General features: G+C 43.6%; 49 protein-coding genes and 1 pseudogene (1 of these 50 cut by a window edge). 11 read left to right on the top strand and 39 right to left on the bottom strand.

Annotated elements, in window-relative coordinates:
- The first annotated feature begins 116 nt into the window (after positions 1 to 116).
- A complete protein-coding gene (locus AR334_RS02970) occupies positions 117 to 1,355 on the top strand; it encodes an MFS transporter (RefSeq protein ID WP_066304723.1) in 1,239 nt (412 codons plus the stop codon).
- Between the two features lie 187 nt (positions 1,356 to 1,542).
- Here AR334_RS02970 and AR334_RS02965 read toward each other — a convergent pair whose 3' ends face one another.
- The 13 genes from AR334_RS02965 to AR334_RS02905 all read right to left on the bottom strand — a co-directional run bounded on the left by AR334_RS02965 (position 1,543) and on the right by AR334_RS02905 (position 17,190).
- Positions 1,543 to 2,898 (bottom strand): aspartate aminotransferase family protein, encoded by a 1,356-nt coding sequence (locus AR334_RS02965; RefSeq protein WP_066304721.1) that lies wholly within the window; start codon positions 2,896 to 2,898, stop codon positions 1,543 to 1,545.
- 99 nt (positions 2,899 to 2,997) lie between these two features.
- Positions 2,998 to 4,464 (bottom strand): CoA-acylating methylmalonate-semialdehyde dehydrogenase, encoded by a 1,467-nt coding sequence (locus AR334_RS02960; protein ID WP_066304718.1) that lies wholly within the window; start codon positions 4,462 to 4,464, stop codon positions 2,998 to 3,000.
- A gap of 117 nt (positions 4,465 to 4,581) precedes the next feature.
- Positions 4,582 to 6,192: a PucR family transcriptional regulator gene (locus AR334_RS02955; RefSeq protein WP_066304717.1), complete on the bottom strand. Its 1,611-nt coding sequence runs from the start codon at positions 6,190 to 6,192 to the stop codon at positions 4,582 to 4,584.
- A 70-nt stretch (positions 6,193 to 6,262) separates the two neighbouring features.
- Complete coding sequence (locus tag AR334_RS02950) at positions 6,263 to 6,481, bottom strand: hypothetical protein (protein WP_066304715.1); 219 nt, start codon at positions 6,479 to 6,481, stop codon at positions 6,263 to 6,265.
- Positions 6,482 to 6,500: 19 nt separating this feature from the next.
- The gene (locus tag AR334_RS02945; protein WP_066304713.1) at positions 6,501 to 7,976 is read right to left on the bottom strand and encodes an NCS1 family transporter; all 1,476 of its coding nucleotides are present in this window, start codon (positions 7,974 to 7,976) and stop codon (positions 6,501 to 6,503) included.
- A 145-nt stretch (positions 7,977 to 8,121) separates the two neighbouring features.
- On the bottom strand, positions 8,122 to 9,540 hold the full coding sequence (gene hydA / locus AR334_RS02940; protein ID WP_066304711.1) for a dihydropyrimidinase: 1,419 nt from the start codon (positions 9,538 to 9,540) through the stop codon (positions 8,122 to 8,124).
- Between the two features lie 25 nt (positions 9,541 to 9,565).
- Complete coding sequence (gene preA / locus AR334_RS02935) at positions 9,566 to 10,852, bottom strand: NAD-dependent dihydropyrimidine dehydrogenase subunit PreA (RefSeq protein WP_066304709.1); 1,287 nt, start codon at positions 10,850 to 10,852, stop codon at positions 9,566 to 9,568.
- Between the two features lie 14 nt (positions 10,853 to 10,866).
- Positions 10,867 to 12,222, bottom strand: a complete 1,356-nt coding sequence (locus tag AR334_RS02930; RefSeq protein ID WP_066305230.1) for an NAD(P)-dependent oxidoreductase — start codon at positions 12,220 to 12,222, stop codon at positions 10,867 to 10,869.
- A 420-nt stretch (positions 12,223 to 12,642) separates the two neighbouring features.
- Positions 12,643 to 13,449: a uroporphyrinogen-III synthase gene (locus AR334_RS02925; RefSeq protein WP_066304708.1), complete on the bottom strand. Its 807-nt coding sequence runs from the start codon at positions 13,447 to 13,449 to the stop codon at positions 12,643 to 12,645.
- A 12-nt stretch (positions 13,450 to 13,461) separates the two neighbouring features.
- The gene (locus AR334_RS02920; RefSeq protein ID WP_066304707.1) at positions 13,462 to 14,133 is read right to left on the bottom strand and encodes an oxidoreductase; all 672 of its coding nucleotides are present in this window, start codon (positions 14,131 to 14,133) and stop codon (positions 13,462 to 13,464) included.
- Between the two features lie 42 nt (positions 14,134 to 14,175).
- A complete protein-coding gene (locus AR334_RS02915) occupies positions 14,176 to 14,943 on the bottom strand; it encodes a cobalamin-binding protein (protein WP_066304705.1) in 768 nt (255 codons plus the stop codon).
- Between the two features lie 47 nt (positions 14,944 to 14,990).
- The gene (locus AR334_RS02910; protein ID WP_066304703.1) at positions 14,991 to 15,563 is read right to left on the bottom strand and encodes a branched-chain amino acid aminotransferase; all 573 of its coding nucleotides are present in this window, start codon (positions 15,561 to 15,563) and stop codon (positions 14,991 to 14,993) included.
- Positions 15,564 to 15,657: 94 nt separating this feature from the next.
- A complete protein-coding gene (locus AR334_RS02905; protein WP_066304699.1) occupies positions 15,658 to 17,190 on the bottom strand; it encodes a DHA2 family efflux MFS transporter permease subunit in 1,533 nt (510 codons plus the stop codon).
- A 186-nt stretch (positions 17,191 to 17,376) separates the two neighbouring features.
- Between AR334_RS02905 and AR334_RS02900 the strand changes: the two genes are divergently transcribed.
- Entirely contained in the window at positions 17,377 to 18,282 is a 906-nt protein-coding gene (locus AR334_RS02900; protein WP_066304697.1) for a TetR/AcrR family transcriptional regulator, read from the top strand.
- A 38-nt stretch (positions 18,283 to 18,320) separates the two neighbouring features.
- On the opposite strand, the gene AR334_RS02895 is transcribed toward AR334_RS02900, so the two are convergent.
- From AR334_RS02895 to AR334_RS02880, 4 genes are all read right to left on the bottom strand, one after another.
- Positions 18,321 to 18,707: a hypothetical protein gene (locus AR334_RS02895; protein ID WP_253701168.1), complete on the bottom strand. Its 387-nt coding sequence runs from the start codon at positions 18,705 to 18,707 to the stop codon at positions 18,321 to 18,323.
- 123 nt (positions 18,708 to 18,830) lie between these two features.
- Complete coding sequence (locus AR334_RS02890) at positions 18,831 to 20,219, bottom strand: M20/M25/M40 family metallo-hydrolase (protein WP_066304695.1); 1,389 nt, start codon at positions 20,217 to 20,219, stop codon at positions 18,831 to 18,833.
- 250 nt (positions 20,220 to 20,469) lie between these two features.
- Complete coding sequence (locus AR334_RS02885) at positions 20,470 to 20,955, bottom strand: PaaI family thioesterase (RefSeq protein ID WP_066304691.1); 486 nt, start codon at positions 20,953 to 20,955, stop codon at positions 20,470 to 20,472.
- A 14-nt stretch (positions 20,956 to 20,969) separates the two neighbouring features.
- A complete protein-coding gene (locus AR334_RS02880; RefSeq protein WP_066304689.1) occupies positions 20,970 to 22,121 on the bottom strand; it encodes a lactate 2-monooxygenase in 1,152 nt (383 codons plus the stop codon).
- A 163-nt stretch (positions 22,122 to 22,284) separates the two neighbouring features.
- On the opposite strand from AR334_RS02880, the gene pepF reads away from it, so the two are divergent.
- Positions 22,285 to 24,102 carry an oligoendopeptidase F gene (gene pepF, locus AR334_RS02875; protein ID WP_066304688.1) on the top strand — a complete coding sequence of 606 codons (1,818 nt, stop codon included), beginning with the start codon at positions 22,285 to 22,287 and terminating at the stop codon, positions 24,100 to 24,102.
- 101 nt (positions 24,103 to 24,203) lie between these two features.
- Here the strand turns inward: pepF and adhE are convergent, their stop codons facing one another.
- The 5 genes from adhE to AR334_RS02850 form a co-directional block, all read right to left on the bottom strand.
- Positions 24,204 to 26,798, bottom strand: a complete 2,595-nt coding sequence (gene adhE, locus AR334_RS02870) for a bifunctional acetaldehyde-CoA/alcohol dehydrogenase (protein WP_066304685.1) — start codon at positions 26,796 to 26,798, stop codon at positions 24,204 to 24,206.
- Between the two features lie 39 nt (positions 26,799 to 26,837).
- A complete protein-coding gene (locus tag AR334_RS02865; RefSeq protein WP_066304682.1) occupies positions 26,838 to 27,065 on the bottom strand; it encodes a hypothetical protein in 228 nt (75 codons plus the stop codon).
- A 220-nt stretch (positions 27,066 to 27,285) separates the two neighbouring features.
- On the bottom strand, positions 27,286 to 29,016 hold the full coding sequence (locus AR334_RS02860; protein ID WP_082692757.1) for a bifunctional UDP-sugar hydrolase/5'-nucleotidase: 1,731 nt from the start codon (positions 29,014 to 29,016) through the stop codon (positions 27,286 to 27,288).
- Positions 29,017 to 29,135: 119 nt separating this feature from the next.
- Positions 29,136 to 29,630, bottom strand: a complete 495-nt coding sequence (locus AR334_RS02855; RefSeq protein WP_066304680.1) for a hypothetical protein — start codon at positions 29,628 to 29,630, stop codon at positions 29,136 to 29,138.
- A 38-nt stretch (positions 29,631 to 29,668) separates the two neighbouring features.
- Positions 29,669 to 30,103 (bottom strand): universal stress protein, encoded by a 435-nt coding sequence (locus tag AR334_RS02850; RefSeq protein ID WP_066304677.1) that lies wholly within the window; start codon positions 30,101 to 30,103, stop codon positions 29,669 to 29,671.
- Between the two features lie 308 nt (positions 30,104 to 30,411).
- Here AR334_RS02850 and AR334_RS02845 point away from each other — a divergent pair, with 308 nt between their 5' ends.
- Positions 30,412 to 33,111 carry a cation-translocating P-type ATPase gene (locus tag AR334_RS02845; protein WP_066304674.1) on the top strand — a complete coding sequence of 900 codons (2,700 nt, stop codon included), beginning with the start codon at positions 30,412 to 30,414 and terminating at the stop codon, positions 33,109 to 33,111.
- A 41-nt stretch (positions 33,112 to 33,152) separates the two neighbouring features.
- On the opposite strand, the gene AR334_RS02840 is transcribed toward AR334_RS02845, so the two are convergent.
- The 8 genes and pseudogenes from AR334_RS02840 to AR334_RS02810 all read right to left on the bottom strand — a co-directional run bounded on the left by AR334_RS02840 (position 33,153) and on the right by AR334_RS02810 (position 41,797).
- Positions 33,153 to 33,998: a hydrogenase small subunit gene (locus AR334_RS02840; protein ID WP_066304666.1), complete on the bottom strand. Its 846-nt coding sequence runs from the start codon at positions 33,996 to 33,998 to the stop codon at positions 33,153 to 33,155.
- 135 nt (positions 33,999 to 34,133) lie between these two features.
- On the bottom strand, positions 34,134 to 34,679 hold the full coding sequence (locus AR334_RS02835) for a hypothetical protein (RefSeq protein ID WP_253701167.1): 546 nt from the start codon (positions 34,677 to 34,679) through the stop codon (positions 34,134 to 34,136).
- 77 nt (positions 34,680 to 34,756) lie between these two features.
- Positions 34,757 to 34,903 (bottom strand): annotated as a pseudogene (locus AR334_RS28655) (excalibur calcium-binding domain-containing protein); the annotation flags it as partial.
- Between the two features lie 85 nt (positions 34,904 to 34,988).
- Complete coding sequence (locus AR334_RS02830; protein WP_066304662.1) at positions 34,989 to 35,972, bottom strand: proline dehydrogenase family protein; 984 nt, start codon at positions 35,970 to 35,972, stop codon at positions 34,989 to 34,991.
- Positions 35,973 to 36,112: 140 nt separating this feature from the next.
- Positions 36,113 to 38,257, bottom strand: coding sequence for a bifunctional diguanylate cyclase/phosphodiesterase (locus AR334_RS02825; protein ID WP_066304658.1), 2,145 nt, complete (start codon positions 38,255 to 38,257; stop codon positions 36,113 to 36,115).
- A gap of 267 nt (positions 38,258 to 38,524) precedes the next feature.
- Positions 38,525 to 39,841 carry a PTS cellobiose transporter subunit IIC gene (gene celB / locus AR334_RS02820; RefSeq protein ID WP_066304656.1) on the bottom strand — a complete coding sequence of 439 codons (1,317 nt, stop codon included), beginning with the start codon at positions 39,839 to 39,841 and terminating at the stop codon, positions 38,525 to 38,527.
- A gap of 263 nt (positions 39,842 to 40,104) precedes the next feature.
- Positions 40,105 to 40,821 (bottom strand): TIGR02206 family membrane protein, encoded by a 717-nt coding sequence (locus AR334_RS02815; RefSeq protein ID WP_066304652.1) that lies wholly within the window; start codon positions 40,819 to 40,821, stop codon positions 40,105 to 40,107.
- Positions 40,822 to 40,891: 70 nt separating this feature from the next.
- Positions 40,892 to 41,797: a fumarylacetoacetate hydrolase family protein gene (locus tag AR334_RS02810; protein ID WP_066304650.1), complete on the bottom strand. Its 906-nt coding sequence runs from the start codon at positions 41,795 to 41,797 to the stop codon at positions 40,892 to 40,894.
- 186 nt (positions 41,798 to 41,983) lie between these two features.
- Here AR334_RS02810 and AR334_RS02805 point away from each other — a divergent pair, with 186 nt between their 5' ends.
- Positions 41,984 to 42,370: a hypothetical protein gene (locus tag AR334_RS02805; RefSeq protein ID WP_066304648.1), complete on the top strand. Its 387-nt coding sequence runs from the start codon at positions 41,984 to 41,986 to the stop codon at positions 42,368 to 42,370.
- Between the two features lie 56 nt (positions 42,371 to 42,426).
- Here AR334_RS02805 and cysI read toward each other — a convergent pair whose 3' ends face one another.
- On the bottom strand, positions 42,427 to 44,145 hold the full coding sequence (gene cysI / locus AR334_RS02800) for an assimilatory sulfite reductase (NADPH) hemoprotein subunit (RefSeq protein ID WP_066304642.1): 1,719 nt from the start codon (positions 44,143 to 44,145) through the stop codon (positions 42,427 to 42,429).
- A 27-nt stretch (positions 44,146 to 44,172) separates the two neighbouring features.
- Positions 44,173 to 45,972, bottom strand: a complete 1,800-nt coding sequence (locus AR334_RS02795) for an assimilatory sulfite reductase (NADPH) flavoprotein subunit (protein ID WP_066304641.1) — start codon at positions 45,970 to 45,972, stop codon at positions 44,173 to 44,175.
- Between the two features lie 283 nt (positions 45,973 to 46,255).
- Between AR334_RS02795 and AR334_RS02790 the strand changes: the two genes are divergently transcribed.
- Positions 46,256 to 47,098, top strand: a complete 843-nt coding sequence (locus AR334_RS02790) for an MBL fold metallo-hydrolase (RefSeq protein ID WP_066304640.1) — start codon at positions 46,256 to 46,258, stop codon at positions 47,096 to 47,098.
- Positions 47,099 to 47,133: 35 nt separating this feature from the next.
- Here the strand turns inward: AR334_RS02790 and AR334_RS02785 are convergent, their stop codons facing one another.
- The 6 genes from AR334_RS02785 to AR334_RS28650 all read right to left on the bottom strand — a co-directional run bounded on the left by AR334_RS02785 (position 47,134) and on the right by AR334_RS28650 (position 51,381).
- Positions 47,134 to 47,808 carry an NUDIX hydrolase gene (locus AR334_RS02785; RefSeq protein WP_066304635.1) on the bottom strand — a complete coding sequence of 225 codons (675 nt, stop codon included), beginning with the start codon at positions 47,806 to 47,808 and terminating at the stop codon, positions 47,134 to 47,136.
- A 147-nt stretch (positions 47,809 to 47,955) separates the two neighbouring features.
- On the bottom strand, positions 47,956 to 48,459 hold the full coding sequence (locus tag AR334_RS02780) for a DinB family protein (protein ID WP_066304633.1): 504 nt from the start codon (positions 48,457 to 48,459) through the stop codon (positions 47,956 to 47,958).
- Between the two features lie 104 nt (positions 48,460 to 48,563).
- Positions 48,564 to 49,145, bottom strand: a complete 582-nt coding sequence (gene clpP, locus AR334_RS02775; RefSeq protein WP_066304630.1) for an ATP-dependent Clp endopeptidase proteolytic subunit ClpP — start codon at positions 49,143 to 49,145, stop codon at positions 48,564 to 48,566.
- Between the two features lie 29 nt (positions 49,146 to 49,174).
- Entirely contained in the window at positions 49,175 to 49,861 is a 687-nt protein-coding gene (locus AR334_RS02770; RefSeq protein ID WP_066304629.1) for a sigma-70 family RNA polymerase sigma factor, read from the bottom strand.
- 157 nt (positions 49,862 to 50,018) lie between these two features.
- Positions 50,019 to 50,162: a hypothetical protein gene (locus AR334_RS29330; RefSeq protein WP_156431156.1), complete on the bottom strand. Its 144-nt coding sequence runs from the start codon at positions 50,160 to 50,162 to the stop codon at positions 50,019 to 50,021.
- Positions 50,163 to 50,166: 4 nt separating this feature from the next.
- On the bottom strand, positions 50,167 to 51,381 hold the full coding sequence (locus AR334_RS28650) for an MFS transporter (protein ID WP_082692755.1): 1,215 nt from the start codon (positions 51,379 to 51,381) through the stop codon (positions 50,167 to 50,169).
- 244 nt (positions 51,382 to 51,625) lie between these two features.
- On the opposite strand from AR334_RS28650, the gene AR334_RS02760 reads away from it, so the two are divergent.
- Together AR334_RS02760 and AR334_RS02755 are read left to right on the top strand one after the other, a co-directional pair.
- On the top strand, positions 51,626 to 52,759 hold the full coding sequence (locus AR334_RS02760) for a CAP domain-containing protein (protein WP_172799139.1): 1,134 nt from the start codon (positions 51,626 to 51,628) through the stop codon (positions 52,757 to 52,759).
- Positions 52,760 to 52,879: 120 nt separating this feature from the next.
- Positions 52,880 to 53,074 carry an alpha/beta-type small acid-soluble spore protein gene (locus AR334_RS02755; protein WP_026576247.1) on the top strand — a complete coding sequence of 65 codons (195 nt, stop codon included), beginning with the start codon at positions 52,880 to 52,882 and terminating at the stop codon, positions 53,072 to 53,074.
- A 60-nt stretch (positions 53,075 to 53,134) separates the two neighbouring features.
- On the opposite strand, the gene proC is transcribed toward AR334_RS02755, so the two are convergent.
- On the bottom strand, positions 53,135 to 53,929 hold the full coding sequence (gene proC, locus AR334_RS02750; RefSeq protein ID WP_066304627.1) for a pyrroline-5-carboxylate reductase: 795 nt from the start codon (positions 53,927 to 53,929) through the stop codon (positions 53,135 to 53,137).
- Positions 53,930 to 54,112: 183 nt separating this feature from the next.
- Between proC and AR334_RS02745 the strand changes: the two genes are divergently transcribed.
- From AR334_RS02745 to AR334_RS02735, 3 genes are all read left to right on the top strand, one after another.
- Positions 54,113 to 54,697 carry an aminodeoxychorismate/anthranilate synthase component II gene (locus AR334_RS02745; protein ID WP_066304623.1) on the top strand — a complete coding sequence of 195 codons (585 nt, stop codon included), beginning with the start codon at positions 54,113 to 54,115 and terminating at the stop codon, positions 54,695 to 54,697.
- Positions 54,684 to 56,429 carry an aminodeoxychorismate synthase component I gene (gene pabB / locus AR334_RS02740; protein ID WP_066304622.1) on the top strand — a complete coding sequence of 582 codons (1,746 nt, stop codon included), beginning with the start codon at positions 54,684 to 54,686 and terminating at the stop codon, positions 56,427 to 56,429. Before AR334_RS02745 ends, pabB begins: the two co-directional genes overlap by 14 nt.
- Before the next feature lie 498 nt (positions 56,430 to 56,927).
- Positions 56,928 to 57,671 carry the 5' portion of a TldD/PmbA family protein gene (locus AR334_RS02735; RefSeq protein WP_066304620.1) on the top strand. 645 nt of this gene lie beyond the right edge of the window, so 744 of the gene's 1,389 nt are visible here — the first part of the coding sequence; it begins with the start codon at positions 56,928 to 56,930; its stop codon lies beyond the right edge, outside the window.

The raw sequence follows: 57,671 nt of genomic DNA, 5'->3' as shown, positions 1-57,671 counted from the left end.
TTTTATACCGATTTCAGCCATGAATAGTTTATCACATTTTCCAACAGCACAATGATTTAAATAGAATAGGACGAGGTGTGGCAAGGGGATTTTTCTATCGAAAAGGAGAGCATCATATGGATAAAGATAATCTGAAACGATTGTGGCTATATGCCATTATTGGCATGTTAACAACGATTGTTGTATTAGCTTTTGCACGCCTGTCATATGGCATCATTCTCCCGTTTATGAGAGATGGGCTGTCACTTACATATAAAGAGGCGGGTTTTCTGGGTACAACTACGTCATTTGGATATTTAAGCACGTTAATCTTCGCTGGCATTCTTGCATCCAAATGGGGCTCTAAGAAGACGGTTTTACTTGGGATTTCACTTGTTACAGTTGGGTTGGCCGGACTTTCGCTCACATCCGCTTATTCCGTTGCATTTTTATTTATGCTGTTATTGGGAATTGGGACATCCTTCACCTTTACGCCATTTATTTCACTGCTAGTCGGCTGGTTTCCTCAGAAAAAAGGCCTTTTGATTGGGTTGACAACTAGCGGAGCAGGAATTGGGATGCTGTTTTCCGGTATCATCATCCCCTATTTAAACAGTTTAAACAACAACGATGGCTGGAGGCTTGCTTGGGGGATTTATGCTGTCATAGGTTTGATCGTAGTTGTTTTGACATTCATTTTTATAAAAAATCCGCCAAATGAGATACCATCAGACGGGCATTCCCCACGCCCATCAGCAAAAGAAATCTACAAAAATCCAAAAGTGATCAACATTGGCCTCATTTATGGAGTTGTCGGCATTACCTATATAGTTCAGGCCGTATTTATCATGAGCTATATGATTGATTCCGGTGTGGAAGCTAAATTCGCTGGACAGCTAATGGCGTTGAACGGAATACTGTCGATTTTTAGCGGTCCGATTTGGGGATCTATTTCCGATAAGATTGGGCGGAGAACCTCATTAATTTTGACAATGGCGCTGACGATGGTGTCGATGCTTCTACCTGTGGTATTGCCGACTATTATAGGATTTACCCTGCATATTGTATTGCTAGCCAGTACCACTACAGGTCTATTTACCCTGACACAGGCTTCCAGCATGGATTATGTCAAGCCTGCTGACATCCCAATTGCTTTCAGTTATGTGACGTTTTATTTTGCGGTGGGACAGTTGATTGGTCCTGCCATCGCCGGGTGGCTAATCGAGGATTGGGGCGGTTTTAAAACGGCGTTTATTTTCTTAACCATTTGTTTGGCATTGGGCCTCTTGCTAACCCTAAGGGTTAAGAATTCTGAACGGAATCAGCCGGAAACGGCGGGGATTGAGGCTGGATTAAATGAACGTGCCGCACCATAAAGTGAAACTTCAATCAGTGGGGGGTTTTTCCATCCCCCACTGATTGTTAGTTGAACCAATCGGACATTTACGGGCAGTTATCCCCCACCTATACTTCTTCGATTCGTCTAAGTATTAAGGTGGGGGTCTTACTGCCCGTTAATGTGGGGTAAAAGAAACTCGCCGATTGGCGAGTTTTCGTTTTATCCTATTTAATTTTCTCAAGCGATTCTGTCAATGTTTTAATCAGAAACTTCAGGTCATTCTGTTCGATGTTAAGAGGTGGGGATAGTGTCAGCACATTATTGTAGCCGGCGACCGTTGCCCCATTTTTTCCGATAATAACGCCCTGATCCTTACAGTTGGCAATAACTTGATTGACCAGCCCAACATCAAGCGGCTCTTTTGTATCTTTATCCTTCACCAATTCAATACCAATCAACAGGCCCTTGCCGCGGACATTGCCGACATAGGGATGATCCTGAAGTAGGTTGGTCAAGTCATTTAACAGTTGTTCTCCTAATTCTTTCGATCGGTCAAACAGCTTTTCTTTTTCCATGATTTCTAGATTTTTGAGCGCCAAGGCGCAGGCAGCTGGGTTGCCTCCAAAAGTGTTAACGTGACGGAAATAATCGTATTCATCTGTCCCTTTAAACGCTTCATAGATATCCTTACGAACGGCAGTTGCCGATAATGGTAGATAAGCGCTGGTAATCCCTTTAGCCATTGTAATGATATCCGGTTTTACCCCATAATTCATGAAGCCAAATGGTTTTCCGGTCCGTCCGAAGCCGCAAATGACCTCATCGACAATCAACAGGGCACCATGTTTCTCGCAAACCTTTTTGGCAGCCTGCATGTATCCATCAGGAGGAACGAGGATGCCTCCGCCGGTAATAATCGGCTCCATAATCAATGCGGCAATCGTTTCGCTTAGTTCCCATGTCATGGTTCTGTCGAGGTCTCTGACGGACGACAAATCCATGGGGTCTGCTACGTTTGTATCATCGCGGTACGAATCCGGCGGTGGCACATGTACAAAGCCTGGTGCGAGCGGTTCATATTTATATTTACGCTGCGCCTGGCCAGTTGCCGCCAATGACCCAAACCCGTTACCGTGGTAGCCCCGGTAGCGAGAGACGATTTTATAGCGGTTGTGCTCGCCCTTTTGCTGGTGGTACTGGCGGGCAATTTTAAAAGCGGTCTCATTGGCTTCAGATCCGCTGTTGGAGAAAAAGATGACATATTCATCACCTAACATCTCATTTAGCTTTTCCGCTAGTTTAATAGCCGGCACATGGCTCTGAGTAAGCGGGAAATACGCCATCTCTTTCAATTGTTCATAGGCGGCTTCAGCAAGCTCGGTCCTGCCATAGCCGACATTCACACACCAAAGCCCGGCCATCGCATCCAAATAACGGCGGCCATCAACATCGGTAATCCAAGACCCTTCTGCCTTCTCCACCACAATCGTAGCCTGCGGGCTATAAGGCCTCATCGCGTGCCAAATGTACTTATCATCCTTATTAATCAAAGTTTCCTGCGAACGATCTGTCTGAACCATACCTCATCCCTCCAATTCCAATAAATGGGTGTTGGTGCCTGACACCAAATGTCATCTTTTCATTATCCTTATGTGACAATCCCACTGCGTAAGCCTTGCCTAGGCGTCGAAGCGGGAGGTGATCATTTTCTTTCTGGTGTAGAAGTTGACGCCGTCTTTCCCGTTGACGTGCATGTCGCCGTAGAAGGAGTCCTTCCAGCCGGAAAATGGGAAGAAGGCCATGGTGGCCGGGACGCCGACGTTAATGCCGAGCATGCCCGCGTCGGCTTCTTCGCGGAATTGCCGGATTGCCTTGGCGTTGTTTGTATAAATCGTGGCCCCATTTCCGTATCTCGACCTGCGGATATACTCCAAGCCCTCATCCAAGTCCTTCGCTCGCAACAGGCTTAATACCGGGGCGAAAATCTCATCACGGGCGATTGTCATCTCAGGTGTTACGTGATCAAAAATGGTCGGGCCGAGGAAGTTTCCGGCAGGATGGTCATCTATTTCCTTGCGGCCGTCCCGAATCAATTCTGCCCCCTCCGTAATCCCCTTCTCAATGTAGCCAAGAACCTTTTCACGGTGTTCCTTGCGGATTACCGGTGTCAACAGGACTTCCTCGTCCATGCCATTCCCCATAATCAATTCATCTGCTTTTTTTCTTAGCGCTTGCACAAACGGCTTGTTATCACCGACAACCACTACCGCGCTACAAGCCATGCATCGTTGTCCGGCACTGCCAAACGTGGAGCTGATAATATGCTGCACGGCCTTATCCATGTCGGCATCCGGCATCACGATATGATGATTTTTAGCACCCGATAATGCTTGAACCCGTTTTCCTTCTGCGGCAGCCCTTTCGTACACATACTTTGCCACCGGCTGCGAGCCGACAAACGATATAGCGGCAATATCCTTATGCTCAAGAAGGCCATTTACAACATCATGAGCTCCATGAACGATGTTTAGAACGCCCTTTGGAGCCCCTGCCTCAGTAAACAACTCTACCAATCGATTAGCCAAAATCGGCGTCCGCTCAGATGGCTTCAACACGAACGTATTTCCGCAGGCAATCGCAAGCGGGAACATCCATAACGGCACCATCATTGGGAAGTTAAACGGGGTAATTCCTCCAACCACGCCAAGCGGATAACGGAACATTTCCGAATCAATCTCCTCCGCAATTCCGGACAATGTCTCTCCCATCATCAGTGTTGGGGCACCGCAGGCAAATTCCACACACTCAATTCCACGCTGCACCTCTCCGTAAGCTTCTTTGTAAGCCTTCCCATTTTCTTGGACAATCAAGCGAGCTAATTCCTCGTGATTCTCGGTTAATAGCGTGTGATATTTATAGAAAATTCTCGCACGCTTTGGCACAGGAACGTTTTTCCATGATTGAAACGCCTCTTTAGCGGCAGCAACGGCCAGATTCACGTCCTCCTTGGAGCTTACTGGCACCTTCGTCAACAGCTCATCAGTTGCCGGATTTGGGACATCCAACGTCTGACTGCTTAGTGAGTTTACCCACTCTCCATTTATATAATTCTTCAAAACTGCCGTATCACTTTTTGTTATACTCATCTTTAGTCCTCCTTAAACAATGTTTACTATACTCATTATCTCTTATTCTGAAAAATCAATCATTAGACAGAATGTCAAACGCAGACGTCCTGTTCTTAAACAAGTTGACCTCCCGCCCTACTTGGCCTGCCCTATTTTCCCGGGCTGTGAAGCCGCTAAATAATCATGTACAAGCAGCATGAATTCAATCGCCACCCGCTTTTCCCGCTCCATGAAATCCTCGCCTAGGAGGTTTTCAAGCTTCTGCAGCCGATGGTAAAGCGTCTGCCTGACAATGAAAAGCTTATTGGAGGTCTCCTGCTTTGATCCGTTGCATTCCAAATAGGCCTTTAACGTCTCCAGTAGCTTGGCATTGTATTTTTTGTCATATTGAATGACAGGCTGGAGGTACTCAGCCGCCAGCTCCTGTAGGTCGGTATGCTTGCTGAGCTGGGAGATCAACCGGTACAAATGCAAATCCTCATAAAAATAATGGCTTTGCTTTTGAGTCATTTTTTGCTGAATCTTTAACGTTTCTTTCGCCGTCAGATAGCTTTTATGTACATCGCACAAAGATTCTGAAAACTTTCCGGCAGCAATAATAAATTTGGCTGATCCCTGTTTGCGGATAAATTCAGACTCTTCAAGCGAAACGATGGCCTTCTTGATGCGCTCCTTCAGATTCCTCTTGGCCCGATTGTTCAATAAAATAAACGTTAACTCATTTCTTTTTTCTACAAAAAATACCGTAAACCCATTTTGCTCAAATACAGAACGAAACAAAAGCTTGAGATAAGTGACGTCGGAAATCGATTTTTCTTTTACAGGAATCAGCTTCGTGATCAGCACCGCTGCCTCATTCCCTTTTGCCTTGCACCCATTTTCAGTTAAATAATCGTAAATATCTTCAAGGGAATGATCCCCGGCAAGCCAGCCCTGCAGCCATTCAAACTCCTCCGCCCGCTTTTTTTCCTCAACATATAACTCTCTTAGCAAATGCTGGGCAAGAGCGGTGGCCGTGCGGTCCAATATCAATAAATCAAATTCACTGATCGGGATATCCGGGGAATAGATGCTTAATTCAGCAAATTCCTGGCCGAATAAAAATATCGGTGCCACAGCAATATGTTCATTGCCTTGCTTTTTTGCCAGCTGCTCTAGGATTTCTGCTTGGTTGCTGCTATGAATATCCGGCACAAATTCGTATTCCCCATTTTTTAGCCGGAAAATGACCTGGACATCTAATGCGGAAAAAATAAACTGGAGGATTTCCTCATGGCTTTCAATCGTTAACAGCCGTTTATTTAAGCTCTGCGAATAATTCTCCAAATCGGAAATCTTTTGGTATTGTTGGTTGATGATCACCGAATGAATGTCCTGGGTGATTTCGACAAATGGTACCTCCTGTTGAAAAATAATAATCGGGAACTGCTGGTTATTTGCTAATTCCAACACTTCATCGGGAATGTCCGTAATATAGGTTCCCAGTTCGATACACAACCCTGCAGCATTATTCTCAATAAATTCTTTAACCATCGAAACAAACTGGTTCGGATTATCCTTCCAGGCTACACCGGTGGACAAAATGAGTTCCTGTCCTTTTAAGAGATTACGGATGCTGGTAACCTCTACGACATGGACCCATTTGACCACGCGGGAAAGCCCATCATGACCGGCAATGACAGCGGCATGATCAAAGTGTTTTCTTTTTAAAATATCGAGGACTTTCAATTGAAATTGTTCCTTCATGATTTATCTCCTTATCGTGCTACAGGAAAAAGGATTGGCTTTTGCAGGTCCAATCCTTTTTCCTTTGCCACTACAATAATCCTTGATTCTGTTTGATTAATAGACTGGAGAAATATTTGCGGGCATTGGCATTTCCAATCTGCAATGTTTCGATTACGTTACCGTTCGGATGGACGAAATCCACCGTGGCACCATCCAAATGCTCCCTGACACCCGAGATTCGGTATCCCTTTTGAATCAAAAAATCAATTTTATCCCGTTCCTCAAGGAAATGTTGATATTCTGACATTTCACCACCTCCAATTTGCTTAATATAAATCCAGATTTTCCGGAAGTTCTTGGACAGCAGGTTCAAGCAATGGTTCTTCATCAATTACCCAATCACGCCCCACCGATATTCCCAAATATTTTTCATCATCTGGGTCTTCGAGTTCTGCTTGGCGATACAGATTGAACCACCAGTACTTTGCCAGTACATAATACACACCGGCGCCGATGAGGAAGCCAACCAAGAATCCATATTCCGGCACAAAGTAAGACGCTATTCCGCCGATAATCCAGGCGATGAACCCGGCAACATTTACACCGCCCAAGTATTTAAATTGGCCATGATCCTCATATAGTTCCGGAACATTTACTCGCCGCTTGCGGTTCAAGTAATAATCGGCAAACAGGATGCCGACAATGGCTGACAGGATCCCGCCGACAAACAATAGGAATGGAATAATGACACCAAATAGCTTCCAAGGCTGGACAACCGAACCGACAATGCCGGCTGTAATGACACCGGCCCAGAATGGGAACTTAGGTCCGCCAACGTTTGAGAAAATCGTCGCTGCTGGGACCACATTCGCAGCCGTATTCGTAGACCACTGTGCCAACACAACCATTAACAGCAAAATAGCTAGGATAAAGCCGCCGGCAGCCTCCTGCAAGGCAACAACAGGGTCATAGTTCAACACGGCAATATAAGAAACCGCACCGATAATGATCATAAACGTCTGTGTCAACGGCATGGCGACCAGGTTACCAATCAGCGAGCCTTTATTCCGTTTAAACCAATTTTTCTCATTTGCAGGTGCCTTAATGAACCGGGATATAGACGGAATATCGGCACTTAATGTTGCCCAGAAGCCCATATTGGAAAAAATGACGACTAAAAATGCAGTAAACGCTGCACCACCGGTTACAGGCGATTCCACCCAGCTCCATACATCCCTGCCCGCAGCGGCTGCCTCGTCTGACAATGAAACATACATCCATAAGGCGATAATGAGAATCACCGGTGCAGCCAGATCCGCAAACCGTTCAATGGATTTAATCCCGAGCGCGGTATTCACCAATTGAACAATCGCAAAAATCAAAAAGCAAGCAAACCAATTATCAAAGCCAAATAAAATATTTAAGATACCATTCATTGCCGTTGCCCCAAAATAGGTATTAATGCCAAACCACATAGAGGCTGTTACGCCGCGGGTAACGGATGGGATATGGGTTCCAATCGTCCCGAAAGGTGCCCTCATATAGACAGGAAATGACAAACCGTGTTCAATTCCGATATCGGCAATCAATGAGATGAAAAACCCAATGGCCAGACTTCCGATGACAGTGGCCAGGATCACCCACGGCAATGATATGGTCATAACACCTGATCCGCCGATGGCAAAGGTGGCAAGCACGACGACCATGCCCACCCACATAAACGAAAAACCCAGATTGGTAATTTTTCGGTCTTTCTGATGGATGGGCAGTAAATCCGGTGATTTTAAATGGCTTTTTTTCATATGAACACTCCGTTTCGGTTAAATTTTTTCAAATCCAAGATTCAAAACAACCGACATCAACGTTCACATCATGGGCAGTCGCCGGGAAAACCCGACAACTTGTAGGAGTGGTCTATTGAAGAAACATGGGTGTTATTTATTTTTATTAGATTGATAGGGTTTGATCTTGATTAATCTGAGTATTCATGCTATATTTTGCCCGTTTCAAATATTGTCCCGAACCAGGCTTGCCGACAAATTGCTTGTCACGGACGACATATTCGCCGCGAACCAGCACGGAAACAGGCTCACCTGTTACCTTCATGCCTTCAAAGGCATTGTAATCGACGGCCATATGGTGCGTTTCCGCGGAAATCACCCGTTCCACATTCGGGTCAAAAATAACCAGGTCGGCATCGGCGCCAACGGCGATCGTTCCTTTTTTCGGGAATAGGCCGAACAGCTTGGCAATTCGCGTCGATGTGATATCCACAAATTGATTGAGACTAATCCGCCCCTTCTTTACCCCCTCAGAGAATAAAATCGTCAATCGGTCCTCAATGATCGGGCCGCCATTCGGGATTTTCGTGAAATCTCCTTGGCCCAAATCCTTCTGGCCTTTAAAATCAAACGAACATTGGTCAGAACCAAGTGTTTGCAGCTGGCCGCTCTTCAACGCGTTCCAAAGTGCCTCCTGGTTCCATTTTTCGCGGAGCGGCGGTGACCAGACATATTTTGCTCCTTCAAAATTCGGTTTCCCCAAATAGCTTTGATCAAGCACTAAGTATTGCGGACAGGTCTCGCCCCAGACATCGTACCCCTTTGCCCTGGCCTCGACGATCTTTTCCGCCGCATCGGCACAGGAAACATGAACAACATATAATTGCGAGTTTGCAAGTCCGGTAAATCTGGCAGCACGTCCTGTTGCTTCCCCCTCCAATTCAGGCGGTCTTGTCAACGCATGGTAAATCGGATCCGTTTTTCCTTCAGCCAGTGCCTTTTTCGTTAAATAATCAATGACATCGCCGTTTTCGGCATGAACCATGACCAAAGCCCCGAGTTCCTTGGCCGTAACAAGTGTTTTAAATAGCGTTTCATCATCGGCTTGAAACACATTTTTATAGGCCATGAACACCTTAAATGAGGTAATCCCCTCTTCACCAATCACCTCCGGTAATTCGCCTAGTACTCTATCATTAATTTCACTGATCATCAGGTGAAAGCTATAGTCAATGACGGCTTTATCCTTCGATTTGTTATGCCACGTTTGGATCGCGTTTTTCAGCGGTTCCCCCTTGTTGGTTAAGCAGAAATCAATAATGGTCGTGGTTCCACCAAACGCCGCGGCAATCGTTCCTGATTCAAAATCATCCTTGGTGACTGTGCCGCCAAACGGCATATCGAGATGGGTGTGCGGGTCAATGCCCCCTGGAAAAACCAGACAACCTTTTGCGTCAATCACTTCTGCTCCAAGGGCAGACAGGTTCGCGCCAATTTGCGTGATTTTTCCGTCTTCAATTAAAATTTCGCCTTGAAACGTGTCTGTTGCGGTAACGATGGTTCCGTTTTTAATAATTTTCTTCATCCTTTAGTTCCTCCATTCTTTTACATTACTTGGAAACATCTATTTTGCATTGTACAGAGGCGTTTAACGCAGCCTGGCGTTCGTTCCAGGTCATCGGCGGCAGTTCGTTAGGCAGTTCAACCATGTCAATCGCACCGTCAACTGGGCAGACAATCGAGCAAAGGTTGCAGCCTACGCAGTCTTCTTCGCGGACCTTTAGATAGCTTTTTCCTGATGCATCGCTCAAAATATCGATACATTGATGTGACGTATCTTCGCAGGCAATATGGCATTTATTGCAGTTGATGCAAACATCTGTATTAATTCTTGCAACAATGTTGTAATTGAGGTCTAGATCGCCCCAGTCCGAGTATTTAGGGACTGATTTGCCAATGATGTCAGTAACAGCTGCAATTCCCTTGCTATCAAGATAGTTGCTAAGTCCTTCAATCATATCTTCGACAATCCGGAAACCGTGGTGCATGGCGGCTGTACAAACCTGGACACCGGTTGCTCCCATCAGCATAAATTCAACAGCATCTTGCCAATTCGAAATGCCGCCGATTCCGGAAATTGGCACATTGATATGCGGACTTCTGGCGCACTCGGCTACCATATTCAAAGCAATCGGCTTGACTGCCGGGCCGCAATAGCCGCCGTGTGCGCCTTTACCGGCCACATGCGGTATCGTGTTCCAGGAATCAAGGTCGACTCCCATCAGGCTGTTGATCGTATTAATCATACTGATGGCATCCGCCCCTCCCTTGCATGCTGCCTCGGCGGTTGCGGTAATATCGGTAATGTTTGGCGTCAGTTTAACAATCACCGGTGTTTTCGCGACTTCTTTCACCCAATAGGTTTGTTTTTCTACTAGTGCAGGCACCTGGCCGGAAGCAGACCCCATCCCGCGCTCAGCCATCCCGTGCGGGCAGCCGAAGTTTAATTCAAGACCATCGACGCCGACATCCTCAATGCGCTTGACAATTTCATGCCATTTATCCTGTTGTGGCTCAACCATCAGTGAGGCAATAATTGCGTGATTGGGAAACTTCTTTTTCGTTTCGTAGATTTCTTTTAAATTCACGTCCAACGGCCGGTCGGTTATCAATTCAATATTGTTAAAACCGGCTACCCGCTGCCCGTTGAAGTTGATTGCGGCGAATCGGGACGTTACGTTTAAAATTGGATCTCCTAGTGTTTTCCATACGGCCCCACCCCAGCCAGCTTCAAATGCCCTCTGGACTTGGTAGCCGGAATTCGTCGGTGGCGCAGACGCCAGCCAGAATGGATTGGGTGACTTGATTCCTGCCAAATTAATGCTTAAATCAGCCATCTCGTTTCCCCCTTTTAATTGACCGTTTCAACTGCAGTAAATTGTTTATGAATCGCGAAGGCAACGTCTTTTCCCTGCTGGGCCGCCGTCACGACCATCGCTTCCCCTTTTCCTTTGCCAAAAATCACATCGCCACAGGCGAAAATATTTGGATTGGAGGTTTGAAGTGTTTTGGGGTCAACTCTGACGACACCCCCGTCATGGTCAAGACCTAATTGCTCGATTAAGCTGAAATGCCTTGTTTGTCCGATCGCCTTTATCACGGCATCTACCGGAATCACATGCTCTGACCCTTCTAGGGGTACAGGACGGCGGCGGCCATCATCTTCCTGTTCGCCAAGCTTCATCTTTATGCACTGTATTCCGATAACCTTGCCGTTTTCATCGCCGATAATCTGCTTTGGCGCGGTCAACCAGCGAAACTCAACGCCATCCTGCTTGGCAAATTCATACTCAAAGTCATAGGCCGTCATTTCATCGGCAGTTCTACGGTATAAAATTTTGACGTTCTCCGCACCCAATCGGACTGAACAGGTCGCTCCGTCTATCGCGGTGTTACCGGCACCGATGACGACCACCTTTTTGCCGATAAAATCCTCAGTGATCCCGCCATCCTTTGTCGACTTTACAAATTCTATTGCATCATAGACACCATCAAGGTTTTCTCCGTCAATACCGAGGCTTGGGACATGACCCATCCCAGCGGCAAGCACGACCGTGTCAAACCCCTCCAGTAAATCTTTAACTGAAAGATCCTTGCCAACAATGGTGTTAGTTTTGATGGTGACATTTAATTTTTCTACCTGCTGGACTTCCCAGAACGAAATTCGCTGAGGCAAGCGGAATGAAACGATTCCATACGTGTTTAATCCGCCGGCCTTATCGGCAGCTTCAAAAATGGTAACGGCATAGCCGAATCGTGCCAGCTCGCGGGCTGCAGATAATCCGGCAGGGCCACCGCCGATAACGGCAACTGTCCGGCCATTGGATTCTTCAGGCTCAAAAAGGGTTTTGTCATTGTGGATGGCCCAATCTGTTGCAAAACGCTGCAGATTGCCAATCATAATTGGTTTTGTGGAATGATTAAGCACGCAAGCTCCTTCACAGAGCTCTTCTGTTGGGCAAACCCGCGCACAGCTTGCTCCGACCGGGTTTGAAGACATAATGGTTTTTGCTGAACCGAGTAGATTCCCTGAGGCGATTTTTTTAATAAATGTTGGGATATCAATGCCTGTCGGACAGGCTTTAATACACGGGGCATCATAACAATAGAGGCAGCGATTGGATTCCTCTATCGCTTCTTGCGTTGTCAGTCCGGGTTCTACCTCTTGGAAGTTCCGTTCAAGATTTGTCAGGGAAATCCGTTGCATTTTTTCAACAGCCAATGAAAAACCCTCCTTTTATTTAAAGTCCTTCTAATTGAAAGCGCTTTATTAACTCCGTCTATTTAATTAATCCTATCATCCCCAGTCTCATTTTTACAGAAAATTCTGCATTCTATATCTATTTTACTGATTGTGTTTAGGTATTACACCTTACATTTTGTCAAATACTCAATCTAGCCAATTATTCAATATGTAAAAAGCACCTGCTAATGTAATGACACGTACCGTTTTCTGAATACTTTTCCAATTTACCATACCCTACCTGAAAAATTTGTAAAAATTCATCGAGATGATAAATTGTTTGACAGACTATTTATTTAGTTAATAGGGACTTGTTATAAGGAACAGGGATAAAACTTATCGACAAAAAAACAGTGTTTCTTTTTTTAGAAACACTGTTTTAATTCAGCTCTTATAATATTGAGCCAATTCGATGATCATGGCGCCCATTCTTTCATGTTGTGGGACGACCATCCGCTTAACGCCCTCTTCGCTTAGTGCCTCTGCTGTTACCTTCCCAACCGCGGCGGCCAAAACATGTTTATTAAAACAGACAATAATTTCTGGATAGATGGAATGTTGCCTTGCGTAATCAAATAGGGAGCGTACCTGAACGGCTGTCGTAAAACATACAGCATCACATTCTTTACCCAGTATTTCCTTGACTAACGTTTCAACAGATTTGTCTTCTGGGGGAATATGCTGATAAGGCAGGATCTTTTGAACCTCCGCCCCGCGTGATTCAAAAAACCTTATTAAGGCCGGCGCCGTTTCTCCATGCAGCTGGATCATGACTCTTTTTCCGGAAAAGTTTACATCCTGAAGGGCTTGGGCAAGACCTTTGGTTGTCCCGTCTTCGGCAACTGCTACAGGTGTGAGCCCCAGTTTCTTTAGCGCCGCGACAGTTTTGTAACCGCGGCAAGCAATCTTTGCCCCATGAAGCCTTGTTAAAAATGCCTCTTCCAAAGCTAGCTTTCCCGCCAGTTCCACAAGGGTTTCGGTACCGATTCCCGTTGTAAGTATCACCCAATCGGCATCTGCTTCAACGAATTGAATGATGTCTGGCCCCACTTCTTTCTCCGCTAAAAAAACAGTACCCTGAAGCGGGCGGACCAGCGGTATTCCGCCTTGTTTTTCAATTAATGCGCACATTTCTTCTGTTTTGCGGGAGCCGCATATCACTACTTTCTTGCCTGATAGACCTTTTTCCATTTGCAATCCCTCCTACAAATTTCTCGCAGCCATTTTTTCTATTTCATTGGAAGGGTAGATATTGATTCCTGTTTCCTCGGATTGAGCAGCTGCTACCATCGCTTTAGCCACTGTCTTCGCCTCGATTGCTTTATAGGGGGTGAGTGGACCGATCATTAACGCATTCAAAACACCGCTGAATTTGGCCGCGATTTCTTCCCCCAATCGGTGCTCGCCCCGGTCTCCCAAGAGCAATGACGGTCGGAAAATATGAAGTGCCGGAATGGTTAATTCTTTCAGCCCGGCCTCGATATCCCCTTTCACTTGATTATAGAAAAACAGGGATTTCGGATTGGCGCCCATCGCGGTAATGATTAAAAACTTTTCTGCTCCTTGTTTTGCTGCCATTTTTGCCGCCTCGAGCGGGTACTGGAAATCCACCTTGCGAAAGGCTTCCTTCGTTTTTGCTTTTTTAATTGTGGTACCTAAGCAGCAGAACACATCGGACACTCTGAATAGTTCTGAATAAGATTCCAGTCGATCGAGATCAACGGAATGGACCTCACAGACCGGGTCAATGGGTTCAATGGGTCTCCTTACTAATAAATGAATTTTCTCGTATGTTTTTTGGTCGACAAGAACTTTTAGCAATTCTTGACCGACCATACCGGTTGCTCCCAGCACGAGCGCTGTTTTCTTTTTCATACAGAATCCCTCTCAATCTTTTACATGCCCGCTGCTAATCCATTATTCATGTATTAACTGGTATAGCTTTTCCAACCCATCTAGCAATCTAGGAGATGGCCGGCAATATAGTTCCTCTTCCAATACGAGAATTCGATCATCGCTCGGGTAGCCTAACTGATCATAGCCCAGACGTTTGGTAACTGCACTTTTTTGCACTTTATTCTTCCTGACACCAACCCAGGCAAGGCAAATATAGTCGGGTTGCCGTCGCAGTACATCTTCCCAATCCGTCTGTACGCTGGCCAAGTCCACATCAGCAAAAACATTGACAGCTCCAGCAGCCTCCGATATTTCTGTTAGCCAGTTTATTTTTCCCGGGGTAAAAATTGGCTTTGGCCACCATTCCCAGTACAATTTTGGGAGATGATCCATCTTTTTGGAAAGATCTTTTACCCTCTCGAGCCGCGAACGAAATTCCTGGGCAGCCTTCAAGCCGCTTCCCGGAACACCAAGTACCTCGGCTGTCCTAATTAAATCCTGCTCAATATCCTTTAATGATTGCGGATTTAACACAATATGGGGAATCCCGCGTTCTTGCAAAGCCTCCACGTTTTTCTCCATCCCCGGAACACTTAAGGAAGCAAGAACGATATCGGGATTCAATTGCTCAACCAAATCCATCTTGATTGATAAATCCGGGCCGAGCTTCGGCAAGTCCCTAATTTCGATCGGCCAGTCCGAAAAATCATCAACCCCGACCAATAAGTGGGTAAGGCCAAGATACTCAACAATTTCGGTATTGCTCGGGCATAATGAAATAACTCGCACAGACTCCCCTCCTTCATAACCTACAGTATATTATTGGCGACCCCAAGTTAAATGTCCTCTTCCTCCATGCTTTCCATCAGTTTAAACAAGAATTGATAAACGAGCTGGTATCCTTCACCAATGCTCATGTTTTCATCGAAGCCTTCCTTTGAATTTAACGCAAAGTTTAAATCCCAAAGACCCTCTTGGCCGTTAAACAATAAATCAAACTTCGAACTTTCACTATGTAGATGGTTATTTAAAAACTGCTGCAGCTTTTTATCATATTTCTTTTGCAGCTTTATTCCGAGCATGACATCGTATGTGCCAAAAACATCATCGGCCTCGATTGATACCGATTCAGCTCGAACAACATCAAACCATTTGGATTCCAAGTAGATGAATTCATTTTTGTGCTTTTTCAGGAAAACAAGCGGCTGGGTTAAAAATGACGCCGATTCAGTGCGAATTAGATTTTCTGTTTCTTTATCGCAGCGTTCGATGTATGCGTCTTCGAACCGAAGACTTGCTTCTTTTTCGATTAATGGCGTATCTGCCAAACCATGCTTTTCCGCATATTCTTTTTCCTCTTTAAAAATGGCTTCACCTGACATATATTGCTTGATCTGATCCTTTAACATCGTATTCCTCCATTACCAGTTTCATCTATATATTGAGCGATTTTCATGAAAATAGCAAATAGAGGCGGCCCGATTTGGACCACCTCTACGGTGATTAATTACCCGCTAATTTCGGAGCGATTTTTTTTTCGCCTGTAGGCTTATATTCCCCAGGATCTTCTGCTTGTTTTGCGCGTTTAATAAAGATGGAAAGAACGATTGCGACAGCCGCAATACATGTTGCAATTAAGAATGAATAGTTAATTCCATCCAACATAGCTTTAGCCATAATTTCCTGTTTCATTTGTGCAATGACCTCTGGAGTAGGCTGCTGAGTAAGATTTTTCATGGCTTCGTCGCCAAGCTCTTTTGCTCTTGTCTCAGTATGGTTTGACATGATTGTTACCAAAAGAGCCGTACCGATTGCACCGGCCACCTGGTTTAGCGTGTTGTTCATCGCAGTGCCGTGTGGATAAAAGCGCGCTGGCAACTGGTTAAGTCCATTTGTCGAAACTGGCATCATGACCATCGACATACCAAACATCCGAATCGCATGGAGGATCATTAAGTACGTATATGATGTCTCAAAGGTTAATTGGCTGAAAAAGTAAGTTGTTACCGTCATAATGGTCAAGCCAGCAAGTGCCAGCGGACGGCCACCAATTTTATCAAACAATTTTCCAGTGATAGGTGACATAAAAGCCATGACCAGCGCACCTGGAAGCAGCATTAAACCAGCATCCATCGGCGTAATTCCTCTAAGGGTCTGAACATAAATCGGCAACAGCAACATCCCGGAAAACATCGCCATGTTGACAACCATCGTAATCGCTGAAGCTAAAGCAAACATCGGATACTTATAAATTCGGAAATTTAACAATGGCTGATTTTGTTTTAAGGAACGCAGGATAAAGGTCACTAATGAAATGACACCGACACCAATGGTTCCATAGACTAGAGGGCTGTCCCAGCCTTTACTTCCTGCAGAACTAAAGCCGTAAAGAATGCCGCCAAAACCTATACTTGATAATAACAATGATAGCACGTCAAGACGAATATTTACTTTTTCCTTCTTATCTTTTAATAAGAAAAATCCGATTAAGATAACAACAATGGCAATTGGTGTAACAAAGTGGAATAGCATTCTCCAATCGTAGTGTTCAATAATCCAGCCTGAAAGTGTTGGGCCGATCGCCGGTGCTGCCATTAAAATCAACCCGAATACACCCATCGCCGCTCCCCTCCTTTCAATCGGGAAGCTGACAAGCATAACATTCATTAATAAAGGCATTAAGATAGCTGAACCCGCAGCCTGGATCATTCTTCCTGCTAACAATAACGGAAAAGCGTGAGCAAATCCGGCGAGAATTGTTCCAGCCGCAAACATGCCCATTGAAAATAGAAATAAGTTCCGAACTGAATACTTCTGGATTAAATAGGCAGTGGATGGAATCAAAATCCCGTTAACCAACATAAAACCGGTGGACATCCATTGGACTGTCGCCGCATCCACATCCAAATCCTTCATAATCGAAGGCAAAGCAATATTTAGTAATGTATTATTTAAAAATGCAATAAATGCGCCGATCATTAGGACAGCAATAATTCCATATGGTGGACGGTCAGTATGTTTAACTGATTTCTCCATAGTGTTTCCCCCTCTAAACTAATTGTTCATTTTTTTATACCCTTGTTTCATACTTACATATATTATACTCTCAGTTCATTTTTTGCAATAAAAAAATCTTGCATATTTTATAGGTTTGTCAGGACAAAAAAAATAAGGTACTATAATTTTATACTCGTAGTCCAAAAAGAATGCAAGGAGATAGTTATGAATGAACGAAAGCAGCAAGTCCTGAAGAAGGCTCATCAGCTTTTTATTGAAAAAGGGTTTCAAGCGACCTCGATTCAAGATATATTGGAATACAGCGGAATTTCAAAAGGTACATTTTATAATTATTTCTCTTCTAAGAATGAATTATTAATTGCCATTTTCAAAAAGTCGATTGTCGACCTTGAAAAAATGCGTGATGACTTATTACTCGGCCAATCTCCATCTGATATTGAAGTTTTTATTAAACAGGTTGAGTTGCAATTAAAAATGAATCGAAAAAATAATCTGATTACCCTTTTTGATGAGGTTATGGCTTCAGATGATAAAGACCTGAAGTTATTTATCAAGAAAGGGCAAATAAAAAATATTCGTTGGCTCTATCAACGGTTTATAGACCTATTCGGGGTAGAAAAGAAGCCGTTTTTATTGGATTGCGCGATTATGTTTTTGGGGATTCTTCGCGATAATCTTAGATATAGCAATTTGGCTTATCAAACGAATACCAATATTGCCGAGGTTGTCCGTTACACGGTAAACCGGTTAGTTAAAATGGTCGATGAAGTGTCAGAGGCGAATGAGCAACTAATTACACCAGAAACTTTGGAAACTTGGCTGCCCAGCAAAAAACCCGGTCCCTCATTTAAAAAGGAGCTGCATCACCTTGTTGCTTCATTGAAAAATTCTCTTGCGGGTACAGACCAGCAGGAAAGTCAAACCGAATTGCTTTCGTTTATTGAAGAGGAATTACTGGATTCAAAAAACCCGCGCCGTTTTTTAATTGAGAGTACCATGGCTGCATTAACGTCCTTGGGGGATCCAATATGGGAAAATAATCTTCGTCAGTTGAAGCGATTAATTGCGGACTATTTTATCAAAATAGAGGAAATGAAAGAAAACGGATGAGAGGCTGCCCCAGTGACAGCCTCTATTTATGTAAAGTATTATTGAAGAAACGCTTTTTGTATTTCCCAAATAAAATAATGCCTCGAATATTGCCTTACTTCAACAACTGCATCTTCGCCATTTTTCGTAAAAATCAATCCCGACCCCATTTGTTCTTGATACTTCCAGCCTTTTGATGTCATAAAATCCTTTATTACCTCATACCGGTCATCCTCTGTACTTTCTGACAAATACCTGCTTCGTTTATCTGTCTTAGCAAACTGGACATATTTTGAATCACCAAATTGAAGTTTAACTGCAGAAACAAGCAGCGGCACTGGATTTCCCTCTTGGAAAATGACAGGTCCGAAAGCACTAATGATAAGACCGGTTCCCATTATCAACATGATCAGATATGGAAGTATATATTTTTTAATCCGTCCCATCTAAACCCTCCAAAACGCCCATTTATTTATTATGACGATTTTACCGACGGTTTAGTTGCAGTAAAATTGGAAAACTTTATAATAAAACAGCCTCCTAATTTGCGGAGACTGTTCTTCATCCAATTATTTATTTAGGGCAGGGACATCCTTCCTTACGGTGCTGAACAGGCCTGCTCCGATAATTTCAAGGGCCGACTGCATCCGTTCTGCCGAAATATTATCCTCAATTGTATCCTGTGGAGTATGGTAAACCTTTTCAATGTGATACACTAACGGATCCCAGCTGTCGATCCCCATCCAGATAAATAGAGCTGCAGGGATACCTGCTTGGTGGAATGGTACGTGGTCACTTGATCCGAATGTTCCTGGCAGAATATCAGAATTTCCTAAACGGGCTCCAGCGGCCATTGCAGAATCCGTTACAATATTTCTGCTTCCGTCTGGTGTCATTGCATAAAGGTGAGTAGCCTTGTCATAATTAGTGGCGACCATATCCGGATTAAAATATGCTTCGATTCTATCCTTTTGTTCTTGTGACAGTTGGTTTACGTAATATCTAGAGCCCAGTAAGCCGCGCTCTTCCGAACCCCATGCAATAAACTTCAATTCTTTATCGGTATTGTAACTTTTAAAAACCCGGGCAAATTCAAGCATCATTCCAACACCTGAAGCATTGTCATTTGCTCCAGGGGCCCCGACAACGCTATCATGATGCGCTCCAAAGATAACCTCTTTTGTATGTGTATTTTTACCTTTTGGCGCCTTGGTGGCAATGACGTTTACGGATTGGAGGTTAGCATGGTGCTTGGCTGTAAGGCTGACTTCAACCGGACCTTTTGCCAGCTGTTCCTTCAGCCATTCTCCTTGAATGTAGGCTGCCCCATAAACAGGAACATCAAGTTTGGATGCCAAACTTGGATTAAAGGTTTGCCCGTAGTTGCCACGGCTGCCGACAAGGCTTTGAAGGATAACACCGGCGGCACCAGCTTTCACCGCGTTATCTACCTGTGTCCGGTAGCCGGCAGTAGTTGATGCTCTTGGCATGACAACAATTTTTCCTGCTGTATTAGCTGGGAAATCAGTTAAACTTGTTCCGCCCTCAACAAAAATAACCTGACCTTTTACAGCTGTATCACTGATTTTTCCGTTTGGAGCTGCAGCCATTTCCCACGAAGTTCCATCAGCGAAGGCAAAATTAGCAATGTACTGATCAGCGACAGGGAAATATTGATATTCAACATCATATCCGTAGCCTTTTAGCGTTTTAGCAATATATTCCGCTGAACGCTTTTCCCCCTCAAGTCCACCAGGACGAGTGCCGATTTCCTCAGATAAATATCTGACGTGTTCAATTGCCCTTGCAGCATCGACTCTCGCGACCACTTTTTGGTCATGTGAATAAGCTGATTTGCCATTTGATGTTTCAGCAGACGCAAAGCCTACCGAACCAAATGCAATCGATACTGCTAAAAGTGAAGCAAAAACCTTGGAACCTTTCTTTCCTACTACCACAGCGTGACCCCCTAAAAAATAATATTTTCCAGCCGCTATGAAACTAGCGAACCAGCTTGTACCATTTGGCACAATTACTATAAATCTTATAGAATCCACAAAATTTTAACAAGTTAAAAAATTACCAATATTTCGGCAATAATAGAGATAATTCATTAATAATTTCCAATTTGCATATAGGAATAAATGCCTATCTGTTAATCTATTAAAAACACCCTTCCAGCGGATGGCTGGAAGGGTGTTTTTAGTCTTATTCCTGTTTTAAAAATGTACTAGGCATCGACACGGCGATTACTTCACCGCTGGCACAAAGCACGTCATTGGCAAAAACTTCTGTTTCTACCTTGAATTTTTTCGGGTGAATTTCGGTAACGGTTCCGACCGCTTTAAGCGGTACCCCGTGTGGTGTTGGCTTGACAAAGCTTACATTTAAATTGCCGGTCACAAACCGGGGCGGTTCCGCCCCATCACCTGGTTCATGGCCATTTTTCCGATGCAGTGCCAATGCCGCAGATCCGGTGCCGTGGCAATCAATGAGCGAAGCAATTAGTCCGCCATATACGAACCCCGGGGCTGCTAAATGCTCCGGTTTCGGCGAATAAATTGTTACAGTTTGGTCCCCTTGCCAGCCTGTGCGAAAATGGTGTCCTGATTCATTTAAGCGGCCGCAGCCATAGCACCAGGCAATTTCGTCCGGGTAATAATCCTGAATGGCTTTAACTATTTTTTCTTCCATTACTTTTTCCCCCATTACATACTTTTTAGTAAATCACGGCTCAATTCCTCGATCGACCGTTTGCCTGACAAAGCCAAAGTTAAATCAAAATCGGCAATCAGGTTACGCAGCACCTGCTTGACACCCTCTTCCCCTGCCAATGCCAAACCATACATGTACGGGCGGCCAACCAACACCGCTCTGGCTCCAAGGGCCAGTGCTTTCAAGATATCAGACCCTCTGCGAATGCCGCTATCCATTAGTACCGGGATATTGCCTTGGACAGCATCGACCACTTCCGGGAGGGCATCGATGGCGGCAATCGCCCCGTCAACTTGTCTGCCGCCATGATTGCTGACAACAATCCCGTCGACGCCGTGTTCGACCGCCAGCTTGGCATCTTCAGGGTGCAGTATTCCTTTTAACAAAATCGGCAATGAAGTTTGTCCTTTGATAAACTCCAAGTCGTTCCACGTTAATGTTGGATTTCCGAATACTTGCCCCCACAGCATAATCGCCGCTCTCATGTCCTCATTTGGAGACTTCTCTAATCTTGAACAGAATACTGGATCAGATAAGTAATTTCCAATCCCTTCCCCTTCAAGGAACGGTAAATACGCATTCTCGATATCTTTTTCGCGCCACGCCATCATCGGGGTGTCAATGGTAATCACGATGGCGTCGTAGCCGGCAGCTTCTGCACGTTTGACCATGCTGGCGGCGATTTCGCGGTCATTACTCCAATATAATTGGTACCAGCGCTGGCCTTGTCCCATTTCTGCGGCCACTTTTTCAATGCTATATGTAGATGCTGTACTGGCAATTAACGGAACCTCCATGGCTGCCGCCGCTCTTGCAGTCGCTAATTCCCCTTCAGGATGGACTATCGATTGCACGCCAACCGGCGCAAGCAATACGGGATAGGATAGTTTTTTTCCAAACAGTTCGATGCTTAAATCTCTTGTCGAGGTGTCACAAAGCACCCTTGGGACAATTTGCCACTTCTCAAATGCCTTATTGTTTTGCTTCGCAGTCACCTCAGCGCCTGCTGAGGCGGCCACATAATAATACGGTTTAGCCTCAAGGTGCTCCTTTGCTTTTGCCTCTAACTCCTCATAGGAAACAGGGACAATATTCTTTTCAAACTGCTGATAAACCTTGAATTGGACCGAATTGCCAAAACTCATCTTTTCTCCCCCTCGTAAACGCTTCCATAATTCCTTGTAATTTGATTTTAAGGAAATGTTGGAAATTTTACAACAATTAAGCCGTTAAAGTTATTGACTTAATTTTCTAGCAAATACTATGATAATACTTAGTACCACGAAATATTTTAGGAGGAATTTGTTCATGGAGAAAAAAGTGGAAAAACGGCTTACCCGCTCTGAAGTTCAAGAAGATTTGACTTGGAATCTGGCTGATTTATTTCCATCTGCTGAGGCATGGGAAGCCGAACTTGAGGCAATTGATTGTGAAATCGCGAAATTTGATAGATTCAAGGGCACTTTACATACTGGACCAAAAGCTTTGTTGGAATGCTTGGAAGCACAGGAGCAGCTTTCAATGCGAATGATTAAGGCCTGGACATATGCAAGCTTAAAACAATCGGCAGATGGCACGGACCCGGTAAACCAGGCTAATTCTGCAAAAATTGCGGCATTGCGGACAAAAACTGTTGCCGCCCTCTCTTTTATTGACTCGGAAATTCTTCAACTTGAAGATGGTGTTGTCAATCAATTTTTGCAAGAGGAGCCCGGTCTTAACGCTTTCCGAAAGAATCTTATGGAGCTTTTAGATTCGAAAACCCACCGGCTCGCGCCGGAAACTGAAGAGGTTTTGGCCGCTCTTGGGCAAGTCCATGATGCTCCATATCAAATTTATCAAATGACCAAATTGGCGGATATGGATTTTGAACCAATCGCTGATGCTAATGGGAATGAACTCTCTGTCTCCTTTGCCCTGTTCGAAAATCGCTATGAATTTTCGCCAGACACAGAGGTTCGCAGAACAGCATACCAATCGTTTGTTTCGACATTGGAGAAGTATACCAATACGATGGCAGCAACATACGCTACGGAAGTGAAAAAGCAGGTGACGCTTGCCCGCTTACGCAACTATGAGTCTGTTACACATATGTTACTGGATCCCCAGCAAGTATCGCTGGAAATGTACAACAATCAGATTGACATTATTTATAAAGAATTGGCACCCCACATGCGCCGCTTCGCACAGTTGAAGAAAAAAGTGCTGGGCCTCGATAAGATGATGTTCTGTGATTTAAAGGCACCACTTGATGCTGATTTTAATCCATCCACAACGTTTGAGGAAGCGAGCCAATTAATCCTAGATTCCTTAAAAGTCATGGGACTGGAGTATAGTGAGATCATACAACGAGGTTTTAAGGAAAGATGGGTCGACCAGGCAGACAATGTCGGAAAATCAACAGGTGCTTTTTGTTCCAGCCCTTATGGATCCCACCCGTACATCCTGATTACCTGGCAGGACAATATGCGCGGATGCTTCACCTTGGCACATGAATTCGGTCATGCTGGACATTTCTATTTGGCAAATAAGAATCAGCGAATCATGAACGTCCGTCCTTCAATGTATTTTATTGAGGCGCCATCGACAATGAATGAGATGCTGTTAGGTCAGCATTTATTAGACAAGTATAAAGATGAACAGCAAATGAGCCGCTGGGTCATTCTGCAGTTGCTAGGAACCTACTACCATAACTTTGTCACCCACTTGCTAGAGGCTGAATATCAACGCCGAGTTTATGCGCTTGCCGAGAAAGGCTCAGCACTGACAGCGAAGACGCTGACAGAAGTTACCGGAGCGGTGTTATCAGAATTCTGGGGTGACACGGTAGAAATCGATGAAGGCGCCAGCTTGACCTGGATGCGCCAGCCGCACTATTATATGGGGCTGTATCCATACACCTACTCTGCAGGATTAACCGTTTCAACAGCTGTCGCTCAAATGATTCAGGAAGAAGGCCAGCCAGTCGTTGACAGATGGCTTGACGTCCTCCGCGCCGGCGGGACTATGAAACCACTGGAACTCATCAAACATGCAGGCTTAGACATGTCAAAACCTGAGCCAATTCGCAAAGCGGTGGCATACGTAGGTTCCCTCATTGATGAACTAGAAAGATCATATCAATAAAGAACCTGGTGTCAGGCACCACAAAAAGACAATTTAGGCCATTTGTCCACCCCAGGTGGACAAATGGCCTTTTTGGTTTTCTTCCTTATGTTAATTATTTGTTAGACACCTTTATAAGCCTGGCGGTAGATGGCTGCAAGCTCTGTTATGAGCGGAAGTTTTGGATTAGCTGTCGTGCATTGGTCTTCGAAGGCACGATCTGCCAAGTAATCCACTCTGCTTTCGAATTCCGCTTGATCGATTCCGGCAGCTTCAATGCTCATTGGAATATCTAGTTCTCTTGCCAAATCAATGATGGCCTGAACGAGGCTATTAACGCCTTCTTCTGTCGTGCTTGCAGGTAGTCCTAGCAATCTTGCAATTTCAGCATAACGCTTATCGGCGATGAAATGTCTATATTTAGGGAATGCCGTAAACTTCTCAGGCTTCTTCGCATTGTAGCGAATGACATGCGGTAGTAAAATGGTATTGGCACGGCCATGGGCAATATGGAATTCAGCGCCCAGCTTGTGCGCCAAGCTATGGTTAATGCCAAGAAACGCATTTGCAAATGCCATTCCGGCAATTGTGGAAGCATTATGCATTTTTTCGCGAGCTTCTTCGTCACCGCCATTTTTGTAGGCTCTAGGCAGATATTCGAATACCAATTGAATGGCTTTCATAGCCAAACCGTCTGTATAGTCATTGGCCATACAGGAAACATAGGCTTCAATAGCATGTGTCAATACATCCATACCGGTATCCGCCGTTACATGTTTTGGCACTGTCATGACAAACTGCGGGTCAATAATCGCCACATCTGGAGTCAATTCATAGTCGGCTAGCGGATACTTCACGTTCGCTTCCTTATCAGTAATAACCGAGAAGGATGTTACTTCTGACCCAGTACCAGATGTTGTTGGAATCGCGACGAATTGTGCTTTTGAGCCCAAATGCGGGTATTTCACAATTCGCTTACGGATATCCATGAATTTCTGTTTTAATCCAAAGAAATCAGCATCCGGGTGTTCAAAGAATAACCACATTCCTTTGGCTGCATCCATTGCCGAACCGCCGCCAAGCGCGATAATGACATCCGGCTGGAATTTCGCCATCATTTCAGCACCCTTCATGACTGTTTCAATGGATGGGTCTGGTTCTACCTCAGAGAAAATTTCACAATGTACATAGTCAGGCCGTTTCCGTAAATAATATAGCACCTTGTCCACATAACCTAGTTTCACCATTCCAGGGTCTGTCACGATGAATGCCTTCGAGATATTTGGCATTTTAGCCAGATACTGAGTAGAGTTCTTTTCAAAATAAATTTTTGGCGGAACTTTAAACCATTGCATGTTCACGTTTCGTTTCGCAACCTTTTTGATATTAATTAAGTGAATCGCCCCCACGTTGGTGGAAACAGAGTTGCCGCCATACGTACCGCAGCCAAGGGTCAAAGACGGGATATAAGCATTATAGATATCACCAATTGCCCCTTGGGAAGACGGCGCATTGACTATAATTCGGCCTGCTTTCATCCTTAAACCGAACTGACGAATGGCCTTATCATTGGTCGTGTGAATGACCGCTGAGTGGCCAAGTCCGCCGAATTCCAGCATTTCTTCTGACCGCTTCAACCCTTCTTCCATGCCGCTTACCTTATAGCAAGCCAATACCGGGCTTAGTTTTTCTCTTGACAGCGGGTAGTCAGGTCCGACGCCTTGCAATTCTGCCACCAAGATTTTCGTGCCCTCCGGAACTTCCACGCCGGCCATCTGTGCAATCTTATAAGCCGGCATTCCGACGATATCCGCATTGACTGCACAAGTATTTTCATTGATTACTAGTTTTTCAACCTTTTTCTTCTCTGTTTTATTTAAGAAATAACATTTATTGGCGATCATTTCTGTTTTGACTTCATCATAAATATCCTGGTCTATGATGACAGCCTGCTCGGAAGCGCAAATCATTCCGTTATCGAATGTTTTTGATAAAATTAAATCATTCACTGCTTGCTTCGGGTTTGCCGTTTTTTCAATATAGCACGGCACATTGCCTGGTCCTACTCCAAGTGCCGGTTTTCCTGAACTATACGCCGATTTCACCATACCTGAACCGCCTGTTGCAAGAATAAGAGCAATCTTTGGATGGTTCATTAGCGTTTGGGTTGCTTGGACGGAAGGTGTCTCAATCCATTGAATGCAGTTTTCCGGTGCCCCTGCTTTGATGGCCGCATCTCTTAATACCCTTGCCGCTTCACTGCTTGACTTTTGTGCAGTCGGATGGAACGCAAACACAATTGGGTTGCACGTTTTTATCGAAATCAAAGATTTAAACATCGTCGTTGACGTTGGGTTTGTGACCGGAGTCACCCCCGCGATGACTCCAACCGGCTCGGCAATTTCCATTATGCCTTCCATTTCATTTTCGCTTATCACGCCAACCGTTTTGTTGTATTTAATATTATGATAGACATATTCGGTAGCGAACATGTTCTTGATAATTTTGTCCTCGTAGACGCCGCGCTTTGTTTCCTCAACAGCCAGCTTTGCCAGTGGCATGTGCTGGTCAAGTCCGGCTAGCGCCATTTGCTTCACGATTTCATCAATTTGGGTTTGATCTAAGCGGCGGAATTCTTCCAGTGCTTTTAATCCGTTATCTACTAATTGATCAATCATTTCAGTGACACTCTGTACTTTTGCTTCAACTGTAGTCATTGCAATCACTCCTTGGCTCTATTAAATAAATATGTGAAATTATTCACAAATAGGGTTGCGCGGAATCTTGTCAAAAGAAATATCAGTCAATACCTTCGAGCTTCTTTTCACGATAATGACAAAGTTAACTGTCCAAATATAAGCGGGAATTGTATCATCATCCTTGAACATCATTGCCTCAAATTCGTCACCGATCAGGTCTTCAAAAACATCTTGAGTGTAAACTTCTGCATCTGTCGAAAAGTCCTTCCATTCACAAACCATCATTTTTTATCACTCCTTGTTCCTTTATGAGTTAAATGTAACATAAGATCACCCACTTAAGTTTGTGAAATATTGAACAAACTTTGAATTAAATCGATTGAAAACGCTTTAAATCAATGTTTCTAAATGAAGCGTTTCCATTTCCATTTAATAATTATGCAAAAAAGACTGTGACAAACGAATCACAGTCTTTTGTTTGTTAAAAGAAGTTCCAAAATGCTTTCTATTGCAGCTTGCGAATCCTATTTTGCAATCCATAAGTGAATGGTTTCGGCTGGGCCTTGATATAGGCAACGAGCACATCTAAATCTACAGGTCCTACTTCCTTGTTTTGGGCTTTGGTGAATTCAGTGAAGCCGTCACCTCCGCCTGCTAAAAAGATATTTGCCGCAACAGTATACGATTTATTTGGGTCAATCGGTGAGCCGTCTGCCAGCGTAATGTCCACTACCTTTTGTCCGGATGGCTTGTTTGAATCCCAAGTGTAGCTCAGACCGGAAATTTGCAGCATGGTAGTTTTTGCTCCCCATTGCTGGTTTAACAGATTACGGATTTGCTGGCCCGTCATGGTCATTCTTATCATATCATTGTTAAATGGCTGAACGGTATAAACTTCACCCCAAGTTATATCTCCGGAATCAATGTCGGCACGGATGCCGCCGGGATTCATGAAAGCAAAATCAGTCTTTAATGCGATCCTTTGTGAATCGGCAATAAAGTCGCCTAGCACGGATTCGCCGTTTTCATTCTGCTTTGAGGTTAAGGCAGTCGTTGTAGAGCCGACAACCTCATTTACAATTGGTTCGATTTTTGCCTCGTACCCCTCAATCATTTGCCTGATTTCAGGATCAGGTTGGATTCCCTCCTGGAACGTGGTGACAATTTCTGCCCGTTTCGTCACAATATCCTTTGTTTTAGGGTCAATTTCAAGATCGACATCAGAAAAAGCGGTGCCATATGAGTACGACTGAACCACCAATTTATTGTCAACCGTCGCGTTCATATAGGCATGATTGTGGCCGCCGAAAATAACATCGACTTCATCGTCGACACGATTGGCGATGTCCACAAGCTCTCCTGTCGGGTTTTCGCCGTTCGGTCCGGAGCTGCCCGGATTATGAGCTAGTACTACGATCGCCCTTACACCCTGTTTCTTCAATTCCGCGACACTTCGATTAATCGCTTCCACTTCATCGGTGAATTCCAAACCAGCCACGCCGCTTGGAACCACAATAGTGGGTGTTTCTTTTGTTACGACGCCGATAAAACCAATCGGCATTCCATTCACTCTGATTACTTGATGGGGTGGCAAGATCGTCTTGCCTGTTTCCTTATTCACGACATTTGCTACAACCCAAGGGAATTTGGAGCCAGCAAAATTTCCTGTTTTCGGGTGAGCACCTCCATGAATCAAGCGGAGCAGCTCATTCACTCCTTCATCAAACTCATGATTCCCTACGGTACCAATGTCAAAGCCCATTCTGTTCAAAAATTCGATGGTCGGTTCATCCTGCAGCAAAGCTGAAACCGGCGGGCTTGCTCCGATCATGTCCCCTGCCTGGACGAGAAGTGTATTCTTATTTTCTGCAGCCCGTTGCTTTAAATAGGCTGCTAGATAGTCGGCACGGCCCGCAGGCTTACCGCCTACGTTTCGGGTTACATTTAATTGACCATGCAAGTCGTTAATTCCCAAAAGCTGAATTTGAATATAACGCTGACTTGGCGCAGGAGGCTTGACCTTTTTCTGTTTTGTTTCTGGACGATTCGAAATATGGCCATGGTATTCCTCCGATAATCCCTGGTCATCTGTCGGATTTTGCCGGACCACTTCAACATTTGGTTTAGCCGAGACATCTGTATCATGATGATCTTCCAAAGCTTGGGCAGAAACATATGTATTCCCTGACCACCCCAATAAACAACAAATGATCAAAGAAATCACGCTTTTATTCATCAATTTCCCTCCTAGATTTTACTAACAAACCAAAGCTATTTTGTGCTTTGACTGGGAGGAATATACATATTTAAAACCAGGTAAAAAAGCAAAAGCATCGGAACTCCGATGCTTGAATTTTAATTCCTTCGTTTGGATTTTGACGCGGCGTGCCCCAAACAGGCACCACCAATAGCACAGGCAATCATCATGACCACTCCGGAAAAAATTCCAGGAAGAGCGGCGCGGAACCACTCCAACATGCTAAAGGCGATCCACCAGCTAAGTCCAAACCCAACTGTCCCCCAGACCATAAAGTCTTTAATATTACGAAAAACAATTCCAATTAGCAGTCCGACGGTAAGGCCCAAGAATAATCCAATAAATAGGTACTTTAACGGAAGCTCAAAGAACGTCAGAAACACAAAAATCGGAACGGCGAAACCAATGAAAAATCCGATTCCACCAAAAATCCCTGCCATCACTGTTAGCTTAATATTACGGGCAGGGATTGTCAGGAAAGCGCTTCCTAAAAACCCTGACAAAAGAAACGCCTGGACCATGTAATCTCCCGCAATGCCTGCTATCAATCCACCCAAACCAAACCCAATTGCCCCATAAAGTTTATAGGACATCCTGCCTTCCCCCTTGATTCCATCCGAAAAAGCCCTGGCTAATTTCGCTTTGGAATAATTAATACGGGTACCCGGGATTCATGAAGGACTCCATTTGAAACACTCCCTAGTACAGTACCTTTAATTAATCCTATGCCGCGTGACCCAATAACGATATATTGAGAGGATAATTCTTTTGCAAGTTTGCAAATTTGCTGCGTAGGATCGCCAATCCTTAGAATCAGTTCATAATCCACCTTCTGTGCTTGCATAAAGTCAGCTGCCAGTTTTGTCGCTTCCTCAAACATCTCCCTTTGATATTCTTTAATCAATTCATCATTAATAAACATTTTAGTGTGAAAGAAGTTGTAGGAAGGCTGCACATTGACCAAGAAAAGCTTACTTTGATATGCCTCTGCCAATCGAACGGCCTCCTTTAAGGCCTCAAGAGAATGATTCGAACCATCAATACCGACTACAATTCGATTCTTCATGTTATTCCCTCCAATAAAGTAGTAGAAATGACAAAAGACCTTTTGACTGTGTTCAAAAGATCTGACGAGAAACAAATGGTGTCAACAGGACGGCTCCACATCCACAAAGATAACCACTTACTATTAACTTCTAGTTTGAAAGGGCCACCCCTTCACCTTTATTGTATGAAAATTTTACCAACAAATCAATGTGAATGTTTGAACAATTTATGACTTTACCCCGTGGAAACGGCTTTACGACCAGCAATATGGTTTAATGAAATTAGATAGATTTTCCATTTCAAAATTATTTGGAAGGGTGAAGTTTCATGTGGCATGCCAAAAGTAATGCTGAGGTAATGAAAGAATTAGATACAGATGCTTCAACTGGACTTTCCCAAAAACAAGCCGAATCACGCTTGCAGCGTTTTGGGCCTAATGAATTTAGTGAACACAAAAAACCATCCATTTTCGTACTATTTTTTGAACAGATTAACAGCCCTCTCATTTACATCCTCATTGTTGCTGCGGTTATTTCCATCTTTGTTGGCGAGTACAGTGATGCTGCTATTATTATACTTGTTATTCTCCTCAATTCGGTTATCGGTGTGATCCAAGAAGCAAAAGCGGAGAGAGCGCTAGAGGAATTGAAAAAAATGACCACTCCAAAAGCGGTTATCAAACGGGACGGGAATATCAGTGAAATCCCGTCAGAATTGCTTGTGCCCGGTGATGTTGTCATGATTGATGCAGGACGGTTTATCCCAGCTGATTTACGTTTGATTGAAACAGCCAATTTAAAAATGGAAGAATCGTCTCTCACAGGTGAATCTGTCCCCGTCGATAAACAGGCTGACTGGCTTGCCGTGGGCGAGATTCCCATCGCCGATCAGCGCAATATGGCGTTTATGTCGACGCTGTCAACATATGGCCGTGGCATCGGGGTCGTGGTCAACACCGGGATGAATACGGAAATCGGCAAGATTGCCGACATGTTGGGCAGCCAAAAACGTGAAATGACTCCTTTGCAGGTAAAACTAGCAGAGCTAGGAAAAATCCTTGGGATTGGTGCCGTCCTTATATCCGCTGTTATCTTTTTAATCGGCTTTTTTCAAGGCAGAGAAGCCTTGGATATGTTCCTGATAGCGGTAAGCCTTGCTGTAGCCGCGATTCCGGAAGGACTCCCTGCGATTGTGACGATTGTCCTCGCCCTTGGTGTTCAACGGATGATCAAACGGCGGGCTGTTGTCAGGAAGCTCCCCGCTGTTGAGACCTTGGGAGCAGTCAGCGTGATTTGTTCTGATAAGACCGGAACACTGACACAAAATAAAATGACGGTCACAAAGGTGTTTACCAATGGCAAATATGTCCCGCTTACTGCCTTGAAAATCGAGAATCAATCCGAAAAACGGTTTGTTGAAGCAATGGTACTATGTAATGATGCAATTGTAACTGACACTGAACAAACAGGTGACCCGACAGAAATCGCCCTGGTTGTTGCCGCCAAAAAACTTGGATTCGATAAGCAGCACCTAGAGAAAGACTTTGATCGTGTATTTGAAGTTCCGTTTGATTCCGAGCGAAAAATGATGACAACCGTGCATCAACGGGATGGCCGCTATTTCGCTATGGTAAAAGGGGCAATAGAAAGCATCTTGCCGCTAACCACCCAAATTTTAGACTATGGTGAAATCATTCCCATAACGGATCGCCAATGCGACATGGTAAAAGAACAGGCGAATCGAATGTCTGATGAAGCCCTTAGGGTATTGGTCATTGCTTATAAAGAAGTGAATTCAACAGAGGAGTTTACACAGGAGCAGCTTGAAAGCGGCCTCACTTTATTGGGACTTACTGGTATGATTGACCCTCCAAGAGACGAAGTTAAAGCCTCCATTACACAATGTAAAGATGCCGGCATCTCGACTATTATGATTACCGGTGACCATCAAAAAACGGCCTTCGCCATTGCCAAGGAACTTGGAATTGCCACGGACGAGAAGGAAACGATCGCGGGCTCGGAGCTTGATTCGCAATCAGAAAGTGAACTGAACGAAAAAGTGAGGAGAATTCGTGTGTTTGCCCGGGTCTCTCCTGAGCATAAAGTGAAAATTGTAAAGGCACTAAAAGCAAATGGAGAAATTGCTTCCATGACCGGTGATGGTGTCAATGATGCACCTTCACTTCAGGCTGCCGATGTCGGTGTCGCAATGGGCTTAAGCGGCACCGATGTTGCCAAAGGGGCTGCCGATATCGTGCTGACCGATGATAATTTCTCCACAATTGTGGCTGCAGTCGAGGAAGGTAGGAATATTTATCAAAATATCAAAAAATCGATTCTCTTTCTACTATCCTGCAATCTGGGGGAAATTTTCACGCTATTCTTTGCGATATTACTGGGCTGGCCAGCTCCCTTGACTGCGATTCATATTTTATGGATCAATTTAATTACCGACACCCTTCCCTCCATCTCGCTCGGTCTTGATCCGGATGACCCTGATGTGATGAAGGAAAAACCGCGATCTATTAAAGAAAGCATTTTTGCTCACGGCAGCGGAACCTTTACACTGGTGAATGGCTTGATTATTGGGGTGATTACTCTGTTTGCCTTTATCGCCGGGTTGTCGCTATACACCGGGTCTGGCTCCATTTTTTCAATCGACTTTGGCCACATTCCGGCCGATGCCCTTATCCATGCTCAGACAATGGCGTTTATTACTCTGAGTGTCTCGCAACTATTTCACTCGCTTAACCTTAGGAATAATCATAAATCCATTTTTCAAATTGGGTTTATGACCAATAAATATTTGCTGGGGTCGATTCTGCTGGGCATCACAATCCAGGCTGTTTTGGTCAACACACTAGTTTTTAACAGGATATTTGAAATTAGAGTATTAACAGTTAAAGATTGGCTTCTGGTGCTTGCCCTTTCGATATTGCCGGTTATGTTCAACGAACTATGGAAAGCAGGAAAGAGAATATTCCAAACGCCGGCCGATACACACCACAAAAAGACCAGCCATTTCTAATTGAAAAAGGCCAACTCCCAAGTGGTTGGCCTTCCTCTATCCTACTTTCGCTTCTTACCGCTAAATCCGCCTTTGTCCCAAAAATCTTTCTCAGAGCAGGCAATACAGCAAAAACCTGCTGCAATGCAACGTTCTTGGTCAATCGATTCACAGGCGTTAAACGCGGTCGGCCCTTTACATCCCAATTTAAATAAACAGTATCCTTTTTGTGCGCCCTCATCATCATAAGACAATGCAAATAATTTTTGGTCAAAGTATGCCTTCCGATGGCAGTTCATATGGACCGTTGTTTTATAAAATTCCTTAGGCCGCATTTTTTTATCAAGCTCAGGCAGTTCCCCATGGAAATGAACATGCAGCAACGTTCCAATCATGACTTCCGGAATCGGAGGACAGCCTGGGACCAGGGCGACAGGGATCTCCTCTGGTATAACGGCTCTTATATCAGCGGCTTGGGTTGGATTTACCCCTGCAGCCGGCAATCCTCCCCATGCCGAACAACTTCCAAAAGCAATAACAGCCTTTGCATGTCTAGCTGCTTGAATGATTTCCTCCCGTACCGACTTCCCGGCAATCATTAGGTATTCATCACTGCCAGGGATCCCGCCCTCCACCGCCAATACATATTGGCCCTCATATTTTTCAAAAATGGATTCCTTATGCTCCTCAAGCTGATATCCGCTTGCCGCTGACAATAATTCACTGTACTCCAGAGAAATGAAATGTAGCAAGGTATCTAACGACGATGGTTCGAAGGAACGAAGGAAAGCCTCCTTACAGCCTGTACAATCCAAAGCGCTGATCCAAATGACCGGCAGGCGCTGGTCAGTTTGCTCAAGCTGCTCCTCTGTCACGTTTATTGCCTCTAACCAGTTATATTGCGGCATCGTATCTACCCCTCACTTTAAAAATTGACTTCTATACTATCATTAGTATAGAGTTTTCCTAAAACTGGCGTCTATTTTTTGTGAAATAATTCACAAATTATTCTTTGTTACAATATCACCTTGAAAATGGTAAATTCAAGGCAATATTATTTTTATTAATCTATTAAAAATAGCCCGGCCCAGCTCCATCCAAATCCAGCTGTAGACATACGAAAACAACAGGATTCCCCCTGCTGTCCATAAAGAAAATGAACCAGCAACCCCTGGACCGAGGATGGGAAATTTGATAATGAACAATAAACTGCTAATTCCTAAAGTTAAAACTAACGAGCCAACCGCTGATACGGCCCACCTCGTTCCGAAAAAACGGAAAGCAATACCCATGCCCAAGCCCAATAGCCCGGTTGTGAACGGAAAAATCATTAGCTCACTAGGCTGCAGAATAAGAAGCAAGAGGTTAGTTAGGAGAAATGCCATCCCTCCTAATGGAAGGGATAACATACTGTAAAACAGGATTGGTGCAGTTGCCAGTGGACTAATGAAATAACCAACGCCAGGTAGGAAACCACCGGCCGACTGAAAAACGGCTGCAAGGCTGGCGAAAATTGCCCCAATGACAAGCCGTTTTGTCCTCGAGATCCTTCTGAACTCAGCTTGAGTAGTCTTGATTGAAGGTTTCAAAGAAAACACCGCCTTTTTGGCACACAAAATAAATAAAGGAGACACGATCTGTGTCCCCTTCCATTTATATTCACTAGTTAGCTCTCACATGCGTAGTTGTCTTTATCCCGGTCCATTTTTGCCTGGTATGCCGGGTGCGTCGATGGAACTCCATTTGGATAAACCTTTCTTAGCTCGGTACAGTTTTGGAAAACTTCTTTAGTCGAACCGCTATTCGTCGAGGTTCCCCCAGAACTGCCTGTTGTGCCTTACACTTTTTACCATGTTAAATAAAACCCCCCAATCCTGGAATTGGGAGGTTACCTTTTTCTATTTACGTTTTTTATTGGAGGTTTTCGTCAATCTTCCCAAAATAAAGGCCCCTGCAGCCACACCAATGATTGTGTTTGTCTTCTTGTTAAATACCTGCTTGGCAACGAGATTTAAATTTTGTGGCCGTTCCGCCAAACGGCGCATGAAGTAGCCATACCAGTCGTTGCCAAATGGAACGTACGTGCAGAAATTATAGCCTTCTTTCGCAAGCTGTAATTGCAACTCTTTCCTGAAACCATAGAGCATTTGAAACTCGAATTTATCATTAGGGATATTGTTTTTCTTTACAAATTGCTTCACATGGTTAATGATTCGATGGTCATGGGTCGCAATCGATGTGAACTTGCCATGTAACAGATGCCATTCTATCAACTTAATATAGTTGGCATCAATGTCCTGCTTATCCTGATAGGCAATTTCGGCAGGTTCTTTATAAGCCCCCTTTACAAGGCGAATGCGTAAATTTTGATATCTTTCAAGATAGTCCATCGCTTTATGGAAATAGGCTTGAATCACTGTACCGACATTATCAAATTCGACTGAAAGGTCATCCATCAGGTCAAACGTAGGCTGAAGATGTTTAAAATCCTCCATGTCGATGTTGACAAACATATTATACTGATTTGCTTGGGCCACGATTTCTCTTACATTGTTTAAGCAGAAAGTATAATCGATATCAAGTCCGAGTTGGGTTGGCTTTAATGAGATATGTGCATCAGCCTGGTTCTCTTGGATCGCATCGATTACCTTAAGAATTTGTTCCTTTGCAGCTGTTGCTTCTTCTTCCTTAAAAACGAATTCACCAAGGTTGTCAACCGTGCAGGAAATCCCCTGAGCGTTTAGGTCCTTAATGCTTTTAATCGCTTCTTCGATATTTGTACCTGCCACAACACTTTGTGCTCCTAATTTTAAACCGTACTTTTTAGCCGTGCTGTTGAGAAACTGATTTTGTGACAATCCCATAAAAATATCTTTCAACATCTTGATTGCTCCTTACCATACTGATGTTTTAATATTAATACCATCATTATAGCATACGCTTTCATTAATGCTTATTTTGTGAATTTTCTCATTTTGTAGCTAATTTTTTAAAAAAAAGACCATCCTTTCGAATGGTCCGTTTAAGTTGAAACAGGTTGTATTCCATTTAATAAAAGGTTCCCGAATTCCTCCATTGGCGATGGCTTGGCAAACAGGAAGCCTTGCACCTGATGACATTTATGCTCTCGCAAGAATAGTAATTCCTCTATCGTTTCCACACCTTCAGCAATCACATCCGTTTTTAACAGATGGGCAAGCTGAATCATCGCCGCGGTGATCCCGGCATTATCCGATTGACAGGAGATATCGTGAATAAATGAACGGTCAATTTTGATCCCGTCCAGTTTAAAGGATTTTAAATACGAAAAAGAAGAGTAGCCTGTCCCAAAGTCATCAATATAAATCTTGATTCCCAATTTCTTAAGCTCATTGATGGTTTGAATGACATCGGTCTCATTCCGCATCAATGAATTTTCGGTAATTTCAAATTCCAATAGGCAACCGTCTAACCGATATTCTTCAAGTAGGACTCGGACGCTCTCCGCAAAATCTTTTTGAAAAAACCTCTGTGGGCTAATGTTAATGCTGATTGGCACTAATGGAACGCCATCATTCCGCCATTGCACCAATTGTTCACATACCTTCCGTTTCATCCATTTCCCGATTGGAATAATCAGGCCGGTTTCTTCGGCAATGGGGATGAACTCGGCCGGTGGGATCAGCCCAAACTCCGGATGATTCCAGCGAATCAGCGCCTCGGCGCTAATAATTTCGTTCGTGCTAGTATCAACCCGTGGCTGTAAGTGGACAAAAAATTCATCATTTAATAATGCCTTTCGCAAATCCCTTTCCAGGAAAAACGACTGAAAGCTCTCTGAATCCATAATCGATGAATAAATTTGACAATTGTTTCTCCCTTGATCTTTCGCTTTATAGAGAGCAATATCCGCGTGCTTCATTAAATCTACAACCGTAAGTCCATTATCAGGGAAAAGGCTGATCCCAATGCTTGCTGTCACATATAGCTCATATTCCTTAATAAAGAAAGGCACTGTTAAACAGTCCAATAATTCCTCGGCACACGAAAGTGCCTCTTCATGATTTTCAATGACCGGACAAAGAACCATAAATTCATCGCCACCCATGCGGGCAATACACTTTTCTTTGCCGATTTGCCCCTTTAATCGAGACGCAAGCTGTTCCAATAGGCGGTCACCTATTAAATGGCCTAATGTATCGTTGATGTTTTTAAAACGATCCAAATCTATATACATCACAGCAAGCTTTTGATTTTTCGCTTTTGCGAGCTGTATTGCTTCCGTTAGCTTTTCTTCAAACCCCCTGCGATTGAGCAACTTTGTTAATTCATCATGACGGGCAAAGTAGGCATTTAATTCTTGAACTCGTCTTTTTTCAGAAATGTCCTTCCCTAGCATGTAAATCCCATTGATTTGATGATCCATAATAATGGGAAGGAAGGTTAGGTTTAAGAATATTTTTCGACCGTTTTGATGATAAACGACAGTTTCAAAATTTTGCGGTTCACCTTTAAGTGCTTTTTTGAAGAATCCTGACGTCATTCCTCGGTATTCCTGCGAGATGAGATTCACTAAATCCATTTCTTGCAGGGTTTCGCTTGAATAACCGATGATTTTTTCGACCGCAGGATTCATATTAATGACATTGCCCATTGTATCAAAAGTGAAAACTGCTTCATGGCTATGTTCAAACAATGATTGATACAGCAATTCGTTCTCCTGAAGCTGTTTTTGGGTACTGATTAATTCTGTCATAACAGCCTTTTTTAAAGAAGCCTCCATGTGCTTTTGTTTGGTAATGTCAACACGAATGGAAATATAACGCTGTGGTTTGCGGTTTTCATCTAAGATTGGAACAATGGTAGTATGTACCCAATAATAGCTGCCATCCTTTGCTTTATTTTGAATCTCGCCCTTCCAAACCTTACCTGAAGTAATAGTAAACCATAAATTCCGGAAAAAATCTTTGGAATGAAAGCCTGAATTAATAATTCGATGGTCCTGGCCTATCAATTCTTCTTTACTATATTTAGAGATATCGCAAAATTTCTTATTTACAACTTGAATAATACCATTATCGTCCGTGATTGCGATAATCGCCGATTCATCCAAAGCGTATTTTAAATCTGATAATTCCTTACTCAAAGAGACTAACTCATGGTTACGATCAATTTGAACTATACTCATTTCGGGGCTCTCCTTAATAGACTTGTCCCAAATGTACAAAATCTGTGCCTCACAAGATAGTAGTTACAAGGGGCTATCCGAGTGTACTAAAACATTATACAACTTCATTCTACCAAAATCGACAAAAAACTTATGCATTAGAAGACCTCGAAAATGAGAACTTCACAGAAGATTCATATATTTACAAAAGACACTTCGTAACTGGCAAAAAACCATTTTATTAAAGAAAAACAAGGGCCTCTGTGCGAAGCCCTTGTTGCAATATGATTATTTATTCGCGCCTTGTTCCACTTTCAGGTTTTGTTTATCCCACATTCTAAAGAATGGGTAATAGATTGCAAAAGCCACAAGCAGATTGATGACCTGCATCAATGCTCCCCTAAAGTTACCGCCAGTAGCCAAATACCCTCCGATAATCGGCGGTGTCGTCCACGGAACGGCAATACCGGCAGTCTTTGGAGCAAAGCCAGTACTCATGCCAATATAAGTGGTAATCACCAATGCCAGAGGAGTCAATACAAATGGAATGATGAGCAGTGGGTTCATGACGATTGGTGCGCCAAAGGTAATCGGCTCATTAATATTAAATATCCCCGGGCCTATAGCCAACCGGCCCAATTGTTTGGATTGCTGGCTCTTCGCCATAAACAACATCATAAACGCGAAGGAAATTGTTGCGCCTGAACCGCCTAAATAAATAAAGATGTCAAAGAATTGCTGGGTAACAACATTGGGAAGTTCTTGGCCAGCCTGCAGTGCCAGCCGGTTTGCATCGGTTTGCGCCAGCCAAATCGGCCCCATTACACCTCCGACAATACTTGCACCGTGAAGCCCTGTTGACCACAGCAATTGAACTAAGAATACGGCAATTAATGCGCCAATCAATGAACCACCCAAGGCGCTTAGCGGCTCCTGTAATAGTTTCCCGACTACATTATGCAGACTTTCAAAAGAGGTGTTCTCTATCAATAAACGAAGGATCCAAACGATGAATATAACAACAAAGGCAGGAAATAACGCAACGAATGATTTGCTGACACTTGGAGGAACGCCATCAGGCATCTTTATAATGATATTTTTTTGAATAATATATCGATAAATTTCGGTGGATAAAACGGCAATAATCATTGCGACAAACAGACCTTTACTACCTAGGTAGGCCATGGAAATAACGCCGCCAACCTGAACTGCTTCCGTTGCACCTTCAGGAGTAAACATTGTGAAATAAGGTGTTGCTAAAATGAAGGCAGCAACGGAGATCGCCCCGGCATTGAGGGCATCTACCTTGTATTGTTCGGCCAAGCGATAAGCAATGCCGAACCCGGCAATTAATGCCATGATATCAAAGGAAGCGCTTACGGGATAAAGGAGTTTGGTCATCCATGCATCACCAAAGGTTTTGGCCATAAATTCCGGATAGCCATCAATAGGTATAAAGCCTAAAATTAAGAAAATAGAACCGATGATGATGAGTGGCATGGTTAAAATAATTCCATCCCTTAACGCCTGCAAGTGACGCTGACCGGCAATCTTTCCAGCAATCGGCATTACCTTCTCTTCCAGCATTTGGTTAAATTTGCTCATTTTCATTCACCCCAATGTGAATTTTCGAATCTATTAAATTCTGGCAAATTAGACAACCTCAGCAGTAAAGTATAACAATATGTCTCCACAAGCCATTCTCAAAAGGCTACTTTTCCCGACAATTCCTATAATTGACTTCGAAATCCCTCCTTAGCCCCCCTTTCTTTTGTCCTCCTTTCCTTAGTATATATTCAATATTTGGCATCTTAGTACAATCGTCAGAAATTTAACTTTAGGCCTTTGTTACTACATAAAAAAGCAGCCTATGAACGAGGCGGCTTTCTCAGGAATGGGAGAAATAATATGAAAAATGTAACGAGCGTTATCATTTCCAATGGAACAATATAATATGGCCATGGACCGAGATAATCCAACATAGAAGGGTTCACTGGTTTTTCCGAAATATACATATAATTTCCTTCTACAAAGTAGTTCAATAAAAACACAAATCCGGTGTAAAGATTGAGGTATAAAAATGCTCTCCACAAACTTTTTATCGTCGGCTTGTAATGCTCTACAAAAACCATATAAAGATTCGCAACAACAATCCCGCCATGAGATATAAAAAAGTGGACATAGCGAAAATGCGGAAAAGTATAGGCGCTTATATCAGGAGTAATCATTGCCTGCAGTGCACTTCCTACTCCGGCAAAATAGGTAAATTCAAAAAGTCGATAGCTCTTTGTTAATAGCAATACAGCAGATAGAATAATTGAAATGCTGCTTAAATGAAACGGCAGTGAGTACTGAAAGGTCCATGCTCCAATATGCCACAGCCAAATGTGCAGGCTTATTTCTGAAATAATAAGGATAAACGCCAGGGTGAATCTGGTTATTTGATTCATCTTCTGTCTTTTTAATGATGTTCGAAAAACGAAAATTAAAAACAACACTAAAAGTAATACGGTTAATGTTAGTAAATGCGTAACCGAAAATAGAATAAACGAATCCGTGCCGTCTGCTTGAAAATATTTGTTCATACTTCACCATGAGTTTTTTACTCATTATTCGTGTCCTATATTAAAATTATTCTTTGACTACTATTGGATATTAAACAATCTGATTCTTTAGTTTCCCGATTCCGGTAATCTCCATTTCTACTGTATCACCCGGCTCCAGCCAACGGTGTACTTCCTGGCCAAGCTCCAACAGGCACCCCGTACCAACCGTGCCTGAACCAATGATGTCCCCAGGATAAAGTGTAACACCCGCAGAAGCTCTTTCGATCATTTGCCCAAAGCTGTAATATATATCCCTTGCATTGCCTTGGGACAGCAATGCCCCGTTTACCTTTGCGGTCATCGTCAAATGAAGACGGTGGCCCTCACGATACTTTTCCATTTCATCTTTGGTTACAATTACAGGGCCGATAGAAGTCGCAAAGTCCTTGCCTTTTGCCGGCCCCAAGCCGATTTTCATCTCTTTCTGCTGAAAATCACGAGCGGACCAATCGTTGAAAATCGTATAGCCGAAAATATAGTCCTCTGCTTCCTCAGCTTTAATGTTCTTGCCCTCTTTGCCAATAATGCATGCCAGCTCCAGCTCATAATCGAGGGCCACGCATCCCGCAGGCCGCTCGACTTTTTCTTCATTCCCCGATAACACCAAATGGTTGGAAAAATAAAACGCCGGAATCTCATACCATTCTTCCGGGACTTTCCTGCCAGTCCGTTTACGGGCATTCAATACATGCAGCTCAAATGCCATGAAATCCCGAACACTCGGCGGGTTCGGAAGCGGTGCAGTTAACGTTACCTCGCTTAACAAATACGTCGGTTCGGCTTCACTGGCTAATTTCTGCGCAATGGGCAGGCAGCTGGAGTGATATTTGATAAAATCTAGCATATTATCAGGTAGTTCTCCCTTACCGACAAACTCCATGTCATAAACATGCCCGCCATTCAGCCACCCGGCTTTTTTATTCCCGTTATGATCAATAAATGTAATCAATTTCATTATAGTCATCCCCTTCTAGGCTAACAGTAAACTCATTAAAAACAATCTTAGCAAAAGAAACTGGAAAAGTTTGTCGAATAAAGAAATTTCATATAAATCCTGTGCTTACATGAATTGAAAAAAATATGTTATTATTATAGTAGGAAAAATAATTTTTTCTCTTTTTTTTTAGAAAGGGTGTTTTAAATGGGGAGTCCGGTTGAAACCATTTATATTTTGGAAAATCCTGAGAAGGATATTATCAAGTTTGCCACAGCCACTCAGCTTCGCTATGACGATACCATCAAAGAAGTTTTTGGGGTTGCTTGTGTGAATGATTTGCCGATGATGATTCAGTTTAATAAGAGTTTTCAAGAAAGTCTCTGCAGGAAAAATGGGATTATTGAAAAAAATATTACTCTCCACCATATTTTCCGGATTGCTACAAAAGATGAGCTGCTATTACTAAGGGAACAGCTACAATCTGATCATGCAGATTCAATCCCATGTCCTTTTGATACTGTGATCCAGCTGCAAGATGGGATTTTTCAATGGGATGACAGTATTTCCTCATATGTTCATGTTAAAAACTGAGCAAAATGTTATACAAAAAAAGCCGGGAATATAGAATTCCAGGCTTTTTCACACTTTTAGTCATGAAATTGCGTTCCATCTTCTACTGCTTTAACAATACCCACGCGAATGACAAAATCGCCGAAGTGCTCACCGGCCTCACGTTCTTTTGCATAACGGCCAAGCAGCATGCTAAGCTCACTCAAAATCTCCGCTTCTCCGATATTTTCACGATACATTTTATTCAAACGGCTGCCGTCGAACGCCGCACCCAAATACAAATTATATCTTCCGACAGCTTTTCCGATCAAAGCAATTTCAGCAAGTGCCGGACGGGCACAGCCATTTGGACAGCCGGTCATGCGGATGGTAATCTCCTCGTCACGAAGTCCATGTTCATCTACAATTTCCTCAATTTTATCAATTAACCCTGGCAGATACCGTTCACTTTCGGCAAATGCCAATCCACAAGTCGGAAGAGCGACACAAGCCATGGAATTGCGACGAATGGCGGAATGATGCTTCCCATCAGTTAGACTGTATTGGTCCATCAACTCGTTCATCTTTTTCTTCTTCTGGCCCGATACATTGGCAATAACCAAATTTTGGTTTGGTGTTAATCGAAAATCACCTGTATGAATCTTCGCAATTTCCCTTAAACCCGTCTTCAATTGATAGCCATCGAAGTCTTTTACTCGGCCATTCTCGACAAACAGGGTAAAATGCCATTTGCCTCCAATCCCTTTCACCCAACCATAACGGTCGCCGTTGTGGTCGAAATGGTAAGGCTTTGCTTCGGCGAGGCCCCAGCCAAGGCGGTTTTCCAGCTCTGCTTTCACGGCATGGAGTCCAATTCGGTCCACTGTGTATTTAAACCGGGCATTTTTACGAACAGAACGATTGCCGTAATCCCGCTGGATTGAAATCGTCTTCTCTGCCACTTCGACCATTTGGTCAGGTGTACAGAAACCAATTATCTTTGCCACCTGCGGGTAGGTCGCTTTTTCGCCATGGGTGCTGCCCATTCCTCCACCAATGGCAACGTTAAATCCGATAAGCTTGCCGTCTTCAACAATGGCGATAAACCCAAGATCTTGTGAAAACACGTCAATATCATTGGATGGCGGGACCGCGATGCCAATTTTAAACTTCCGCGGCAAATAGGTTGGCCCGTATAATGGCTCGACTTCTTCCACCTCCGGCGTCCCGGCCACTTTTTCTTCATCCAACCAAATTTCATGATACGCCCGAGTGCGCGGAAGCAAATAATCACTTAATAGCTTCGCCCATTCATAAACCTCGCCATGAATTTCGGATTGATCAGGGTTCGGGTTGCACATCACGTTCCGGTTGACATCACCGCATGCCGCGAGCGTGGTCAATAACGTATGATGAACCTCCTGAATGGTTTCCTTCATGTTCCATTTTAAAATGCCATGGAACTGGAATGACTGCCGAGTCGTTAATTTAATCGTACCGTTTGCATTTTTATCGGCAAGCCTATCCAGAACAAGCCATTGTTCCGGCGTTACCAAACCGCCCGGAGCCCGGACACGGAGCATAAACTGATAGGCCGGCTCCAGCTTTTGCTTTTGCCGCTCATTGCGAAGGTCGCGGTCATCCTGCAAATAGCTGCCGTGGTGCTTCATCAGGCGGTTATCATCATCAGGAATCCCTGCACTTAGCCGGTCCTCCATGACTTCCTTCAGCGTACCGCGCAAATAGTCACTGTTTACTTTTATATCTTCTACATCGCTGGGCGGTCCGCCCGGCGATGTTAACACATGCTTCACCATGTTGATCGATCTCCCTTCCAATCCAACTTAATAAACATCGCGCTGGTACCGTTTTTGCTGCTGCATTTTGGCCAGGTATTCCTCAGCCTGGCTGCGGGTTAAACTGCCTTCTTTTTCAATAATCTCAAGCAGGGCTTGGTGGACATCATGGGCCATATGCTTCTCATCACCACAGATGTATAAGTATGCACCCTCCTCCAGCCATTGGAAAAGTTCTTGGCTATGCTGGCGCATCCGGTGCTGCACATAAACCTTTTCCTGCTGGTCCCGTGAAAATGCTACCTCCATTTTCGTAAGCACACCCTGCTTCAGCCATTTTTGCCATTCCACCTGATAAAGGAAATCGGTCACGAAATGCTGGTCACCAAAGAACATCCACGATTTGCCTGATGCACCTGTTTCCTCTCGTTCCTGCATAAACGAGCGGAACGGTGCAACGCCTGTACCTGGTCCAACCATAATGATTGGAGCATCCTGGTTTTCCGGCAATTTAAAGTTTTCATTGTGCTGGATAAAGACAGGAAGTGTGTCTCCCGCCTCGAGGCGCTCTGCGGCCAAAATCGAACACACGCCTTTTCGTTCGCGTCCGTGGGCATCATACCGCACCGCGCCAATCGTCAAATGCACTTCATCCGGATTAGCCGCCAAACTGCTGGCAATCGAATAAAGACGCGGCGGGATTTTTCTTAGCACAGAGACAAATTCCTGCGCATTTTGTCCCCATGGACCAAAATCGGTAACTAAATCAAGTAAATCTCTGCCCTCGATATAAGCTTTTAAGTCAACCGCATTACTCGCCAATTCCTTAAGTTCAACATTAGTGGACAATTGGGCGATTTTTTCTAAAAGCGGTTTTGATAAAACGGTAATTTCATAGTATGAGAGGAGCGCCTCTTTAAGTGGACGAACATCATCTTGTTTCACTGTTACAGGCTCTTCCCCGCTCCAAGTCAATTTTACCAATAACGCTTCAACCAGCGTCGAATCATTTTCTGGATAAATACCGAGGCTGTCCCCCGGCTGGAATACCAGGCCAGAACCCTCAAGCGATAATTCAATATGAAGGGTTTCTTTGTTTGAACCGCGCCCGTTTAGATTTATATTTTCAAGTACTTCGGCATGGAACGGATTGCTTCTGGAATAAACAGACTCTTCTGCCTGCACACTGAGAGCAGGGATGGCTGCACCAGTTCCGCCCTGTACCTCACTTAAGCCACCAAGGACACCATGCAGCCATTCTGCTGCCGGCTCGTCGAAATCCACATCGCAGTCAAACCGGGGATACAGTCTAGTCCCGCCAAGCTCTTCAAGTCGCTTATCGAAATCTTTCCCGGTCTGGCAGAAAAATTCGTACGAGCTGTCTCCGAGAGCCAGTACGGAAAATTGAACACCCTCAAGCTTTGGGGCCCGTTTGCTGTGTAGAAACTCATGAAAGGTCTTCGCACCGTCTGGTGGTTCTCCTTCACCATGGGTGCTGACAATAATAAGCAGATTTTGCACTTTTTTAAGATTATTCGGCTTGAAATCACTCATAGAGGAGACAGTAACTTGAAAGCCGCTGCCTTCAAGTGCTGCAGCTGTTTTTTTTGCAAGACCCTTTGAGTTACCGGTTTGTGACCCATAAAGAACCGTTACTTTCTTTGTCGCTTGCTGGGCATTTGAGCTTGTTACAGTCCCTGCTAAGGGAGCTTGTGCCAATGAATTTAGCGACGCTGCCAAATAGCCGCTTAACCAGACCTTTTGCGGCTCCGTTAATGTTGAAAGAAGACGATTAAGGAGTTCTGCCTGCTCCTCTGTAAACGGACTGTTCAATACCTGAAGTTGCAAAAATATCACCCCATTGTGTATATACACGATTCTTGTTCCTGATTCATATTTTTATAAAAAAATTGATTGCTATAATTATAAGGATAATTTCACTATTCCTATAAGTCAAGTGGGAATTAAACAAAAGATTCTGCCCATTCTTGTCGGTCAAACCGTTTATGAAAGATGAGCAATTTCTGGTGGCTTCTGTTGCATTGTCTTTCATCCAAATTGTGCAGGAATTCAACGTATGCATGATGAATAAGTAAAGAACTAGTCGTAGATGACAAGATGGATTGAAAGGATGATGACTGTGATAGATGGGAATCAATTAAAAATGATTCGGGTTCCAATCCCTACCCCCACCTTGCTGCCGCATTTTACAACAAACGGGTACATAATTGGCAACGAAAACGAGAGTATTTTGGTGGATGCCGGCTATGATCAGCCTGAGACACGAACAGAATTGGACGAAGCCTTAAAGAATAATGGCATAGCGGTCCCGCATGCAATAATCCTTACCCATTCCCATCCGGACCATGCTCCCGGCGTCCGGCAATTAATGGACTGGAACCCGGTTATCTATTGCCATCAAAACGAAAAGCAGGCCACATTGTCTGCTATTTCACCCGTTGACGAAGTATCTTTTTTAAACGATGGGGATGTGATGCATGTTGGCGGTGAAGAAATTCAAGTTATACATGCTCCGGGCCATACAGCCGGTCAATTAAACCTCTACATTCCTTCTATGGAAATTCTAGTGGCAGGAGATAATATCGTCGCGGAGGGAACTTCGTGGATTGGTCCCCCTGATGGAGATATGTCTGACTACCTTTCTACCTTGAATCGTTTAAAAGAATTGAAGATGAAGAAAATCGGCCCGGGACATGGCGGTTGGATTGAAAAACCCTATGAACATATTGAATTTGTAATTCAGCGGAGATTATTGCGTGAAAATCAAATCGTTTCGCTTATAAAACAACATCAGAAGTTAACGTCAGTCGATTTGACCAACATGATTTATCAGGAGCTTCCGCACCCAAGCGTTTATGAGGTGGCAAGAAGGACCACTGAAGCCCACCTAATCAAATTAATCAAGGAAGGTTCTGTTACTAAGCAGGATTCTATTTATCTCTTAAAAAAATAAAGAAATTGCCCGGGAGTACGTTTCCGGGCAATTTTTTAAAATACTGGCTTGTAGTCAGAAAGATTGAACTCTGGCATCATTAAAGGCTGTCCTTGTAAATAATTGATAATGGTCTTCAGTGTATGGATCGTCGGCGGTGCCAATGAAAACTTACCAGTTTCACCTGCTGCCAAGGCATCTTCCGGTGAAATCCACAATGAATCACTGATTTCATAGACATCTGATTTAGGGGATTGGCCTTCCGGCAGTTTAGCCAGAAAAAACCTTGTATCAAAGCGAATGGGACTCATTTTTGGGGTAATAATTTGTCCGATATAGGCTAATTTTTCGAAGTCAAAGTGGAGCCCTTCCTTTTTTAACATATGTAAAAAAGAAATTTCCCCATTAGTGAGCAGACGTCGGTACTCCATTACCTTTGCCTCATCTAATAGGACACTGGAACCGTCGGCATGTTGGCAAAGCAGTATGCCAACTTCCTCAAATAATTCTCTTGCAGCTGCGATGTAAAAGGCTTGCGAACATGCCTGATTCGGCTCCCCTGAAAAAACCTCACAATCTACCATCATTTCGTCACCCCGCTCAACCGCACCGCCGGGAAACACATAAAATCCGCCCATAAATTTCATTGAATCCGGTCGTTTTGTCATGTAAACCCTGTACTCCGGATCCATTAGCATGACGGTTGCTGCCGGTCTTGGAATAGCTGACATTGAAGTACCACCTTTTTTTAAAAATAATCATCCCATTTATAATATATTCAACCCTTAGCAATCTTTTCCCTTTAAATTCTCCGGGATTTCCCAAGACGATTTTTAGCGCATCAAAAAAGCACCTTGTTTCCAAAGTGCTTTCCCTTGTCAAATAGTTGGTGCATCCATTCCCATTTGACTCCAATCCTCTCTTGTAGGTCCGTAAATCCCCGGAACCCTTAACCCTGCCTGTCGCATGAGCACAGATATTTGTCCGCGATGATGAATGATATGCTTGTTCAGCATCAACAGCATGACCCCTCCCGGCATATCCATCCCAAATACATTTTTCATTTCTGATAATGAGGCATTTGTCCACTGCTCTTTCACGGCATCAATTGTATCAGCGCTTACTTTTCGGAACGTATCCGCAATTTCCTTTGCCGAACTTGGCACTGAATCGGCATTGCTCACCGAATCTACCTTAATGCCAAACTCATTCAGCATTTCTGGCGTACTGGTTACTATATGCCAGGCAATTCTCCCGAGTGAGCGGTCATCAGGGGAAATCATCTGCTGCAAGGAGCTGTCTGTCAACGCGTCGAAAACCTTTTGTGTCGTTTCCGCTTCGTGATGCCAATCCCCAATAAACGCTTCAATTGAAGTATACATATTGTCATGCCTCCATAAATTTGGTTTCACACACCCTAAATATTATTGCCAATTTTTATTAAAAAATGCTTGGATTATGGACAACCCAAGCATTTCGATCTCCCTTATTTCGGATGCAAAATATCATCAATAATCCCATACTCTTTGGCTTCTTCTGCACTCATAAAGAAATCGCGGTCGGTATCCTTTGCCACTTTTTCAAGCGACTGTCCTGTCCGCTGGGAAATGATTTGATTGGTGTGCTCTCGAAGCTTTAAGATCCTGCGCGCCGAGATTTCGATTTCGGTGGCCTGCCCTCTCGCTCCGCCGAGCGGTTGATGGATCATGATTTCACTGTTTGGCAAGGCGAACCGTTTGCCTTTCGTTCCGGCGAGGAGCAGCATGGCGCCAAACGAGGCAGCCATTCCTGTACATATCGTCCTTACATCCGGTTGAATGTATTGCATCGTATCAAAAATCGCAAAGCCGGCCGACGTCGACCCGCCGGGACTGTTGATATATAAGGAAATTTCCTTCTCCGGATTTTCTGCCGCCAAAAACAGTAGTTGGGCCACAACACTGTTTGCCAAGTGGTCGTTAATTTCATCACCGATGATGATGATTCTGTCCTTTAATAGCCGCGAATAAATATCGTAAGAGCGCTCACCCCGATTCGTTTGTTCAATGACATATGGGATTGTGTTCATTTATTCATTCCTCCTTATCAGCAAATAGGCTAGGCAGCCATACAGAGAGTGCTAGAAGGAGAGAACATTTGTACTTTTTGTTTGTTTTCTGCAATAACTTGCGGCATTACCGCTGGGAACGTTTTAATAAGGATTGTCGGATCCTGATTTTTAAGCGCCTCGTAAAATAACTCGGAATATCGGTCTCGTTCCTCATCCGTCCAAAAAGAATCAACCGAAAAGGAATCGTCCTCCTGTTTTTCAAGCCGCTTTTTGGCTCGATGCAAATTCGCTTTAACGGCCATTTCTGTTGTTTCCAGCATTTCTGATATTTCATTGATTTGATATTGGAATGCTTCTTTTAACAAAAACATAACGGCCTGCTTTGGTGTAAACTGTTTCAGCATAAGGTCGACCGTATTTTTAATCTCATCAAGGGGATGACGCAGACTTTCGGAAGGCACTTTTTCGAAAATGGTTTCCTTTTTTCGTTTCCTCAGCAAATCAATCCAATGGTGATAGGCTATTTTATTTAACAAGGCTGGGGTTAGCTTTTGTTGCTCATGCCCATACCGTAACGCTTTTAAATATGTTTCCTGGGCGATGTCATCTCCATCCCACTCATTTTGGGCCAGGAAGTGACAATAACGTTGAAGTTTTGGATAATGCTCTGCCCAGAATGAATCCTTTGGATGTGGCGTATCTTCCAAAATTCTAGGATGATGGTTTTGTGCCATACATTTCAACTCCTTTTGCACTCTCTACCCTTTTAACGTATCAGGCGGGATGAAAAGTTACGGGTTCGCAAAAAAATTATCTTGTTTTAATCATATTCAATAATTAGAATAAAAACCAAATAAAAACGCCTCATAAAGAGACGTTTTTTGGGATTAACTATGACATTTGATTGTTTTCATTAATCATGTCCTTCACATCTTGGGCTATTTTATCAAAAGTTTGATTAACTCGATTCATAATGGCGTCATTGTCTGTTTGTTGATTATTTGTATTAGTCATTTGCTGATTTTCCTTTTCCATTTTTTCACCTCCGTTTTTTTAGAATGTGTAAAATGGAAAAATTTATGATTTTGGTTTTTTTCAATAGGAAGATAGAAAACAGACAGGACACTCCACCCAAAAAGGCGAAGCCAGTCGTAACAGTGGCCTTTGTCGCAATAATGCCAAACCCAATTCCTATTATGAAGGTGATGGCCCGTTCAATTAGGGATTGAATCGATTCAAGTGTTGCCCTTATTTCCGAACTGCCGCGATGATGCAGATATCCAGATACCACTGGGTCCACTACACCGCTTGCTAAAAAAATTACGAGCATCGCGATAATCCCAATGTATCCTGGAAACAAAGCAGTCGTAAAAAATCCAGCGGCACTTACGCCAAGCACCGAAAGGATGATTGTTTTGGCGCAAAAATGGGTAATAAGGTAAGCAGCTATTAAGTTTCCAGGTATCCTTACAAGTGAAATGGCCGCTGAAAACACCCCAAAGAACAAAATTGAAAAACCGATATCATCCAAATAAAGCTGCCAGAATTCATCCAAGTAACTAACACATGCGCCGATTGCCATGGAATTTGTGATGATCACAACTAATTTCGGATTGGTTTTAAAAAACTTGACCGAGGAAATAAAATAAACCGCAAAACTTTTCTCTAGCCCCTGGTCCTCCATTTGGTGTGGTTTTCTTGGCGGTTCAGCCAGAAAAACCGTAAATGCCAGTGCTATAAACATGCTGGCAGCGGATAGCATATAATTGAATTCAAGTCCGAAAGTTTTTGCCAATACACTGCCGGACAAAGCAGCCAGTAGCGAGCCAATAAAATCAAACGAATTGAGTATTCCTACAATTTTTTCAAAGGAATGCTCCTTCTTCAACACCATTAGTGAATCATAAAGAAGTGCATTCGATGCTCCACTCGTACAAGCGCCGGCGATGCCTGCAAGAAAAACCACGAAGGCAAACGTCCAAAAGTTAAAGGCAAACAGCAGAATGATGAATTCCAGCATTGATAGCACCGCACCAATGACGAGCAGGGCTTTTCTGCCAAATTTATCAGCGAGAATCCCTGTGGGAATTTCACAAAGAACAATCGTTACGGCGTAAATGATCTCACAAAGAACGACCATGAACACCGTCATCCCCCGCTCCTGCCAAAACAGCCGTTCAATTACGTAGGCGGGAATCAAGTTATGAAAAAATGCAATAAAATATAGTCTCGTGATATTTCTTGAATTAGTCATACTCCATCCCTCTTCTATTTGTAATTTTGCATTACAAAAGAAAAGGCGGCGGACGAATCCTAAATTAACAAGGAGGCCGAGGGTAATTCATAATCATCAACTCCGAATCGTTTTCCTTAATTATACTGTACCGATTTGGAAAAATTCTACATTTTCGCTACCAACCACAGGTACCCCATAGGCATATTGCTTATATATTTTTTCAGGATTGGTTATAATTCTGATAGAAATTGGAGGTGTATCTATGTTTCGATTCCTGATGCTAATTGCATCATTATTTTTACTGACTTACTCTTTACCTTCCATTGAAAAACAACTAAACGGTTCAGAATATGGGCAGACGATTGAACAAATCGGCACCCAAATTAATGAGTTAAAAGACAATCCCGAAGCTACGGCTGCTATTAATACAATATTTGATCATGTTCAGAAGTTATTGCAGCAGTTGAACCTCCAATTAGACCAGGTTCCAAAAGAGTCAGAGCAACAAGAGCATGAAAAGTTGGAATTGAAGGCGCCAGCACAGCAATTATTTTCGATTCATAATGTGGAGCTCGGCAGCCCTAGAGATGAGATTGAACATAATCTGGGGCAGGCAAACCGGGTTTCCGTTAATGAGTACGGAACCAACTGGTATGCTTATCATAACAATTATCAAGACTTTTTTATGATTATGTATGACGGAAAAAACATGGCGGCTGGATTATATACCAATCAGGATTTGATTTCGTCTAGCAATGGCATTAAAATGGGCAGCTCGAAAGCGGATGTTCGGGGCAAGTTAGGCGAACCGCTTTCAGGAATTCAAAAAGGCTTGACCATTTATCAATTTCAAAAAGATGCGGATTATGATGTTTTTAATATTGATCATTCTTATGTCACAGTTTTTTACGACAAACATGAGAATAATACCGTTACGGCCATGCAGCTAATTAGCAAGGAACTTGAGGATAAAAAGAATGGTTTTTACACCGAGGCGAGCCAGGAATTGAAGGAAGGCTTTGAATATCAAATGTTTGATTTAACTAATGCCGCCCGGGTGATGCATCATCTACCGGTGTTGACATGGGATGATCATGTCAGGACAACGGCGCGCAAGCATAGTGCGGATATGGCTGAGAATCAATACTTTGACCATACAAATCTGCAGGGCGAATCCCCTTTTGATCGGATGAAAGAGGACAATATTGTTTTCCATTTGGCCGGTGAAAATTTGGCTTACGGCCAGTTCAGTAGCATCTTTGCCCATGAAGGCTTGATGAATTCCCTTGGCCACCGGGAAAATATTTTGAAACAGGGTTATAAGTATTTGGGGGTCGGCGTCGCCTTTAATAGTGAATCGCACCCTTATTATACGCAAAATTATTATGCAAAATAGCACTGCGTTTTTAGAAAAATATGCCGATTCCTTCCACTATGAATTAGGATTTTCAAATAGGTTAAATTATATACGAGCAATTTATTAATTGCTCAAAAAAATCGTCGGGAGTGATGTATCATGGCTAGAAACAAACTATTGGTTCCTGGTGCAGGCAATGTTCTGGATCAAATGAAGGAAGAAATCGCCAACGAGTTTGGAGTGCAGCTAGGTGCTGATACGACCGCACGAGCAAACGGTTCAGTCGGCGGCGAAATGACGAAGCGTCTCGTTGCCTATGCTGAACAGTCATTACGAAATCAACAAGGTCAGTAACTTGTGATTTCATGGCAAGAGGGTCAAGCTCCTGTGATGGGAGCCTGGCCCTCTTTTCCATTATATTTTGGCCTTTTCACGGCACGCATGAATTGCTTTACGAAATAATTGGTTTAAATCCCCGGCTTCGAGTACCTCTAAACCGGCTGCTGTAGAGCCTCCAGGTGTGGCAACTTCATCGATTAATTCCCGTGTACCTATGTTTGTTTTGAGCATTTGGGCAGACCCCGCAATCATTTGAGCAACAAGCTTTCTTGCCTGTTCTTTCGTTATACCGGTTTCCACCGCCATTTGTTCCAATGCTTCTGCCACAAGATACATAAACGCCGGGGCACTTCCAGTAATGGCTGTCAGCTCGTGAATTTGTTGCTCGGTTACCTTTTCGAACTCCCCAATGCCCTTTAACAATGCCTCAATTAATTGTATGTGCTCTTTCGTTACATGTTGGCCTGGTGCGTATAATGTCATTGATTCGCCTTGTTTTGCTGCCGTGTTTGGCATTAGCGATGCAACTGGTGTTCCTTCCGGAAGCATCTCCTCCATATAGGAAGGTCCAATTCCTGCAGCCACGGTCAGGATCAACTGTCCGTCAACCAAGCCGCGTAGCTCCTCAAATAAGGTCCCATGGGCGTCAGGGGGCATCGCCAACACAATGATATCCATTTTTGCGGCCATTTCAACCCAGGACCCGGACGTTTCTACCCCATATTTCTCTCGAACATACTCGAGGCGCTCTTCGTTTCCGTTGTTAGCAACATGTATGGAGAAATCATCATTCCCGTTCAGTCCGGCAATAATCGCCTGGGCCATCCGCCCGGCGCCAATAAATAACACTTCTTTTCTTGCTGTCGTCACTACCTTCACCTACTTTAAAAACTTCATTCCATTATTCCATTAAAAATAAGCAAAAAGCAAATAATTGCAACAGATTCCATTTACTAAAGGTTCTGATTTGTTTATGATTAACTTCGGGTGTTTATGCCTGTTTACATACAGTGCGGGCCAAAAAATACCGGATGAAATGGAGCCGATATTGCGATGATTTTACTAATTGACAACTTTGACTCGTTTACTTTCAATTTAGTTCAATATGTCCGGACTTTGGGAGAAGATGTTACCGTTCTAAGAAATGATCAGGTAACACTTGGCACCATTGACTGCATGAAGCCGGATCACATTTTAATTTCACCCGGACCTGGCAACCCTGATTCAGCCGGTATTTGCCTGGAAGTTGTACAGCATTATTTTCAGGAAATTCCCATACTGGGTGTTTGTCTCGGGCATCAAATTATCGCCCAGGCATTCGGAGGTTTGGTAAAAAAAGCGCGACAGCCAATGCACGGGAAAATCTCAACAATATCCCATGACCAAAAAGGAGTCTTCGAGGGGATCCACACCCCACTCCAAGTGACTAGATATCATTCTTTAATCGTGGATGAGGCTTCCCTCCCCTCTTGCCTGGAAATCAGCGCCACAACAGCAGATGGCGAAATCATGGCACTGCGCCATAAACATTTTAAGGTCGAGGGAGTTCAGTTTCATCCTGAATCAATCCTGTCAGAACAAGGTTTGAGGATGTTGGAAAATTTTTTTGTAAAGGAAAAAAACTATGCACTCACGTAATGTCCCCTTATTGAGTTTTGAGTTTGCAGATTCGACTGGTAAAGTCCAACCGTTTACCTTTCAAAGTCCAATTGAAGTGATCGAGGCAAACAAGATAGACGAGGTTCTTCCATGCTTTCAATTGGTGCAGGATGCTGTTGACAACGGCTATTATGCCGCCGGGTTTTTGTCGTACGAAAGCGCACCCGCATTTGATTCCGCCTATAAAGTAAAAGCAGGAGGCAAAATGCCTCTTCTTTGGTTTGGGATTTTTCAGGAACCAATACACCAGGCATTCGGCAGCAAGGATTCCATGTATACACTCACCGAATGGAAGCCATCCGTTACCATGGACGAGTACAAACAAGCGATTACAGGGATTAAACATGCCATTGAACGTGGCGATACCTATCAAACGAATTATACCATTCGCCTAAACTCTAGCTTTCAAGGTGATGAGCTTGCATTTTTTGAAAAATTAATAGCTGCTCAAGCCTCCAATTATTGTGCCTATATAAACACGGGAGACTACAGTATTTTATCCGCCTCCCCCGAATTGTTTTTCCATCTAAAGGATGACACGATTACGACAAGGCCGATGAAAGGTACCGTGAAACGAGGAAAAACACTGGCTGAGGACGAAGCAATCGCTGACTGGCTTTACCATTCTGAGAAAAATAGGGCCGAGAACCTAATGATAGTAGATTTGCTTCGCAATGATTTAGGAATGATTGCCGAACCAGGGACAGTTTCCGTCCCTAAACTATTTGAAATTGAGCATTATCCAACCGTGCATCAAATGACCTCGACGATTACCGCTCAAGTTTCATCTGACATTAAATTGGTTGATATATTTCGGGCTTTGTTTCCTTGCGGGTCGATTACGGGTGCGCCTAAGATTAGCACGATGAACATCATCTCAGAATTGGAAAGCGCGCCTCGTGAAGTGTATTGTGGGGCAATTGGCTATATTACTCCGGACAAGGAAGCTATTTTCAATGTGCCTATCAGAACTGTTTTAATAGATCAAGCATCTGGTCAAGCTACCTATGGAGTTGGCGGTGGAATCACCTGGGATTCAACGACCGAAGGTGAATATGCGGAAATTTTGGCAAAAGCACGACTGCTCGAAGAAAATCGGGTGGAATTTCAATTGCTGGAAAGCTTGCTATGGGATAACGGTAGCTACTTCTTGCTGAAGGAACATCTAAACCGATTAAATAGTTCAGCCAAATACTTTGGTTTCTCGTTAGTTATGGATGATGTTCACCAAGCGTTAAATAATTTTTCAGCTACTTTAGTAAAGGGTCAATATAAGGTCCGTCTTTTGTTAAGTAAGAACGGAGAAATTATTGTAGAAGGGTCCCCTATTACCAAGCAGGAGTCAGCTGTGAAAGCAGTTTTGGCCGATAAACCAGTGGATAAAGAGAATCTATTTCTTTACCACAAAACGACGAACCGGGATATCTACACCCAATTTCAAAGGAAAAAGCCAGCGGATGCTTTCGACGTTCTCCTTTGGAATCAAGACGGAGAATTGACTGAGTTTACGAATGGGAATCTTGTTGTGGAAATGGAAGGACAATTATGGACACCGCCAATTTCGACCGGTTTGCTGGCAGGTACGTATCGCGATTGGTTGCTTAATTCTGGAGAAATTCGGGAGAAAACACTAACATTAGAAGATCTGGAAAAAGCTACGAAGATTTGGTTTATCAATAGTGTGCGGAAGTGGTTGGAAGTTCAATTTTAATGATGAAGGACAATTTTTTGTTTTGTGTGGTGGATTTTGTTCTTCATAGGCTTGATGAAGGACATTTTCACGCTTTTCTGAGCAGATTTTGTCCTTCATAGGCTCGATGAAGAACAATTTCGTGATGTCCTCTTCTCGTTTTTTCCTTCATCGACCTTACATAAAAGACATTCTTAAAACCACATCTCAAAGTTATGTCTTATAGAACGCATCTATTAGACATTTTCACCATGCTTCCTCACCATTTTGTCTATTAGAAGCTGTCTATTAGACAATTTACCCCAACCTCCCATCCCTTTCGTCTATAAGAAGCCTTCTATTAACCACTTTACTCCGCTTCTCCACCATCTTGTCTTTTAGACCGTCTACCATCACGCACTCAAATTCCCATTAGGTAAAATTAGCCAATTTTAATAATCCTGTAGTATCCTATAAAGGTGGGAAGATTCTAAATAACGAAATCTGAATCTTCCTAAAATAAAAAACAGGGGGTCAACAATGCTTAGTCGATCATTAATTGAAGACGTATTGACGGCAGCTTTATCGACGGGTGGGGATTTCTCCGAAATTTTCGTTGAGGATCGTTTCACCAATAACATCACCCTAAAAAGCGGTAATATCGAAACCGCTCTCTCGGGCCGTGATTTTGGTATCGGCATCCGGGTTTTTAAAGGGATGGAGAGCGTCTACGCCTATACCACCGACTTTTCGAAAGACGGGCTTTTAAAAACTGCCAGGAATGCGGCACAGGCTATTAAAGGTACCGCCATTATCCAGCCTGCACCACTCGTTCATGAATCGTATCCAACGCACCACCCCATCCGATTTATGCCACAAGAAATTGAGAAAGCCAGAAAGATTGCTGTTATGAAAAAAGCATCTGAAACGGCAAAAGGCTATCACTCCAGTATTTCACAAGTTACAGTCCGGTTAATGGACGAAGAACAAAATGTGCTCATTGCCAATTCGGAAGGAAAATTCGTCGAAGACAAACGAGTCCGCTCCAGAATGGCGATCCAAGCTGTGGCCGTAAGAGATAGTAAAATGGAAACAGGTTTTTATGGACCTGGAGCTCACCAAGGCTACGAATTTTTCGAAACCTTAAACCTTGACCATTATGCCAATGAAGCGGCTAGAATGGCCGTGACGATGCTTGATGCCAGTCCGTGCCCAAGCGGAAAATTTCCGGTCATTATCGATAACGAGTTCGGCGGCGTTATTTTTCACGAAGCTTGCGGACAC

This window comes from Bacillus sp. FJAT-29814, assembly GCF_001510715.1.
GTDB lineage: Bacteria > Bacillota > Bacilli > Bacillales > Cytobacillaceae > Neobacillus.
The sequence above is the reverse complement of the archived record's forward strand: the minus strand, read 5'-3'. Positions and strand labels throughout refer to the sequence as shown.

Coding starts and splice junctions, on each gene's coding strand:
- AR334_RS02970 (WP_066304723.1), top strand. CDS start 117: ATGGATAAAGATAATCTGAAACGATTGTGGCTATATGCCATTATTGGC.
- AR334_RS02965 (WP_066304721.1), bottom strand. CDS start 2,898: ATGGTTCAGACAGATCGTTCGCAGGAAACTTTGATTAATAAGGATGAT.
- AR334_RS02960 (WP_066304718.1), bottom strand. CDS start 4,464: ATGAGTATAACAAAAAGTGATACGGCAGTTTTGAAGAATTATATAAAT.
- AR334_RS02955 (WP_066304717.1), bottom strand. CDS start 6,192: ATGAAGGAACAATTTCAATTGAAAGTCCTCGATATTTTAAAAAGAAAA.
- AR334_RS02950 (WP_066304715.1), bottom strand. CDS start 6,481: ATGTCAGAATATCAACATTTCCTTGAGGAACGGGATAAAATTGATTTT.
- AR334_RS02945 (WP_066304713.1), bottom strand. CDS start 7,976: ATGAAAAAAAGCCATTTAAAATCACCGGATTTACTGCCCATCCATCAG.
- hydA (WP_066304711.1), bottom strand. CDS start 9,540: ATGAAGAAAATTATTAAAAACGGAACCATCGTTACCGCAACAGACACG.
- preA (WP_066304709.1), bottom strand. CDS start 10,852: ATGGCTGATTTAAGCATTAATTTGGCAGGAATCAAGTCACCCAATCCA.
- AR334_RS02930 (WP_066305230.1), bottom strand. CDS start 12,222: ATGCAACGGATTTCCCTGACAAATCTTGAACGGAACTTCCAAGAGGTA.
- AR334_RS02925 (WP_066304708.1), bottom strand. CDS start 13,449: ATGGAAAAAGGTCTATCAGGCAAGAAAGTAGTGATATGCGGCTCCCGC.
- AR334_RS02920 (WP_066304707.1), bottom strand. CDS start 14,133: ATGAAAAAGAAAACAGCGCTCGTGCTGGGAGCAACCGGTATGGTCGGT.
- AR334_RS02910 (WP_066304703.1), bottom strand. CDS start 15,563: ATGTTAAAGGATCAGATCAAGCAATATATGTCAGGTGAAGCCATTTTT.
- AR334_RS02905 (WP_066304699.1), bottom strand. CDS start 17,190: ATGGAGAAATCAGTTAAACATACTGACCGTCCACCATATGGAATTATT.
- AR334_RS02900 (WP_066304697.1), top strand. CDS start 17,377: ATGAATGAACGAAAGCAGCAAGTCCTGAAGAAGGCTCATCAGCTTTTT.
- AR334_RS02895 (WP_253701168.1), bottom strand. CDS start 18,707: ATGGGACGGATTAAAAAATATATACTTCCATATCTGATCATGTTGATA.
- AR334_RS02885 (WP_066304691.1), bottom strand. CDS start 20,955: ATGGAAGAAAAAATAGTTAAAGCCATTCAGGATTATTACCCGGACGAA.
- AR334_RS02880 (WP_066304689.1), bottom strand. CDS start 22,121: ATGAGTTTTGGCAATTCGGTCCAATTCAAGGTTTATCAGCAGTTTGAA.
- pepF (WP_066304688.1), top strand. CDS start 22,285: ATGGAGAAAAAAGTGGAAAAACGGCTTACCCGCTCTGAAGTTCAAGAA.
- adhE (WP_066304685.1), bottom strand. CDS start 26,798: ATGACTACAGTTGAAGCAAAAGTACAGAGTGTCACTGAAATGATTGAT.
- AR334_RS02865 (WP_066304682.1), bottom strand. CDS start 27,065: ATGATGGTTTGTGAATGGAAGGACTTTTCGACAGATGCAGAAGTTTAC.
- AR334_RS02860 (WP_082692757.1), bottom strand. CDS start 29,016: ATGAATAAAAGCGTGATTTCTTTGATCATTTGTTGTTTATTGGGGTGG.
- AR334_RS02855 (WP_066304680.1), bottom strand. CDS start 29,630: ATGTCCTATAAACTTTATGGGGCAATTGGGTTTGGTTTGGGTGGATTG.
- AR334_RS02850 (WP_066304677.1), bottom strand. CDS start 30,103: ATGAAGAATCGAATTGTAGTCGGTATTGATGGTTCGAATCATTCTCTT.
- AR334_RS02845 (WP_066304674.1), top strand. CDS start 30,412: ATGTGGCATGCCAAAAGTAATGCTGAGGTAATGAAAGAATTAGATACA.
- AR334_RS02840 (WP_066304666.1), bottom strand. CDS start 33,998: ATGCCGCAATATAACTGGTTAGAGGCAATAAACGTGACAGAGGAGCAG.
- AR334_RS02830 (WP_066304662.1), bottom strand. CDS start 35,972: ATGTTGAAAGATATTTTTATGGGATTGTCACAAAATCAGTTTCTCAAC.
- AR334_RS02825 (WP_066304658.1), bottom strand. CDS start 38,257: ATGAGTATAGTTCAAATTGATCGTAACCATGAGTTAGTCTCTTTGAGT.
- celB (WP_066304656.1), bottom strand. CDS start 39,841: ATGAGCAAATTTAACCAAATGCTGGAAGAGAAGGTAATGCCGATTGCT.
- AR334_RS02815 (WP_066304652.1), bottom strand. CDS start 40,821: ATGAACAAATATTTTCAAGCAGACGGCACGGATTCGTTTATTCTATTT.
- AR334_RS02810 (WP_066304650.1), bottom strand. CDS start 41,797: ATGAAATTGATTACATTTATTGATCATAACGGGAATAAAAAAGCCGGG.
- AR334_RS02805 (WP_066304648.1), top strand. CDS start 41,984: ATGGGGAGTCCGGTTGAAACCATTTATATTTTGGAAAATCCTGAGAAG.
- cysI (WP_066304642.1), bottom strand. CDS start 44,145: ATGGTGAAGCATGTGTTAACATCGCCGGGCGGACCGCCCAGCGATGTA.
- AR334_RS02790 (WP_066304640.1), top strand. CDS start 46,256: ATGATGACTGTGATAGATGGGAATCAATTAAAAATGATTCGGGTTCCA.
- AR334_RS02785 (WP_066304635.1), bottom strand. CDS start 47,808: ATGTCAGCTATTCCAAGACCGGCAGCAACCGTCATGCTAATGGATCCG.
- AR334_RS02780 (WP_066304633.1), bottom strand. CDS start 48,459: ATGTATACTTCAATTGAAGCGTTTATTGGGGATTGGCATCACGAAGCG.
- clpP (WP_066304630.1), bottom strand. CDS start 49,145: ATGAACACAATCCCATATGTCATTGAACAAACGAATCGGGGTGAGCGC.
- AR334_RS02770 (WP_066304629.1), bottom strand. CDS start 49,861: ATGGCACAAAACCATCATCCTAGAATTTTGGAAGATACGCCACATCCA.
- AR334_RS29330 (WP_156431156.1), bottom strand. CDS start 50,162: ATGGAAAAGGAAAATCAGCAAATGACTAATACAAATAATCAACAAACA.
- AR334_RS28650 (WP_082692755.1), bottom strand. CDS start 51,381: ATGACTAATTCAAGAAATATCACGAGACTATATTTTATTGCATTTTTT.
- AR334_RS02760 (WP_172799139.1), top strand. CDS start 51,626: ATGTTTCGATTCCTGATGCTAATTGCATCATTATTTTTACTGACTTAC.
- AR334_RS02755 (WP_026576247.1), top strand. CDS start 52,880: ATGGCTAGAAACAAACTATTGGTTCCTGGTGCAGGCAATGTTCTGGAT.
- AR334_RS02745 (WP_066304623.1), top strand. CDS start 54,113: ATGATTTTACTAATTGACAACTTTGACTCGTTTACTTTCAATTTAGTT.
- pabB (WP_066304622.1), top strand. CDS start 54,684: ATGCACTCACGTAATGTCCCCTTATTGAGTTTTGAGTTTGCAGATTCG.